At 73.5% G+C, this 57,671-nt stretch carries 4 protein-coding genes (2 of these 4 cut by a window edge); 1 reads left to right on the top strand and 3 read right to left on the bottom strand.

Annotated elements, in window-relative coordinates:
• Both ACH4S9_RS31710 and ACH4S9_RS31705 read right to left on the bottom strand, forming a co-directional pair.
• On the bottom strand, positions 1 to 28,474 hold the 5' portion of the coding sequence (locus tag ACH4S9_RS31710; RefSeq protein WP_398374973.1) for a type I polyketide synthase. 4,124 nt of this gene lie to the left of the window's left edge; the window shows 28,474 of its 32,598 coding nt (coding positions 1-28,474); the start codon lies at positions 28,472 to 28,474; the stop codon falls past the left edge of the window.
• Positions 28,475 to 28,515: 41 nt separating this feature from the next.
• Positions 28,516 to 51,099 (bottom strand): type I polyketide synthase, encoded by a 22,584-nt coding sequence (locus ACH4S9_RS31705; RefSeq protein WP_398374971.1) that lies wholly within the window; start codon positions 51,097 to 51,099, stop codon positions 28,516 to 28,518.
• A gap of 338 nt (positions 51,100 to 51,437) precedes the next feature.
• On the opposite strand from ACH4S9_RS31705, the gene ACH4S9_RS31700 reads away from it, so the two are divergent.
• Complete coding sequence (locus ACH4S9_RS31700; RefSeq protein ID WP_398374969.1) at positions 51,438 to 52,802, top strand: glycosyltransferase; 1,365 nt, start codon at positions 51,438 to 51,440, stop codon at positions 52,800 to 52,802.
• Positions 52,803 to 52,894: 92 nt separating this feature from the next.
• On the opposite strand, the gene ACH4S9_RS31695 is transcribed toward ACH4S9_RS31700, so the two are convergent.
• Positions 52,895 to 57,671: the end of a type I polyketide synthase gene (locus ACH4S9_RS31695; protein WP_398374968.1), read on the bottom strand. The gene runs 24,071 nt beyond the window's last position; 4,777 of the gene's 28,848 nt are visible here — the last part of the coding sequence; the start codon falls outside the window, past its right edge — the gene reads right to left on this strand; its stop codon occupies positions 52,895 to 52,897.

Raw genomic sequence — 57,671 nt, 5'->3', positions numbered from 1 at the left:
CCGACCAGCCGGTGCCGTCGGCACCCTCCGCGAAGGACTTGCACCGGCCGTCCCGCGCCAGTCCGCCCTGCTGCCGGAACTCCGCGAACCCCGCCGGGGTGGACATCACCGTCACCCCGCCGGCCAGCGCCAGCGAGCACTCGCCGCCGCGCAGCGCCTGCATCGCCATGTGCATCGCCACCAGCGAGGACGAACACGCCGTGTCCACCGTGACCGCCGGGCCCTCCAGGCCGAAGGTGTAGGACAGCCGGCCGGACACCACGCTCGTCGCCTGGCCGGTCATCATGTGGCCGAGTGACTCCTCGGGGGCGACATAGCCACCGCCGGTGGCGCCGATGAAGACGCCTGCGTCACTGCCGCGCAGCCCCGTCGGGTCGATTCCGGCCCGCTCGAACACCTCCCACGCGGACTCCAGCAGCAGCCGCTGCTGCGGGTCCATGGCCAGCGCCTCACGCGGCGAGATGCCGAAGAACCGGGCGTCGAACTCGGTGGCGTCGTGGACGAATCCGCCCTCGAAAGCGTTCTCCGCGTCGAGGTTCCAGCCCCGGTCGGACGGGAACGGGGAGATCGCGTCCCGCTCCTCGGCCACCAGACGCCATAGATCCTCGGGCGACCGGACACCGCCCGGGTAGCGGCAGCTCATCCCGACGATCACGATCGGGTCGTCCGCGACGCTCCCGAGGGCGGTGAGGACGGCCGAGCCGCCCGGGCCAGGCTGCTCCCCGAGCAGTTCGGCGCGGAGGTGGTCGACCAGCGCCGCCGGGGACGGGTAGTCGAAGACCAGGGTGGTGGGCAGGGCCAGTCCGGTCGCGGTGGCGAGCCGGTTGCGCAGCTCCACCGCCGTCAGCGAGTCGAAGCCGAGGTCCTTGAAGGCCCGGTCGGCCTCGATGGCCTCCGCGCCCGAGTGGCCGAGCACCAGGGCCACCTGTTCCCGGACGACACCGAGCAGCAGATCGAGCCGTTCGTTGTCCGGCGTGGCCCGCAGCCGTCCGCGCAGCGAGCTGAGCTCCGACGCGTCGTCGTACCGCACGGGTGCGTCCGCGATAAGCGCGCGGCGTACGCCGGGCAGGTCGCGCAGCAGTGCGCTCGGCCGTGCCAGGGTGAACGCGGGGGCGAACTGGTCCCAGTCGACGTCGGCGACCGCGACGGTCACGTCCCGGTTGCGCAGCGCGCGGCTCAGCCCGGCGATGGCGGTCTCCGGCGCCATGAGGATCAGCCCACGGCGCGCCAGGTAGTCCTGGGCGCCGTCGGCGGCCGCCATTCCGCCGTCGGCCCACGCGCCCCAGGCCACGGATGTCGCCGTCAGCCCCCGGGCCGTACGGGCCTCGGCCAGCGCGTCCAGGTAGGCGTTGGCCGCGCCGTAGGCGCCCTGGCCGCCGCTGCCCCAGGTGGCGGCGACCGAAGAGAAGAGGACGAAGAAGTCGAGCTCACGGTCGCCGAGCAGCGCGTCGAGGTTGGCCGCGCCGACCACCTTGGCTGTCATCACCTCGGCCGTCTCGGCGTCGCTCGCGCCGTCCAGCGGGGCGGCCGCCTGGGCGATGCCCGCGGTGTGCACGACGCCCGTCAGGGGGCGGTCGTCGGGGATGTCGGCCAGCACGGCCGCGAGCGCCTCCCGGTCGGCCACGTCGCAGGCGGCGATCGTGACCCGCGCGCCCAGCTCGGCGAGTTCGTCGCACAGTTCGCGGGCGCCGGGTGCGTCCGGCCCCCGACGGCTGGTCAGCACCAGGTGCTCGGCGCCGCCGCGGGCGAGCCAGCGGGCCACATGGCCGCCAAGGCCGCCGGTGCCGCCGGTGATCAGGACCGTTCCGGTGGCGATGAAGCCGGTCTCGTCCGGCTCGCGTTCGGCCGGGCAGTGGACGACGCGCCGGCCGAAGAGGCCGGAGGAGCGCACCGCGGCCTGGTCCTCGTCACCGGCTCCGGCTCCGGCTCCGGCTCCAGATAGCACCGCGGCCAGCCGTCGGCCGGCGGGCCGGTCGAGGGTGTCGGGCAGGTCGATCAGTCCGCCCCAGCGCCGCGGGTACTCCAGCGCCGCGACCCGGCCAAGGCCCCATACGGCCGCCTGCGCCGGGTTCGGCGCGGTGTCCGAGCGGCTCACCGACACCGCGCCTCGCGTGGCGGTCCACAGCGGCGACTCGATGCCCGCGTCGCCCAGCGCCTGCACCAAGGTGATCGTCAGTGCCACGCCGGCCGGTACGCCCGGGTGTCCGCCGACAGCGGGCTCGTACGGTGCGAGCAGGGACAGGACGCCCGCGAACGGGCCCGATTCCGTGGCCGCCTCACGCAGCCGGTCGGCCAGTGCGGCGCGGTCCGGCTCGCCGATCTCGACGCGTACCGTCGGGGTGGGCATGGCCTCGGCCACGGAGGTCGCCCACGGGTCGTCCGCCTGCCCGGCCGGGACGACCACGAGCCAGCTGCCGCGCTGGGCCCGGGGGGTCGGGTCGGCCAGCGGCGTCCAGGTGACCCGGTAGCGCCAGCCGTCCACGACCGACTGCTCACGTCGGCGGCGGCGCCACGTCGTCAGCGCGGGAAGCACCGCGCCGAGCGAGTCGCCGTCGACTTCCAGCCGCGAGGCCAGGGACTCCAGGTCCTCCCCTTCGACCGTGGCCCAGAAGTCCGTGTCCCCGTCCGCGATTCCCGTGTTCGCGGCGGGCGCCGGCGCCGACACGTTCGGCCAGTAGCGCTGGTGCTGGAAGGCGTACGTGGGCAGTTCGACCCGGTGGGCGCCGGTGCCCGCAAAAAACGCCGGCCAGTCGACCTCCACGCCGTGCGCGTACAGCCGGGCCAGCGCGGTGACCACCGCACGCTCCTCGTCCGCTCCCTTCCGCAGCGCCGAGACGACCACCGTGGTGGCGGGCGACTGCTCGGACAGGCTCTCCTGAGCCATCGCCGACAGCACACCGTCCGGCCCCAGCTCCAGATACGTACTCACACCACACTCGTCCAGCCGACGCACGCCATCGGCGAACCGCACCGCCTCGCGCACCTGCCGCACCCAGTACTCGGGCGCGCACAGCAGCTCGGCCGACGCCACCTCTCCCGTCAGGTTCGACACCAGCGGCACCGCCGGAGCCCCGAACGACAGGCCCCGCACCACCCGCTCGAACTCAGCAGCCATCCCGTCCATCAGAGCCGAGTGAAACGCATGCGAGACCCGCAAACGCCTAGTCTTGCGCCCCTCGCCCTCGAACCGGCCGGCCAGCTCGAGCACCGCCGCCTCGTCGCCCGAGATCACGACCGACCGCGGCCCGTTGACCGCCGCGATCGAGACTCCCTCGGTCAGTTGCGGGGTCACCTCGTCCTCGGTGGCTTGGAGGGACACCATCGCCCCACCTCGCGGCAGCTCCGCCATCAGCCGGGCCCGCGCCGCCACCAGCGTGCACGCGTCCGTCAGCGAGAACACCCCGGCCACATGCGCCGCGGCGATCTCTCCGACCGAATGCCCCGCCACGTAATCCGGCCGCATTCCCCACGACTCCACCAGCCGGAACAACGCCACCTCGACGGCGAACAGCGCGGGCTGTGTCCATCCCGTCCCGTCCAGCAGCTCCGCCTCGGCCGAACCCGCCTCGGCGAACATCACCTCACGCAACGGCCGTTCGAGGTGGCCGTCAAGATGCGCGAACACCTCGTCCAGCGCCTCGGCGAACACCGGGAACGCCTCGTACAGCTCCCGGCCCATCCCCGCCCGCTGACTGCCCTGCCCCGAGAACAGGAACGCCACCACCCGATCCTCCCGGGCCAACCCCCGCACCACATCCACGCCCGGCTCACCACACGCCAGAGCCCGCAGGCCTTCCACCGCCCCCTCCCGGGCGCCCGCCAGCACCACACCGCGCCGCTCGAACCCCGACCGCGACGTCACCAGCGAGAACGCCAGATCGCTCCATGCGAGACCGGGCTCTTCCTCGGCACGGGAAAGCACCCGCGCCGCCTGCGCACGCAGCGCCTCCTCCGACTTCCCCGACACCACCACCGGCAGCACACCCGGCTCCCGAGCCGGCGCGGGGGATGCCACCGGGCCGTCGTCATCGGCCTGCGGCTGCGGGGCCTGCTCCAGGATGGTGTGGGCGTTGGTGCCGCTGATGCCGAAGGCCGACACGCCGACCCGGCGCGGGTGCTCCGTCTCCGGCCACTCGGCCTGCTCGGTCAGCAGCTCCACCGCGCCGGACGACCAGTCCACATGGGACGTCGGCTCGTCGATGTGCAGCGTCTCGGGCAGTACGCCGTGTCGCATCGCCATGACCATCTTGATGACGCTCGCGGCGCCGGCGGCCAGCTGGGTGTGGCCGAGGTTGGACTTGACCGAGCCCAGCAGCAGGGGTTGTTCGCGCTCCTGCCCATACGTGGCGAGTAGCGCCTGGGCCTCGATCGGGTCGCCCAGCGTGGTGCCCGTGCCGTGCGCCTCCACCGCGTCGATGTCGTTCGCCGTCAGCCTGGCGTTGGTCAGCGCCTGGCGGATCACCCGCTGCTGCGAGGGGCCGTTCGGCGCGGTCAGACCATTCGACGCACCGTCCTGGTTGATCGCCGAGCCCCGCACCACCGCCAGCACGGGGTGGCCATGACGGCGGGCGTCCGACAGCCGCTCCACCAGGAGCAGCCCCACGCCCTCGGACAGGCTCATCCCGTCGGCCGATTCGGCGAACGCCTTGCACCGGCCGTCCGCGGCCATGCCGCGCTGGCGGCTGAAGGCGAGGAACGAACCGGGGGTGGTCATCACCGTGACACCGCCGGCCAGCGCCAGTGTGCTCTCGCCGTTGCGCAGCGACTGGCACGCCAGGTGCAGCGCCACCAGCGACGAGGAGCACGCCGTGTCCAGGGTGACCGCCGGGCCCTCGAGACCGAACAGATACGAGATCCGGCCCGACAGCACGCTGGGCACCGAGCTGGTGAGCAGGTAGCCCTCGGCCCCCTCCTGGTCGGCGTGCGGTCCGAAGCCGTAGTCCTGGTAGCTGGAGCCGATGAACGTGCCCGTCAGGCTGCCCCTGACCGACGCGGGGTCGATCCCGGCCCGCTCGAACGCCTCCCAGGAGGTCTCCAGCAGCAGCCGCTGCTGCGGGTCCATGGCCAGCGCCTCACGCGGCGAGATCCCGAAGAAGCCCGCGTCGAACTCCGCCGCGTCGTGCAGGAAGCCACCGCGCGTCGAGTACGTCTTGCCGAGCTTGTCCGGGTCCGGGTCGTAGAGCCCCTCGGCGTCCCAGCCACGGTCGGCGGGGAACTCGGAGATGACGTCCTGTCCGCCCGCGACCACCTCCCACAGCTGCTCCGGCGAACCGATCCCGCCGGGGAAGCGGCAGGCCATGCCGATGATCGCGACCGGCTCGTCGGAGGCCGCGGACACCACGGGCGCGGGCGCGCCCGGCACCGCCGCGGCCGAGCCCACGATCCGCGACCGCAGGAACTCCACCAGGGCCACCGGGCTCGGGTAGTCGAAGACCAGGGTGGACGGCAGGGTCAGACCGGTGGCCCTGGCCACCCGGTTACGCAGGTCCACCGCGGTCAGCGAGTCGAACCCGACATCGCGGAACGCCCGGCGCTCCGAGATCGCCTCCGGGGAGGTGTGTCCCAGAACCGCTGCCGCCTCGGCGCGCACCAGGTCCAGCAGCGCGCGCTCCTGCTCGGTGGCGGACAGCGCGCGGATCCGCGCGGCGAACTCGCCGTCCGCGGAGGTGGCGACGGTGTTCTCGGCCTTCTCGAGGATCCCGCGCACCTCGGGCACCTCGCCGAACAGCGGGCTGGGGCGCACCGAGGTGTAGACCGGGTAGTAGCGGCCCCAGTCGATGTCGGCGATCGTCAGCAGGGTCTCGTCGTCCTCCAGTGCCTGCCGCAGCCCGATGTGGGCGAGGTCGGGCTGCATGAAGCGCAGACCGCTGCCGAGGATCTGCTGCGGATCGACCCGCACCTGGTCGTCCCGCCAGATGCCCCACGCGATGGAGGTGGCGCGCAGCCCCTGGGCGCGCCGGTGTTCCGCCAGCGCCTCCAGGTAGGAGTTGGCCGCCCCGTACGCGCCGTGGTCGCCGCTGCCCCAGATGCCGGCGATCGACGAGTAGTACACGACAGCGTCGAGCTGCTCTTCGTCCAGCAGCTCGTGGAGATGGCGGGCGCCCGCGACCTTGGCGTCGACGACCGAGGCGAACGTCTCGTGGTCCATGGTGGTCAGCGAGCCGAGGTCTATGTAAGCGGCCACATGGACGGCGGTGCGAATGACCCGCCCCTCGGCCGTGAGCCGGTCGATCAGCGCGGCCACCGCGGCCCGGTCCGCCACGTCGCAGGCCACGACCTCCACGGCGGTGCCCAGCTCGGTCAGCTTGGCCACCAGCTCGGCCGCGCCGGCCGCGTCCATGCCGCGCCGACTGGTCAGCACCAGGTGCTCGGCCCCGTTGTGCGCGAGCCACCGGGCCAGATACTGGCCCAGCACACCGGTGCCGCCGGTGATCAGCGTGGTGCCGCGCGGCTCCCAACCGCCGTTGGGGCCACGGTCGTCGAGGGGCGCGCGCACCACGCGGCGTACGAACACTCCGGAGGACCGGATCGCGAACTCGCCCTCGCCGTCCTCGCCTTCAGCGCCGGCGAGCGCTCCGACCAGCCGCTGCGCGGCGCGCTGGTCGAGTTCGGCGGGCAGGTCCACCAGGCCGCCCCAGCGGCGCGGGTGCTCCAGCGCGGCCGTCCGGCCCAGGCCGATGACCTGCGCCTGCGCCGGGCTGGTCAGGCCGTCCGAGCGGCCGGTGGACACGGCGCCCCGGGTGAGGCACCACAACGGCGCCCCGGTGTCGAGGTCGTCCAGCGCCTGCACCAGCGCGAGGGTCAGCGCGAGCCCGGAGGACAGCGTCGGGTGGGTGGCGCTCGGCTGCTCGGCGAAGGCCAGCACCGACACCATGCCGCGCAGGTCCTCGACGCCCTCGACGCCCTGGAGCCGGGACGCGAGTTCGGCGCGGTCGACACACGACTCGTCCAGCTCCAGCCGCCGGACCTGAGCGCCGTGTCCGGCGAGCGCCGCGGTCACCTCGTCGTCCGCGACGCCGTCGGCGGTGACGACCAGCCAGGTGCCGGTGAGCACGGGCACCGAGGACATCCGCAGCGGCCGCCACTCGGTCCGGTAGCGCCAGGAGTCCACGGTGGACTCCTCACGGCGCCTGCCCCGCCAGGCGGAGAGGGCGGGCAGCACCGCGCCCAGCGAGTCTCCGTCGATCTCCAGCCAGCCGGCCAGGGACTCCAGGTCCTCCTGTTCGACGGCGGACCAGAACTCGGCGTCCACCGGGTCGGTCTCCGTGGCCTGCGCGACGGGCCTGGCCTCGTCCGCCCAGTAGCGCTCGCGCTGGAACGGGTAGGTGGGCAGCTCGGTCCGGCGGGCCCGGGTGCTGGCGAAGCAGCCCGCCCAGGCGACCTCGACACCGCGGACGAACACCTCGGCCGCCGAGGTCAGGAAGCGCCCGAGGCCGCCCTCGTCCCGGCGCAGCGTGCCGACGGTGACGGCGTGGTCGCCTGTCGCGTCGATGGTCTCCTGGACCCCTACAGTGAGCACGGGGTGCGCGCTGACCTCGATGAACGCCCGGTGGTGCTGGGCGAGCAGCCCCCGGACCGCGGGCTCGAAGCCCACCGTCCGCCGCAGGTTGCGGTACCAGTAGTCGGCGTCCAGTTCACCGCCGTCGAGCCACTGACCGGTCACGGTGGAGAAGAACGGCACCTCGGCGGCGCGGGGGCGCAGCGGTGCCAGACGTTCCAGGAGTTCGTCGTGGATCTCTTCGACGTGTGCGGAGTGGGAGGCGTAGTCCACCGCGATCCGCCGGACCCGGACGTCCTCGCCGGTCAGCTCCTCGATCAGCTCGTCCAAAGCCTCACGGTCACCGGAAACAACCGCCGAGCGGGGGCCATTGACGGCCGCGACCGATATCCGGCCGTCGCAGCGCTCCAGCCGCGCCTCGACGTCGCCCACCGGCAGCGGTACCGAGGCCATGCCACCCGCACCCGCAAGCCGCCGGGCGATCGCCTGGCTGCGCAACGCCACCACCCGGGCCGCGTCCTCCAGGGAGAGCGCGCCGGCCACACAGGCGGCGGCGATCTCACCCTGTGAGTGACCGACCACCGCGTCCGGCTCCACGCCGTGGGAGCGCCACAGCGCGGCGAGCGAGATCATCATCGCCCACGACACCGGCTGCACCACATCCACGCGCTCCAGCGACGCGGCACCCTCGGCCTGGCGTACGACGTCCATCAACGACCAGTCCGTGAAGGGCGTCAGAGCGGCGGCACACTCCGCCATCCGCCCGGCGAACACCGGAGACTCCTCCAGCAACCGGGCGCCCATCCCGGCCCACTGCGACCCCTGCCCCGGGAAGACGAACACCGTCTTCCCCTCCACATCGGCGATGCCGCGGACCACGCTCGCCCCCGGCTCGTCCTCGCCCAGGGCACGCAGACCCGACAGCAGCTCTTCGCGGTCCCCGCCGACCACCACGGCCCGGTGCTCCAGCACCGCCCGCGCCGACACCAGCGAGTGGCCGACGTCGGCCGACGTCGCCTCGGGGAGGTTCTCCAGGTGGGAGGACAGGTTGACCGCCTGCTCGCGCAGCGCGCGGTCGCTCCTGGCCGACACCACCCAGGGCAGGGCGGCCGGGGTCGCGGCGGTGGTGTCGGGGTCGGCCGGCTTCGGTTCGGCGTCCTCGGGCGCCTGCTCCAGGATGGCGTGCGCGTTGGTGCCGCTGACGCCGAACGCGGAGACACCGGCCCGGCGCGGACGCCCGGTCTCCGGCCACTCCGTCGACTCGGTCAACAGCTCCACCGCGCCCGCCGACCAGTCCACATGCGTGGTCGGCTGATCCACGTGGAGGGTCATGGGCAGCACACCATGGCGCAGCGCCATCACCATCTTGATCACACCGGCAGCGCCGGCGGCCACCTGGGCGTGGCCGATGTTCGACTTCACCGACCCCAGCCACAGGGGCAGCTCGCGGTCCTGACCGTAGGTGGCGAGCAGCGCCTGCGCCTCGATCGGGTCGCCCAGCGTGGTGCCCGTGCCGTGCGCCTCCACGGCATCGACGTCGCGTCCGGACAGCCCCGCGTTGGCGAGGGACTGGCGGATGACCCGCTGCTGCGACGGGCCGTTCGGCGCCGTCAGCCCGTTGGACGCGCCATCCTGGTTGACCGCCGAGCCCCGCACGACGGCCAGCACTTCATGGCCGTTACGGCGCGCGTCCGACAGCCGTTCGAGTGCCAGCAGGCCGACGCCCTCGGACCAGCTGGTCCCGGCCGCCGCCTCGGCGAACGCGCGGCACCGGCCGTCCGGGGCCAGCCCGCCCTGCTCGTTGAACTCGCTGAAGCCGACCGGCGTCGACATCACCGTGACACCGCCGGCCAGCGCCAGCGAGCACTCGCCCGAGCGCAGCGCCTGGGCGGCGAGGTGCATCGCCACCAACGCCGACGAGCAGGCGGTGTCCACGGTGACGGCCGGGCCCTCGAGGCCGAAGGTGTAGGACAGCCGGCCCGAGATCACGCTGGTGGCCTGGCCGGTCATCTGGTGGCCGCGGGACTCCTCCGGCGGTACGTAGCCGAAGCCGGTCGCGCCGACGAACACGCCCGCGTCGGTGCCGCGGACGGAGGTGGGGTCGATGCCGGCGCGCTCGAACACCTCCCACGCGGTCTCCAGCAGCAGCCGCTGCTGCGGGTCCATGGCCGCCGCCTCACGCGGCGAGATCCCGAAGAAACCCGCGTCGAAATCGGCGGCGTCGTAGAGGAAACCGCCCCGAAAACCGGCGTCTCCGTCGAGCCGCCAGCCGCGGTCGGTGGGCAGTTCGGCGATGGCGTCGCGCCCCTCGGCGACCAGCCGCCACAGGTCCTCCGGGGACCGGACGCCGCCCGGGTAGCGGCAGGCCATCCCGACGATCACGATCGGGTCGTCCGCGAGACCGGCGGTGGCGACGGCCGTCGGCGTGATCGCGTCGACGTGCTCGTCCAGCAGCTCACGCAACAGGAACTCGGCCAGCACGGTCGGGGTGGGGTAGTCGAACACCAAGGTGGCGGGCAGCCGGAGCCCGGTGGCCGTGTTCAGCCGGTTGCGCAGCTCGACGGCGGTCAGCGAGTCGAAGCCCAGCTCGCGGAACTCGCGCCGGACCTCGACCGCGTCCGGCGACGGGTGCCCCAGGACGGCGGCCGCCTGGCCGCGTACGAGATCCGTCAGGAGGCGCAGCCGGTCGCCGTCGCGCAGCCCGGCGAGCCGGCGGGCCAGCGCGTTGGCCGCGCCCGAGTCGGAGTCGCGGACGCCGCCCGCGGCCCTGCGGGCCGTACGCACCAGGCCGCGCAGCAGCCCGGGGGTCTCGCTCTGGGCGCGCAGCGCCGCGAGGTCCAGGCGCACGGGTGCGACCACGGGCTCGTCGCAGGCGACCGCGGCGTCGAACAGCGCGGCGCCCTGTTCCTCGGTCAGCAGTGGCATGCCGGCCCCGCTGATCCGCTGGATGTGGGTGTGGCTGAGCTCGCTGGTCATGCCGCTGTCCTGGACCCATGGGCCCCACAGCAGCGACTGGCCCGGCAGGCCGAGGGCCCTGCGGTGGTACGCCAGCGCGTCGAGGAAGGAGTTCGCGGCGGCGTAGTTGGCCAGCCCCGCGGCGCCCAGCTGGCCCGCCACCGAGGAGTACGTCACGAAGGCGGCCAGGCCGAGATCGCGGGTCAGCTCGTGCAGATGCCAGGCGGCGTCCGCCTTCGGTCCGTAGACCGTGGCCAGCCGCTCGGGCGTCAGCGACGCGAACACTCCGTCGTCGAGCACGGCCGCGGTGTGGACGACCGCGATCAGCGGGTGCTCCGCCGGAATCCCGGCGAGCAGCGCCTCCAGCGCGGCGCGGTCCGCCACATCGCACGCGGCGATGGTGACCTCGGCGCCGTGCGCGCTCAGCTCCGCCCGGAGGTCCGCCGCGCCGGGCGCGTCCGGCCCGCGGCGGCTGACCAGGAGCAGATGCCTCATGCCCCGGTCGGCGGCGAGATGACGGGCGAGGCTGCGGGCGAGACCGCCGGTGCCACCGGTGATCAGCACGGTGCCCTCGGGGTCCCACTCGCGCGGCATGGTCAGCACGATCTTGCCGGTGTGCTTGGCCTGGCTCATGCACCGGAACGCGTCCCGCGCCCGCCGCACATCCCAGGCCGTCACCGGCAGCGGCCGCAGGACGCCCGCCTCGAACAGCTCCATCAGCTCGACCAGCATCTGCTGGAGGCGGCCCGGCCCGGCCTCCGCCAGGTCGAAGGGCCGGTAGCCGGCGCCCATCGCCTCCGCGTCGCGGATGTCGGTCTTGCCCATCTCGATGAACCGGCCGCCGGGGGCAAGCAGCCGCGCGGACGCGTCGATGAACTCGCCCGCGAGCGAGTTGAGCACCACGTCAACGCCCCGGCCGCCGGTCACCTCCCGGAACCGCTCCTCGAACTCGGTCGTACGGGAGGAGGCGACGTGGTCGTCCGGGATACCCAGCGAGCGCAGCGCGTCCCACTTGCCCTCACTCGCCGTGGCGAACACCTCGGCGCCCAAGTGCCGGGCGATCTGGATCGCGGCCATACCCACACCACCGGCACCCGCGTGCACCAGCACCGACTCACCCGCCGACAGGCCGGCCAGATCCACCAGGCCGTAGTACGCGGTCAGGAAGGCGACCGGCACGGACGCGGCGTCCTCGAACCGCCAGCCCTCCGGGATCGGCACGAGCTCGTTCTGGTCGACGACGACGGACGGGCCGATGCCGCCCTGGACGGCGCCGAGCACCCGGTCGCCGACGCGCAACCCGGTCACCTCGGGGCCGGTCTCCACGACCACCCCGGCCGCCTCGCTGCCCATCGCTCCGGCGTCCCCGGGGTACATGTCCAGGGCGTTGAGCACGTCACGGAAGTTGACTCCGGCGGCGCGCACCGCCATCCGTACCTCACCGGGGGCAAGCTGCTCCCGAGGCGTCTCGGTGATCAGGTCGAGGGCGTCCAGGCTGCCCTTGCGCCGACTGTCCAGCCGCCACGGCACCCCGTCGGCCGGGGGCAGCAGCCGGGAGGAGGTGGCGACGGAGGCCAGTCGGCCGACGAGTACGGCGCCGTCCCGGACCGCGACCTGCGGCTCACCGGACGCAAGCACATCGGCCAGCACCTCGGCGGTCTGCTGCCGGTGGTCGAGATCGGCCAGGACGAGGTGTCCCGGGTACTCCGTCTGCGCGGTGCGCAGCAGCCCCCATACGGCCGCCGCGGCGAGATCGGTGAGGGTGTCGCCGCTCCGCGCCACGACCGCGCCGCGCGTGATGAACACCAGACGGGATTCGGAATGCCGCTCGTCGGCCACCCAGTGCTGGACCAGCTCCAGGACCCGGGCCGTCACGTGGCGCATCGAACCCGCCGGGTCGTCCGGGGCCCCGGTGCCGTCGGCGGGGCCGGTGGCACCGAGCGAGCCGACCTCGACCACCACCACGTCCGGCACCGTTTCGAGGGACGCCAGGTGCCCGAGCGCGTCCGTGGACAGTTCGAGCGTGTCCGGCTCGCCGTCGGGTCGTGAGGCGGCCGGAGCCGGCACCCAGTCCAGCCGGTAGAGCGAGTCGTACACGTGGCCGACGGGGTTCCCGGCGGCCAGTTGCCGCGCGGACAGTGGGCGGGTGGTCACGGACTCGATCGAGACGACGGGCGCACCGGTCGGGTCGGCCGCCTCCAGGGTCACCGCCCCGGCGGCGCCGTGGGCCAGCCGCACCCGCAGGACAGAGGCGCCATGGGCGTGCAGGGAGACACCGCTCAGCGAGAACAGCAGCGAGGTCTGTCCCGCGCCCGAGTCGGCCCCTGCCACCTCGGCGAACCACATGGCGTGCAGGGCCGCGTCCAGCAGAGCCGGGTGCATCGCGAACGACTCGGCGTCATCCGTCTGATCGGGCAGGGCGACCTCGGCAAACACCTCGTCGTCGGTCTGCCAGACCGCGCGCAGCCCCTGGAAGACCGTGCCGTATTCGAGGCCGACGTCGGCGAACCGCTCGTAGAAGCCCTCCAAGTCGGCGACGACCGCACCGGTGGGCGGCCACACGGTCGCGTCGAAGTCCGACGTCCGCTCGCCCGCCGCCAGCACACCGGTGGCGTGGTGCAGCCACGGCTGCTCGGTGGCGTCGGCGGGCCGTGAGTAGACGTTGAAGCCGCGGCGGCCGGACTCGTCCGGCACGCCCACCCACACCTGGAGGGCGACCGCGTCGCGCTCCGGCACCACCAGGGGCGCCGCGAGGGTGAGTTCGTCCACCAGGTCGCAGCCCACCTGGTCGCCGGCGCGGATCGCCAGCTCCAGGAAACCGGTGCCCGGGAAGAGCACCACACCGCCCACCGCGTGGCCGGCCAGCCAGGGGTGCGATCGAAGCGACAGGCTGCCGGTGAACAGCACTCCGCCCGCGTCGGCCAGCTCCACCGCGGCGCCGAGCAGCGGGTGTTCCGGGGACACCAGGCCGGCGGCGGTCACATCGCCCGCTCGCGCGGGCTCGGAGGGCCAGTAGTGCTGCCGCTGGAAGGCGTAGGTGGGCAGATCGACGCGGCGCGCGCCGGTGTCCGCGAACACACCTGCCCAGTCGACCTCGCCACCACGGACGAAGAGCTCCGCCAGCGAGGCAAGGAACCGGTCGCTGCCGCCCTGGTCACGCCGCAGCGTGCCGGTGACCACAGCGGTCACCTCGGCGTCGTCCACGGTCTCCTGGACCCCGACCGTCAGCACCGGATGGGCGCTGACCTCGACGAACGCGCGGTGGCGCCCGGCCAGCAACTCCCGCACGGCCGACTCGAAACCGACCGTCCGACGAAGGTTGCGGTACCAGTACTCGGCGTCCAGCTCGCCGCCGTCGAGCCACTCACCGGTCACCGTCGACAGGAACGGCACCTCCACCCCGCGCGGGGCGACCGGCGCGAGCTCCGCCAGCAACTCCTCGTGGATCTCCTCGACGTGGGCGGAGTGGGAGGCGTAGTCCACCGCGATCCGCCGGACCCGGACGTCCTCCCCTGTCAGCTCGTCGATCAGCTCGTCCAGTGCCTCCGGGTCGCCGGAGACCACGACCGACCTGGAACCGTTGACCGCGGCGACCGACACCCGGCCGTCCCAGCGCTCCAGCCGCGCCTCCACCTCGCCCACCGGCAGCGGCACCGACGCCATTCCCCCGGCACCTGCCAGCCGCCGGGCGATCGCCTGACTGCGCAACGCCACCACCCGGGCACCGTCCTCCAGCGACAGCGCGCCGGCCACACAGGCGGCCGCGATCTCACCCTGCGAGTGGCCGACCACCGCATCCGGCTCCACGCCGTGAGAGCGCCACAGCGCGGCGAGCGAGATCATCATCGCCCACGACACCGGCTGCACCACATCCACCCGCTCCAGCGACGCGGCACCCTCCACCTGCCGCACCACGTCCATCAAGGACCAGTCCGTGAACGACGCCAGGGCAGCGGCACACTCCGCCATCCGCCCGGCGAACACCGGAGACTCGTCCAAGAGCCGGGCACCCATCCCGGCCCACTGCGACCCCTGCCCCGGGAAGACGAACACCGTCTTCCCCTCCACATCGGCAACCCCGTGCACCAGGCCCGAGCCGGGCTCATCATCAGCCAGGGCACGCAGACCCGACAGCAGCTCCTCGCGGTCCCCGCCGACCACCACGGCCCGGTGCTCCAGCACCGCCCGCGCCGACACCAGCGCATGACCCACATCCACCGGCCGCAGCTCCGGGTCGGTCTCCACGTGCGACAGCAGAGCGACCGCTTGCCCACGCAGCGCCGCAGCCGACTTGGCCGACACCACCCACGGCACCGCCGCCACGTCAACGACAGGCGCCTCGGCCGCCCCCTCGACGTCCACCGGCTCCTCGGGCGCCTGCTCCAGGATGGCGTGCACATTGGTGCCGCTGACGCCGAACGCGGAGACACCGGCCCGGCGCGGACGCCCCGTCTCCGGCCACTCCGTCGACTCGGTCAACAGCTCCACCGCGCCCGCCGACCAGTCCACATGCGTGGTCGGCTGATCCACGTGAAGGGTCATGGGCAGCACACCATGGCGCAGCGCCATCACCATCTTGATCACACCGGCCACACCGGCCGCCAGCTGGGTGTGTCCCACATTGGACTTGATGGAGCCCAGCCGCAGGGGCAGCTCGCGGTCCTGACCGTAGGTGGCGAGCAGCGCCTGCGCCTCGATCGGGTCGCCCAGCGTGGTGCCCGTGCCGTGCGCCTCGACCGCGTCCACCTCCGCCGGAGCCAGACCCGCGTTCGCCAGCGCCTGACGGATCACCCGCTGCTGCGACGGACCATTCGGCGCCGTCAAACCATTCGACGCACCATCCTGATTCACCGCCGAACCCCGCACCACCGCGAGCACCTGGTGTCCGTTGCGCCGCGCGTCCGACAGCCGCTCCAGGATGACCAGGCCGACCCCCTCCGACCAGCCCGTTCCGGCGGCCGCGTCGGCGAATGGGCGGCAGCGGCTGTCCGGGGACAGCCCGCCGTGCTGGTCGAACTCCCCGAAGGCCGCCGGGGTGGCCATCACCGTCACACCGCCGGCCAGTGCCAGGGAGCATTCGCCCGAGCGCAGCGACTGCGCCGCCATGTGGATGGTCACCAGTGACGACGAACACGCGCTGTCCACCGTCAGCGCCGGACCTTCGAGGCCGTAGGTGTAGGACAGCCGGCCGGACGCGACGCTGGTCAGCAGGCCGGTCATCTGGTGGCCGCGGGACTCCTCCGGCGGTACATAGCTGCTGCTGGCGGCGCCGATGAAGACACCGGTGTCGGTGCCGCGCAGGTCGGCCGGATCGATGCCCGCGCGCTCGAAGACCTCCCAGGAGGTCTCCAGCAGCAGCCGCTGCTGCGGGTCCATGGCCACCGCCTCACGCGGCGAGATACCGAAGAAGCCGGCGTCGAACTCGGGGGCGTCGTAGAGGAAGCCGCCTTCGAAGTCGATGTCCCCATAGACCTGCCAGCCGCGGTCCGTGGGGAGTTCGGCGATGGCGTCCTTGCCCTCGGCGACCAGCCGCCACAGGTCTTCCGGGGACCGGACGCCGCCCGGGTAGCGGCAGCTCATCCCGACGATCACAATCGGGTCGTCCATGGATCCGGAGGTCGCGGCGGCCGGGACCACCACCTCACCGCGTTCGCCCACCAGCTCGGAGAGCAGGTGGTCCGCCAGGACGAGCGGCGTGGGGTAGTCGAAGACGAGCGTGGACGGCAGCCGCAGCCCGGTGGCCGTGTTCAGCCGGTTGCGCAGTTCGATGGCGGTCAGCGAGTCGAACCCCAGTGCCCGGAACTCCCGGCGCGCCTCGACCGCGTCGGCCGAGGCATGTCCGAGGACCGCGGCCGCCTGGGCGCGGATGACGTCCACCAGAATCCGGGGGCGCTCGGCCGGTGCCACCGCCGCCAGCTGCCGGTTGAGTTCGGCCGCCGCGCCCGACGCGGACACCGATGCCGACGCCGCCACCCGGCGGGTGGTACGGACCAGCCCGCGCAGCAGGCCCGGCACCCCGGGCTGGGCACGGAGCGTGGGGATATCCAGGTGCACCGGTGCCACCACCGGCTCGTCGCAGGACGTCGCCGCGTCGAAGAGGGCCATGCCCTCCTCGCCGCTGATCGGCGGCAGGCCGGCGGCGCTCATGCGCTGGATGTCGGTGTCGGTGAGCTTGCCGGTCATGCCGCTCTCGTGCGCCCACAGGCCCCATACGAGCGACTGGCCGGCGAGGCCCGCCGCCCGGCGCGTGCGGGCCAGGGCGTCGAGGGCGGAGTTGGCGGCGGCGTAATTGGCCTGGCCCGGGTTGCCCATCACTCCGGCGAGCGAGGAGAACATCACGAAGGCGGCCAGGTCGAGGTCGCCGGTCAGCTCGTGCAGATGCCACGCCGCGTCCACCTTCGGTCGCAGCACCCCGCCCAGCCGGTCCGCCGTCAGCGTTCCCACCACGCCGTCGTCCAGCACACCCGCCGCGTGGACCACCGCCGTGAGCGGATGCTCGGCCGGGATCGAGGCCAGCACTCCCGCCACCGCGTCACGGTCCGCGACATCGCAGGCCACGACGGACACCTCGGCGCCCAGCGCCGACAGCTCCGCCCGCAACTCCTCCGCGCCCGGGGCAGCCGCACCCCGACGGCTCGTCAGCACCACACGCCGCGCCCCACGCGCGCCCACCACGTGCCGCGCGAGCAAACCGCCCAGACCACCCGTGCCACCGGTGATCAGCACGGTGCCCTCGGGGTCCCACTCGCGCGGCATGGTCAGCACGATCTTGCCGGTGTGCTTGGCCTGGCTCATGCACCGGAACGCGTCCCGCGCCCGCCGCACATCCCAGGTCATGACCGGCAGCGGCCGCAGGACGCCCGCCTCGAACAGGTCCATCAGCTCGACCAGCATCTGCTGGAGGCGCTCGGGGCCGGCGTCGAGCAGGTCGAACCAGTGGTACGTCGCGTCGGTGAAGCTGTCGGCGTCGCGGATGTCCAGCTTGCCCATCTCGACGAACCGGCCGCCGGGAGCCAGCAGCCGCGCGGACGCGTCGATGAACTCGCCCGCGAGCGAGTTGAGCACCACATCCACGCCCCGGTCGCCGGTCACCTCCCGGAACCGCTCCTCGAACTCGGTCGTACGGGAGGAGGCGATGTGGTCGTCCGGGATGCCCAGCGAGCGCAGCGCGTCCCACTTGCCCTCACTCGCTGTCGCGAACACCTCGGCGCCCAAGTGCCGGGCGATCTGGATCGCGGCCATACCCACACCACCGGCACCCGCGTGCACCAGCACCGACTCACCCGCCGCCAGGCCGGCCAGGTCCACCAGGCCGTAGTACGCGGTCAGGAAGGCGACCGGGACGGACGCGGCGTCCTCGAACCGCCAGCTGTCCGGCATCCGGGTCACCGCCTGCTCGGCGGCCACCACAAGGGGCCCGAAGGAGCCGTCGACCAGTCCGACCACCCGGTCGCCGACACGCAGCCCGGTCACCTCGGGGCCGGTCTCCACGACCACACCGGCCGCCTCGCTGCCGAGCGCCCCCACCTTGTCCTGGAAGGAGCCCAGGGCGTTCAGGCCGTTGAGGAGGTCCCGGAAGTTGAGCCCGGCGGCGCGTACGGCCACCCGGATCTGCCCGGGCGCCAGCGGCTCGGCCGCTTCGGGGTAGCTGAGCAGTTCCAGGTTGTCCAGGCTGCCCTTCTCCCTGCTGTCCAGCCGCCAGGGCGCTCCCCCGGGCGGCGGCATGAGCCCGCCGCCCGAGGCCACGGTGACCAGCCGGCCGACGCGTACGCCGCCGTCGCGCACCACGGCCTGCGGCTCTCCGGACGCCAGCGCGGTCCGCACCTCGTCCGGGGAAGCCGCGTCCACGAGCACGAACCGCCCGGGGTTCTCGCTCTGGGCGCTGGACACCAGCCCCCACACCGCCGCCGCCACCATGTCCGGCGAGTCGACGGCGACCGCGTCGCGCAGGACGAAGACCAGCCGGGAGTCCTCGAACCGGTCGTCGGCCAGCCAGTTCTGGATGAGCTGGAGCGCCCGCGTGGTCTCCGTGCGCACCGCTTCGGCAGGCGAGGCGGCGTCGGCCGGTGCCCAGATGACCGTCGCCACCTCCGGCACGGTCTCCAGCGACGCCGGGTCCGTCGCCTGCTCCACGGTCAGCTCCACCATGTCGAGCGCGCCGGCCGCCGCCGTGTCGACGTGGACCGGCACCCACTCCAGCCGGAACAGCGATTCCCGCTCACCGGCCCGGGCTCCGGCCAGCTGCTCGGCCGACACCGGGCGCAGCACCAGTGAGTCCGCGGAGAGGACGGGCGCGCCTTCGGTGTCCACGGCCGCCAGCGAGACGGACTCCGCGTCCCGCCGGGTCAGTCGGACGCGCAGTATGGAGGCGCCCGAGGCGTGCAGGGACACCCCGCTCCAGGAGAAGGGCAGGCGTCCGCCCTCGGCCGCTTCGAGGTTCACGAACGACACGGCGTGCAGGGCCGCGTCCAGGAGGGCCGGGTGCATCGCGAACGACTCGGCGGCCTCACCCGTCTGATCGGGCAGGGCGACCTCGGCGAACACCTCGTCCTCGCGCCGCCACACCGCCCGCAGCCCCCGGAAGACCGGTCCGTAGGCGAACGCGCCGTCGGCGAGTCGCTCGTAGAAGTCCTCCATGTCGGCGACGACCGCGCCCTCGGGCGGCCATACGCCGGCGTCGAAGCGTGCCGCGCGCTCTCCTTGGGCGAGCACGCCGGTGGCATGGCGCACCCATGGCTGCTCGGCAGCGTCGACGGGGCGCGAGTACACGTTCAGGGTGCGGCGGCCGCTCTCGTCCGGCGCCCCCACCCACAGCTGGACGGCGACGGCGTCGCGCTCCCCCAGCACCAGCGGTGCGAGCAGAGTGAGTTCGTCCACCAGGTCACAGCCCACCTGGTCGCCGGCGCGGATCGCCAGCTCCAGGAAGCCGGTGCCCGGGAAGAGCACCACACCGCCCACCGCGTGGTCGGCCAGCCAAGGGTGCGACCGAAGCGACAGCCTGCCGGTGAACAGCACACCGCCCGCATCGGCCAGCTCCACCGCGGCGCCGAGCAGCGGATGCCCGGCGGCCACCTGGCCCAGGCCCGTGACATCGCCCACCCGCATGGCGGCCTTCGGCCAGTACCGCTCGTGCTGGAAGGCGTAGGTGGGCAGATCGATGCGGTGCGCGCCGGTGTCCGCGAACACACCCGCCCAGTCGACACCGCCGCCACGAACAAAGACCTCGGCCAGGGAGGTCAGGAATCGGTCGCTGCCACCCTGATCGCGCCGCAGAGTGCCCGCGACAACGGCGGTCACCTCGGCGTCGTCCACGGTCTCCTGGACCCCGACCGCCAGCACCGGATGGGCGCTGACCTCGACGAACACGCGGTGGCGCCCGGCCAGCAACTCCCGGACCGCAGGCTCGAAGCCCACCGTCCGACGAAGGTTGCGGTACCAGTACTCGGCGTCCAGTTCCCCGCCGTCGACCCACTCACCGGTCACCGTCGACAGGAACGGCACCTCCACCCCACGCGGAGCCACCGACGCCAGCTGCTCCAACAGCTCGTCGTGGATTCCCTCGACGTGGGCGGAATGGGAGGCGTAGTCCACCGCGATCCGCCGGACCCGGACGTCCTCGCCGGTCAGCTCCTCGATCAACTCGTCCAACGCCTCGCGGTCACCGGAAACCACCACCGAGCGGGGGCCGTTGACGGCCGCGACCGACACCCGGCCGTCCCAGCGCTCCAGCCGCGCCTCCACCTCAACGACCGGCAGCGGCACCGAGGCCATTCCCCCGGCACCCGCAAGGCGCCGCGCGATCGCCTGACTGCGCAACGCCACCACCCGGGCGCCGTCCTCCAACGACAGCGCACCGGCCACACAGGCGGCCGCGATCTCGCCCTGCGAGTGACCCACCACCGCATCCGGCGCCACACCGTGAGAGCGCCACAGCGCGGCAAGCGACACCATCATCGCCCACGACACCGGCTGCACCACATCCACCCGCTCCAACGACGCGGCGCCCTCCACTTGCCGCACCACGTCCATCAACGACCAGTCCGTGAAGGACGCCAGGGCAGCGGCGCACTCCGCCATCCGCTCGGCGAACACCGGAGACTCCTCCAGCAGTCGGGCACCCATACCCACCCACTGTGAACCCTGCCCCGGGAAGACGAACACCGTCTTCCCCTCCACATCGGCAACCCCGTACACCAGGCTCGAACCAGGCTCATCGGCGCCCACGGCACGCAGACCGGACAACAGCTCCCCGCGATCCCCACCGACCACCACGGCCCGGTGCTCCAGCACCGCCCGCGCCGACACCAGCGAGTAGCCGACATCGACCGACGTGGCCTCGGGGTGGGTCTCCACGTGGGACAGCAAGCGGGCCGCCTGGCCGCGCAACGCGGCAGCCGACTTCGCCGACACCACCCACGGCATCGCCGCCACGTCAACGACAGGCGCCTCGGCCGCACCCTCGACGTCCACCGGCTCCTCGGGCGCCTGCTCGATGATGGCGTGGGCGTTGGTACCGCTGAGCCCGAAGGAGGAGACAGCAGCCCTCCGTGGCCGGTCGTGCTCGGGCCATGCCACCGACTCGGTGAGCAGCTGGATGTCCCCCATGGACCAGTCCACATGCGTGGTCGGCTGGTCCACGTGGAGGGTCTTGGGAAGCACACCGTGGCGCAGCGCCATTACCATCTTGATCACACCGGCCACGCCGGCGGCCCCCTGGGTGTGCCCCAGGTTGGACTTCACCGAGCCCAGCCACAGCGGGCGTTCGCGGCCCTGCCCGTAGGTGGCGAGGAGTCCCTGCGCTTCGATGGGGTCGCCCAGCGTGGTGCCGGTGCCGTGCGCCTCGACCGCGTCCACCTCCGCCGGAGCGAGACCCGCGTTCGCCAGCGCCTGACGGATCACCCGCTGCTGCGACGGACCATTCGGCGCCGTCAAACCATTCGACGCACCATCCTGGTTCACCGCCGAACCCCGCACCACCGCCAACACCTCATGGCCGTTGCGCCGCGCGTCCGACAGCCGCTCCAGCACGACCATGCCCACGCCCTCGGACCAGCCGGTCCCGTCGGCGCCCTCCGCGAACGGCTTGCAGCGGCCGTCCTGGGCCAGCCCACCCTGGGCGCTGAAGTCGATGAACGGCCCGGGGGTGGCCATCACGGTCACACCGCCGGCGAGGGCCAGGGCGCACTCCCCCGACCGCAGCGACTGCACGGCCAAGTGCATGGCCACCAGCGAGGACGAGCAGGCCGTGTCCACTGTGACCGCCGGGCCCTCGAGCCCCAGGGTGTAGGAGATCCGGCCCGACATCACGCTGCCCGCCGTTCCGGTGCCGAGGAAGGACCGGGCGTCCGGCGGGAACTCCATCCGCTCGGAGGCGTAGTCGTGGTGCAGGCTTCCGGCGAAGACGCCGGTCTGGCTGCCCCGCAGCGAGGTCGGGTCGATTCCGGCCCGTTCGATCGCCTCCCACGAGGTCTCCAGCAGCAGCCGCTGCTGCGGATCCATCGCCAGCGCCTCGCGCGGCGAGATCCCGAAGAAGCCCGCGTCGAATTCCCCGGCCTCGTGCAGGAACCCGCCCTCACGCACATAGCTGGTGCCCCGGCGATCGCGGTCGGGGTCGTACAGGGAGTCCAGGTCCCAGCCGCGTGCGGTCGGAAACTCCGTGATGCCGTCGGCTCCGTCGATCACCAGTCGCCACAGGTCCTCCGGCGACGCCACCCCGCCCGGGTAGCGGCAGGCCATCGACACGATGACCACGGGGTCGTCGTCCACCCGGACGGCCCCGGCCACGGGGGCCGCGGCATCGCTGTCGGTGCCGACCAGTTCGGCCACCAGGAAGTCGGCCAGCACGGCCGGCGTCGGGTAGTCGAACACGAGGGTGGACGGCAGGCGCAGCCCGGTGGCCGTGTTCAGCCGGTTGCGCAGCTCGACGGCGGTCAGCGAGTCGAAGCCCAGCCGGCGGAACTCCCGCCGGACGTCCACCGCGTCCGGTGACGCGTAGCCCAGGACGGACGCGACTTCGGCGCGCACCAGATCCACCAGGATCCGGACCCGGTCGGCGCCGCGCAGCCCCGCCAGGCGCCGGGTGAGTTCGGCGGCGGCGCCGGAGGCGGGCAGCCCCGCGGCCGCCGTACGGCGCGTCGCCCGGACGAGCCCGCGCAGCAGGGGCGGCACCTCGCCGCTCGCCCTCAAGGCCGCGAGGTCGAGCGGTACGGGGACGACCACGGCATCGTGCAGCGCGGTGGCGGCGTCGAAGAGCGCCATGCCCTGCTCGGCGCTGATCGGCGGCAGGCCGGCGGCGCTCATCCGCCGCAAGTCGGCCTCGCTCAGACCAGCGGTCATCCCGCCGTCCTGCGCCCACGGGCCCCACACCAGCGACTGCCCCGCGCACCCCTCCGCCCGTCGGCGTGTCATCAGCGCGTCGAGAAAGGCGTTGCCCGCCGCGTAATTCGCCTGCCCCGGAGCGCCCATCGAGCCCGTCACGGACGAGAACACCACGAAGGCGGCCAGGTCAAGGCCGCGGGTCAGCTCGTGCAGATGCCACGCCGCGTCCACCTTCGGCCGCAGCACGGCGCTCAGCCGCTCGGGCGTCAGCGCCCCCACCACGCCGTCGTCAAGCACGCCCGCCGTATGCACCACCGCTGTGAGCGGGTGCTCCGCCGGGATGGACGCCAGCACCCCCGCCACCGCGTCACGATCCGACACATCACACGCCACGACCGACACCTCGGCGCCCAGCGCCGACAGCTCCGACCGCAGCTCCCCCGCACCCGGAGCGTCCGGCCCGCGACGGCTCGTCAGTACCAGGTGGCGCGCCCCGCGGTCCTCCACCAGATGCCGCGCCAGCACGCTGCCCAGACCACCCGTACCCCCGGTGATCAGCACCGTGCCTTCGGAGTCCCACTCCCGCGGCATGGTCAGCACGATCTTGCCCGTGTGCTTGGCCTGGCTCATGAACCGGAACGCGTCCCGCGCCCGCCGCACATCCCACGCCGCCACCGGCAACGGCCGCAACACACCCGCCTCGAACAACCCCAACAGCTCGACCAGCATCCCCTGGACCCGGTCCGGCTCCACATCCGCCAGATCGAAGGGGAGGTAGCGGCCGTCCACCGCCTCCGCTTCACGGATATCGGTCTTGCCCATCTCCAGGAACCGCCCACCGGGGCGCAGCAACCGCGCGGAGGCGTCGATGAACTCACCCGCGAGCGAGTTGAGCACCACATCCACACCACGCCCGCCACTCACCTCCCGGAAACGCTCCTCGAACTCCGTCGTACGCGACGAAGCGATGTGGTCGTCCGGGATGCCGAGCGAGCGCAGTGTGTCCCACTTGCCCTCACTCGCCGTCGCGAACACCTCAGCACCCAGATGCCGGGCCAGCCGAATCGCGGCCATACCCACACCACCGGCGCCCGCGTGCACCAGCACCGACTCACCCGCCGCCAACCCCGCAAGGTCCACCAGGCCGTAGTACGCGGTCAGGAACACCAGCGGCACCGCCGCCGCATCCTCGAACGACCACGCGTCGGGGACCGTGATCAAGGCACGCTGGTCCACGACGACGAGGGGGCCGAATGAGCCGGACACCAGGCCCATGACGTGGTCGCCGACGCGCAGCCCGGTCACCTCGGGGCCGGTCTCGACGACCACACCGGCCGCCTCGCCGCCCATCGGCCCGGCCTCTCCCGGGTACATGCCCAGAGCGCTGAGCACATCGCGGAAGTTGAGCCCGGCGGCCCGTACGGACAGCCGGACCTCGCCGGCCGCCAGTGGCCTGGCGGCCTCCGGCGAGGCTTGCAGGGCCAGGTTGTCGAGCCTGTCCCGCTGCTTGCTGTCCAGTCGCCACGGCGCGCCCGCCGGAGGCATCAGACCCGCCCCCGTGGCCATTCTGGCGAGCCGGCCGGTGCGTACGACGCCGTCGCGCACCACGACCTGGGGCTCGCCCGAGGCGAGGGCGGCGGGCAGCGCCGACATGGAGGTCTCGTGCTGGTCGACGTCGACGAGCAGGAACCGTCCCGGGTGCTCGGCCTGTGCCGACCGCACCAGCCCCCACACCGCGGCCGCGGACAGATCGGACACCGTCGCGCCATCGTCGGCCGCGACGGCTCCCCGGGTGACGAAGAGCAGACGGGAGCCCTCGAGCCGGTCCTCGGCCAGCCAGTCCTGCATGAGGCCCAGGGCCCCTGTCGTGACCTCGTGCACGGCGTCGGGTGTGTCGGTTGGATCAGCGGCGTCGATGGCCACGACGACCAGGTCGGGGCTGCCCTCCAAGGACGCCACATCGGTACTCAGCTCGGCCACGTCCAAGCCTGCGATCGCGTCCATCGGGGAGGTCGGCGCGGGTGCGGGCACCCACTCCAGGCGGTACAGCGAGTCCTGTCGCGCCGTACCGGAGCCGGCCAGCTGATCGGCGGTCACCGGGCGCAGCGCCAGGGATTCGACGGTGAGCACGGTCGCGCCGTCCACGTCGGCAGCGGTCAGGGACACCGCCTCCGCACCGGCCCTGGCCAGTCGTACGCGCAGGACGGACGCCCCGTCGGCGTGCAGCGAGACGCCGTTCCAGGAGAACGGCAGCCTCCCCTGCCCCGCGTCGCCGAAGTCCAGGAAGGACACCGCGTGCAGCGCCGCGTCCAGCAGCGCCGGGTGTACGCCGAAGGACTCCGCGTCCGTGGCCTGCTCGGGCAGCGCCACTTCGGCGAAGATCTCTTCCGCGCGCTGCCAGACGCCGCGCAGCCCCTGAAACAGCGGGCCGTAGGCGAATCCGGCCTCGGCGAAGCGCTGGTAGAACCCGTCCAGGTCCACCGGGGCCGCTCCCTCGGGCGGCCAGACGGACGCGTCGAAGTCCGGCGTGTGCTCGGTGGCGCCGAGCACGCCGGAGGCATGCTCCACCCATGGCTGTTCGGGCGCGTCGGCAGGCCGTGCGTACAGGTGTATGCCGCGGCGGCCGGTCTCGTCGGCGGGTTCCACCCACAGCTGGATGGCGACCGCGTCCCGCTCGCCCAGGATCAGCGGTTCGGCCAGGGTGAATTCCTCCACGCGTCCGCAGCCGACCTGGTCGCCGGCGCGCAGCGCGAGTTCGAGGAAGGCCGTGCCCGGAAACAGCACCGCACCGCCCACGGCGTGATCCGCGAGCCAGGGGTGCGAGCGCAGGGACAGCCGGGCGGTGAACAGCACACCGCCGGAGTCGGCCAGGCCGACGGCGGCCCCCAGCAGCGGGTGTTCGGCGGGCATCAGCCCCAGCCCGGTGGCGTCACCGGTCCGCACCTGCGCGTTGGGCCAGTAGTGTTCGTGTTGGAAGGCGTAGGTGGGCAGGTCGACCCCGCGTGCGCCGGTGCCCGCGAAGTAGGCCGCCCAGTCCACGTCGACACCCGCGATGTGCAGCCGGGACACCGCCGTGATCAGGGCGGCCCGCTCGTCCTGGCCCTTGCGCAGCGAAGAGGTCACGACCGTCTCGTCGGCCGACTCCGGCAGGGCGTCCTGGACCATGGCGGACAGCACGCCGTCCGGGCCGACCTCCAGGAAGGCCGTCACCCCGGCGGCGCCCATCGCCGCCACCCCGTCGGCGAACCGCACCGGCTCCCGGACGTGCCGCACCCAGTAGTCCGCCGAGCAGACCAGCTCCGCCGATGCCACCTCGCCCGTCAGGTTGGACACGAGCGGGATCCGCGGCGCCTCGAACGACAGCCCCTCGACCAGCCGCCGGAACTCCGCCAGCATCGGGTCCATCAGGGCCGAGTGGAAGGCGTGGCTGACCGCGAGCCGCTTGGTCTTGCGGCCCTCGCCCTCGAACCGGTCGGCGATCTCGAGTACGGCAGCCTCATCACCCGAGACCACGACCGAACGCGGTCCGTTCACGGCCGCGATCGACGCCCGGTCGCCCAGATACGGGAGGACTTCCTCCTCGCCCGCCTGGAGGGACACCATCGCCCCGCCCGACGGCAGCTCGCCCATCAGCCGGGCCCGGGCCGCCACCAGCGAGCAGGCGTCCGCCGGCGAGAACACCCCGGCCACATGAGCCGCCGCGATCTCCCCGACCGAATGCCCCGCCACCTGCTCGGGCCGCACCCCCCACGACTCCAGCAGCCGGAACAGCGCCACCTCGACCGCGAACAGCGCGGGCTGCGTCCACCCGGTCTCGTCCAGCAGGGCCGCCTCGGCCGAACCCGGCTCCGCGAACAGCACCTCGCGCAACGGGCGGTCGAGCTTCCCTTCGAAGTGCGCGCACATCTCGTCCAGCGCCTCGGCGAACACCGGGAACGCCTCGTACAGCTCCCGGCCCACCCCCGCCCGCTGACTGCCCTGCCCCGAGAACAGCACCCCGAGCCCGCCGCCCGGCCCGGTGGTCCCCTCGAGCAGACCGGGCGCCGTGGTGCCCTCGGCGAGCGCCCGCAACGCCCCGATGGCCTGGGCGCGGTCCCCGGCCACCACGACACCGCGCCGCTCGAAAGCCGAGCGGGTGGCCGTCAGGGAGAAGGCGACATCGGTCAGGCTCAGGTCCGGCGCCTCGTCCAGGCGGTCGGCGAGCCGTGCCGCCTGGCCGCGGAGCGCGCCCACCGTCTTTCCGGACACCAGCAGCGGCACGACGCCGGGCGCCGCGGCCGCCGGGGGGACGGTGCCCTCCTCGGCGGGCTCCGCCGGGGCCGGGGCCTGCTCGATGATGGTGTGCGCGTTGGTGCCGCTGATCCCGAACGACGACACGGCCGCCCGGCGTGGCCGGCCGGTCTCCGGCCACGAGGACCGCTCGGCGAGCAGCTTCACCGCGCCCGTGGACCAGTCGACGTGCCGGGTCGGCGCGTCCAGGTGCAAGGTGGCGGGCAGCTCCCCGTGCCGCATCGCCATGACCATCTTGATCACACCGGCCACCCCGGCCGCGGCCTGGGTGTGTCCGATGTTCGACTTCACGGAGCCCAGCAGCAGCGGGCGGTCCGCCTGACGGTCCTGGCCGTAGGTCGCGAGCAGCGCCTGCGCCTCGATCGGGTCGCCCAGCGTGGTGCCGGTGCCGTGTGCCTCGACCGCGTCGATGTCGGTGGTGGACAGACCTGCGACGGCCAGGGCCTGCTTGATGACCCGCTGCTGCGACGGGCCGTTCGGCGCGGTCAGGCCGTTCGAGGCACCGTCCTGGTTCACGGCCGAGCCGCGCATGACGGCCAGCACCTCATGGCCGTTGCGCTGTGCGTCCGACAGCCGCTCCAGCATCAGCACGCCGACGCCCTCCGACCAGCCCACGCCGTCCGCGGCGTCCGCGAACGACTTGCACCGGCCGTCCCGGGCCAGCCCGCCCTGGGCGCTGAAGTCCACGAAGGAACCGGGGGTGGCCATCACGGTCACCCCGCCGGCCAGCGCGAGTCCGCACTCGCCGTTGCGCAGCGCCTGAGCGGCCAGATGCATGGCGACCAGGGACGAGGAGCACGCGGTGTCCAGTGTCACCGTGGGGCCTTCGAACCCGAGGGTGTAGGAGACCCGGCCGGACATCACACTGCCCGCGGTGCCGGTGCCCAGGAACGCCATGGTTTCCTGGGGGAATTCGGCGCCACTCCCGTAGTCGTGGTACATCAGCCCCGCGAAGACACCGGTCTGGCTCCCCTGGAGCGAGAGCGGGTCGATGCCGGCCCGCTCGATCGCCTCCCAGGACACCTCGAGCAGCAGCCGCTGCTGCGGGTCCATGGCCAGCGCCTCGCGCGGCGAGATCCCGAAGAAGCCCGGGTCGAACTCCCCGGCCTCGTGCAGAAACCCGCCCTCACGCACATAGCTCGTGGTGCCGCGGCCGTCCCCCTCCGGGTCGTACAGGGAGTCCAGGTCCCATCCGCGGGTGGTGGGGAAGCCGGAGACCGCGTCGCCGTCACCGATGACAAGGCGCCACAGGTCCTCGGGGGAGGACACGCCACCGGGGTAGCGGCAGGCCATCGATACGATCGCGATGGGCTCCTGCCGGCCCGCCTCGACCTCTTCCAGGCGCCGACGGGTCTGGTGCAGATCTGCGGTGACCCACTTGAGGTAATCGACGAGCTTCCGGTCGTCAGGCATGGCTGGGGAACCTCCGTTTGGCTGGAATCTGGGCGCCGGGGTCACCGGTCGTTCAGTCGGCCCAGTTCGTTGTCGATAAAGTCGAGAATCTGGTCGGCACTGGCCGATTCGAACGGGTCGGCGGGACCGGAGCCGTTGCTTTCCGCCTCGTTCTTGGTCACCTTCGCCAGCAGTTGCCGGAGCCGGAGGGCTACACCGGTCCGGGTGATCTCGTCGACGCCGCCGTCCGACAGTTCGGACAGACCGGCGTCCAGCCGGTCGAGGTCCGCCATCAGCGACGGTGCCGGATCAGGGGTGTCCGCGGGCACGAGTTCGCTCTCCAGATATCCGGCCAGCGCCGCCGGGACCGGATAGTCGAAGATCAGGGTGGGGGCCAGCCGCAACCCGGTGCGCAGGCTCAGCCCGTTGCGCAGTTCGACCGCGGTCAGCGAGTCGAAGCCCAGGTCGCTGAACCGATGGGCCGGGTCGATCTTGTCCGCGGACGCATATCCCAGGACGAGGGCCGCCTGTTCCTGTACGAGCCGGACCAGCTGCTCGCGGCGTTCCTCGGCGCGCAGGCCGAGCAGCCGGTCGCGCAGTGACTCGGAGGTCTCCGCGACGGTGGAGTGGGCCATCGGCCGAGCGCCCGTGCCGATCAGGCCGCGGAACACCGGCGGCGGGGTGCCCAGGGCGCGCAGCGCGGCCAGATTGAACGGTGCGGGGACGACGACCGGGTCGTGCAGCACGGTGGCCGCGTCGAACAGGGCCATCCCCTGCTCGGCGCTGATGGGCGGCAGCCCGGCGGCGCTCATCCGCTCCACATCGGCCTCACTCAGACCACGGGTCATCCCGCTCTCCTGCGCCCATGGCCCCCACACCAACGACTGCCCCACACGCCCCTCGGCCCGCCGGCACACCATCAGCGCGTCCAAAAACGCGTTCCCCGCCGCATAATTCGCCTGGCCCGGAGCGCCCATCGAACCCGCCACCGACGAGAACACCACGAACTCCGCCAAGTCCAGATCCCGCGTCAGCTCGTGCAGATGCCACGCCGCGTCCACCTTCGGCCGCAAAACGGTGCGCAACCGCTCGGGGGTCAGCGACTCCACCACGCCGTCGTCCAGCACACCCGCCGTGTGCACCACCGCCGTGAGCGGGTGCTCCGCCGGAATCGACGCCAGCACCCCCGCCACCGCATCACGGTCCGCCACATCGCAGGCCACGACCGACACCTCGGCACCCAGCGCCGACAACTCCGCCCGCAACTCCTCCGCGCCCGGAGCGGCCGCGCCCCGACGGCTCGTCAGTACCAGGTGCCGCGCCCCGCGGTCCTCCACCAGATGCCGCGCCAGCACACCGCCCAGACCACCCGTACCCCCGGTGATCAGCACCGTGCCTTCGGAGTCCCACTCCCGCGGCATGGTCAGCACGATCTTGCCCGTGTGCTTGGCCTGGCTCATGAACCGGAACGCGTCCCGCGCCCGCCGCACATCCCACGCCGCCACCGGCAACGGCCGCAGCACACCCGCCTCGAACAGCTCTTTCAGCTCGACCAGCATCCGCTGTGTCGTGTCGAGCGCCACGTCCGCCAGATCGAAGGGGAGGTAGCGGCCGTCCACCGCCTCCGCTTCACGGATATCGGTCTTGCCCATCTCCAGGAACCGCCCACCGGGGCGCAGCAACCGCGCGGAGGCGTCGATGAACTCACCCGCGAGCGAGTTGAGCACCACATCCACACCACGCCCGCCACTCACCTCCCGGAAACGCTCCTCGAACTCCGTCGTACGCGACGAAGCGATGTGGTCATCCGGGATGCCGAGCGAGCGCAGTGTGTCCCACTTGCCCTCACTCGCCGTCGCGAACACCTCAGCACCCAGATGCCGCGCAAGCTGAATCGCGGCCATACCCACACCACCGGCGCCCGCGTGCACCAACACCGACTCACCCGCCGCCAACCCCGCAAGGTCCACCAGGCCGTAGTACGCGGTCAGGAACACCAGCGGCACCGCCGCCGCATCCTCGAACGACCACGCGTCGGGGACCGTCACCACGGCACGCTGGTCCACGGCCACGAGGGGGCCGAAGGATCCGGGCACCAGGGCCATCACCCGGTCACCGACACGCAGCCCGGTCACCTCGGGACCGGTCTCCACGACCACACCGGCCGCCTCACCACCCAGCGGCCCGGCGTCCCCCGGGTACATGCCCAACGCGCTCAGCACATCGCGGAAGTTCAGCCCGGCAGCCCGGACCGACAACCGGATCTCACCGGACGCCAGCGGCCTGCCGGCCTCCGGCGCCGTCTGAAGAGTGAGGTTCTCCAGCCTGCCCCGCTCCCCGCTCTCCAGCCGCCACGCCCCACCGACCGGAGGGACCAGGCCCGCCCCCGTGGACACCCTGGCCAGCCGACCCGTGCGCACCACGCCGCCGCGCACCACGACCTGGGGCTCGCCCGAGGCGAGCGCCGCGGGCAGCGCCGACATGGAGGTCTCGTGCTGGTCGACATCGACGAGCAGGAACCGCCCCGGGTGCTCGGCCTGTGCCGACCGCACCAGCCCCCACACCGCGGCCCCGCCCAGATCCGCCACCGTCGCACCGTCGTCGGCCGCCACAGCACCCCGTGTGACGAAGAGCAGGCGCGCGTCGGCGAACCGCTCCTCGGCCAGCCACTCCTGGACCAGGCCCAGGACCCGCGCGGTCTCCTCGTGCACCGAGCGCACGACATCGCCGGAGTCGGCCGATCCGATGGCGACCGTCACCACGTCCGGCACCGTCGTCAGCGACGCCAGGCCCGGGGCGCCGGCGGGCAGCTCCACGGTGGTGGGTTCACCGCCGTCCACCGTGATGGCCCCGGCGGGCACCCAGTCGAGCCGGAACAGCATGTCTTCTTCGGCGCGTCGTCCACCCTCGGGCTGCTCGGCGGACAGCTGGCGCAGGGCGAGCGTCGTGGCGGACATCACCGCCGCGCCCGTCGGGTCGAAGGCCGTCAGCGACACGGATTCCGCGCCGACCCTGGTCAGCCGCACACGCAGCAGGGAGGCCCCCGCGGCGTGCAGGGTCACCCCGGTCCAGGAGAAGGGCAGCCGCCCTCGCTCCGACTCCCCGAGGTCTACAAACGCCACCGCGTGCAGGGCCGCGTCCAGCAGGGCCGGATGCACCCCGAACGAGGTGGCGTCGTCCACCTGCTCGGGGAGGGCGACCTCCGCGAAGACCTCGCCGTCGCGCCGCCAGACCGCTCGCAGCCCCTGGAACACCGGCCCGTAGCCGAAGCCACCGTCGGCCACGTGCTCGTAGAAGCCGTCCACCGGGACCGGGGTGGCGCCCTCGGGCGGCCATGCCCGCATCTCGCCCCCGGGGTTCGGCTGCCCGGGCGCCAGGACTCCCGTGGCGTGGTGGGTCCAGGGCCGGTCCACGGCGTCGGCCGGCCGGGAGTAGAGGTTCACGGTGCGGCGGCCCGACTCGTCCGGCCCACCGACCCATAGCTGGATGGCCGCCGTCCGACGGTCGGGTATGACCAGCGGCGAGGCCAGGGTGAGCTCCTCGACCAGGCCGCAGCCGACCTCGTCGCCGGCGCGGAAGGCCAGCTCCAGGAAGCCGGTGCCGGGGAAGAACACCGATCCGTCGATGACGTGATCGGCCAGCCACGGATGGGTCGCCGCCGAAAGGCGCCCGGTGAACAGCACGCCTTCGGCGTCGGCCCGTTCCACCGCCGCGCCCAGCAAGGGGTGCCCCGGGGCTCCGAGACCGGCGGCGGTCACGTCTCCCGTCCGGGCGGCGGGCGCCGGCCAGTACAGCTCTCGCTGGAAGGCGTAGGTGGGCAGGTCCACTCGCCGGGCTCCGGTGCCCGCGAAGAACGCCTCCCAGTCGACCTCGACCCCCTGGGCGTACAGCCGGGCCAGGGCAGTGGCCGCCGCCCGCTCCTCCTCCACGCCCTTCCGCAGCGCCGAGACAACCACCGTGGTGGCGGGCGACTGCTCGGACAGGCTCTCCTGAGCCATCGCCGACAGCACACCGTCCGGCCCCAGCTCCAGATACGCGCTCACCCCGCACCCGTCCAGCCAGCGCACCCCATCGGCGAACCGCACCGGCTCCCGCACATGCCGCACCCAGTACTCCGGCTCACACACCACTTCCTCCGCCAACTCGGGCTCACCGGTCAGGTTCGACACCAGCGGCACCGTCGGAGCCTGGAACGACAGGCCCCGGACCACCCGCCCGAACTCCGCCAACATCCCGTCCATCAAGGGCGAGTGAAACGCATGCGAGACCCGCAAACGCCTAGTCTTACGGCCTTCCTCCGCAAACCGGGCGGCCACGTCCAGCACGGCCGCCTCATCACCGGAGACCACCACCGATCGCGGCCCGTTGACCGCCGCGATCGACACTCCCTCGGTCAGCTGTGGGGTCACCTCGTCCTCGGTGGCCTGGAGGGACACCATCGCCCCGCCCGGCGGCAGCTCGCCCATCAGCCGGGCCCGCGCCGCCACCAGCGTGCACGCGTCCGCCAGCGAGAACACCCCGGCCACATGCGCCGCGGCGATCTCTCCGACCGAATGCCCCGCCACGTAATCCGGCCGCACACCCCACGACTCCACCAGCCGGAACAGCGCCACTTCCAGCGCGAACAGCGCGGGCTGCGTCCACCCCGTCTCATCCAGCGACTCCGCCTCGGCCGAACCGGCCTCGGCGAACATCACCTCACGCAACGGCCGTTCGAGGTGGCCGTCAAGATGCGCGAACACCTCATCCAGCGCCTCGGCGAACACCGGGAACGCCTCGTACAGCTCCCGGCCCATCCCCGCCCGCTGACTGCCCTGGCCGGAGAACAGGAACGCCACCACCCGGTCCTCCCGGGCCAACCCCCGCACCACATTCACATCCGGCTCGCCACACGCCACGGCCCGCAGGCCCTCGACCGCCCCCTCCCGGGCGCCCGCCAGCACCACACCGCGCCGCTCGAACCCCGACCGCGAGGTCGCCAGCGAGAACCCCAGATCCACCAGACCCGGACCGGGATCGGCCTCGACCCGGGACACCAGCCGGGACGCCTGCGCCCGCAGCGCCTCGTCCGACTTCCCCGACACCACCACCGGCACCACACCCGGCACCCGCACCGGGGCGGGAGACTGCGTCGGACCGTCCCCGGCCTCCCGCGGAGCCTGTTCCAGGATGGTGTGCGCGTTGGTGCCGCTGATCCCGAAGGAGGACACCGCGGCGCGGCGCGGCCGGCCGTTCGCCGTCCACTCCCGGACCTCGGTCAGCAAGCGGACCTCACCGGACGACCAGTCCACGTGCGACGAGGGCTCGTCGACATGCAGGGTGGGCGGCAGCGTGCCGTGCCGCATGGCCATCACCATCTTGATCACACCGGCCACGCCCGCCGCCGCCTGCGTGTGCCCGATGTTCGACTTCACCGATCCCAGCCACAGCGGGTGATCGGCGTCCCGGTCCCGGCCGTACGTCGCCAGCAGGGCTTCGGCTTCGATGGGATCGCCCAGCGTGGTGCCGGTACCGTGCCCTTCCACGACATCGACGTCGGTGGGCGAGAGACCGGCGTCGGCCAGAGCCTGCTTGATCACCCGCTGTTGGGACGGGCCGTTCGGCGCCGTGAGCCCGTTCGAGGCACCGTCCTGGTTCACCGCCGAGCCCCGCAACACGGCCAGCACCTCGTGGCCGTTGCGCCGCGCGTCCGACAGCCGCTCAAGCACCAGCATGCCGACACCCTCGGACCAGCCCACGCCATCGGCGCGATCGGAGAACGACTTGCATCGCCCGTCGGCCGCCAGGCCGCCCTGCGCGCTGAAGTCCACGAAGGGCCCCGGGGTGGCCATGACCGTCACTCCACCGGCCAGGGCCAGGGCGCACTCACCGGCGCGCAGCGCCTGGGCCGCCCAGTGCATGGCCACCAGCGACGAGGAGCAGGCTGTGTCGACCGTCACCGCCGGGCCCTCCAGACCGAGGGCGTAGGCGACCCGGCCCGACATCACGCTGCCCGCCGTGCCGGTCCCGATGAAGCTCATCGCCTCCTCCGGGAACTCCGCGCCGGTGCCGTAGTCGTGGTACATCACCCCGGCGAAGACACCGGTCCGGCTGGAGCGCAGCGTCAGCGGGTCGACGCCGGCCCGCTCGATCGCCTCCCACGAGGTCTCCAGCAGCAGCCGCTGCTGCGGATCCATCGCCAGCGCCTCGCGCGGCGAGATCCCGAAGAAGGCCGGGTCGAACTCCCCGGCTTCGTGCAGGAACCCGCCCTCACGCACATAGCTGGTGTTCCCGCGAGTGTCCCGGTCCGGGTTGTACAGCGCGTCCAGATCCCATCCCCGGGAGGTCGGGAATCCGGAGACACCGTCCCGTTCTCCGCTCACGAGCTGCCACAGGCTCTCCGGGGAGTCCACGCCGCCGGGGTAGCGGCAGGCCATGGACACGATCGCGATCGGGTCGTCGTCGACGGGCTTGTGGTGTGACTCCGGCGCGAGCGGGCCGCTGTCGGTGCCGACGAGTTCCGCCACCAGGTGCTCGGCCAGCGCCATCGGTGTGGGGTAGTCGAACACGAGGGTGGACGGCAGGCGCAGGCCGGTGGTGTGGGCCAGCTGGTTGCGCAGTTCCACCGCGGTCAGCGAGTCGAAGCCCAGTTCACGGAACTCGCGCCGGACTTCCACCGCGGCCGGCGACGCGTGCCCGAGGACCGCGGCCACCTCCGTGCTGACCAGGTCCACCACGGCGCGGATCCGGTCCGCCGGGCGCAGCTCCGTCAGCCGCCGGGTGAGCGTGGTCACCGCGGCCGGGTCGCTTCCGGCGGCGCGGCGGCGCGGCATCCGATCGGCGACCGCGCGCACCAGCCACGGCACCTCACGCCGGGCCCGCAGCGCGGCCACATCGACTCGGGCGGGCACCAGCAGCGCATGGCCCAGCGTGCGCGCGGTGTCGAACAGCGCCAGGCCCTGCTCGGCGGGCAGCGGCAGCATTCCGCCGCGGGCCATCCGTTTGACGTCCGCTTCGCCGAGCCCGCCGGTCATTCCCGCGCTCTGTTCCCAGGGGCCCCACGCCAGGGACGTCGCGGCGAGGCCGTGCGCTCGCCGGTATTGGGCCAGGCCGTCCAGGAAGCTGTTCGCGGCGGCGTAGTTGGCCTGCCCGGCGCCTCCGACGAGGCCGGTGACCGACGAGAACACCACGAACGCCGCGAGGTTCATGTCCCGGGTGAGGTCGTGCAGATGCCACGCCGCGTCCACCTTGGGCCGGAAGACGGTGTCCAGCCGGTCCGGTGTCAGCGATCCGATCACACCGTCGTCCAGGACACCCGCGGTGTGGATGACCGCGGTCAGCGGATGTCCCTCGGGGATGTCCGCGAGCAGTCCTGATACTGCGGCCCGGTTGGCCACGTCGCACGCGACGACCCTGACCTCGGCGCCGTGCGCGGTCAGTTCGGCGACCGTCTCGACGACTCCGTCGCTCTCGCCACCACGCCTGCTCGCCAGCAGCACATTCCGCACCCCGTGCTCGGCCACCAGGTGCCGTGCGAACAGGCGGCCCAGACCGCCCGTGCCACCGGTGATCAGGACCGTACCGGCCGGATCCCACGGGCGCGGCTCGGGCGCCCCGGTGGCCGGGCGGCCCAGCCGTCCGACCCGGACGGCGCCGTCGCGGATGACCGCCTGCGGCTCGCCCGAAGCGAGCGCGGCGGGGATCGCCGCGGCGGCGTTGGCGTTCTCGTCGAGGTCGATCAGCACGAACTGGTCAGGGTGCTCCGCCTGCGCGGACCGCACCAGCCCCCACACGGCGGCGGCGGCCGGGTCGAGGACGTCGTCCCCGTCGTCCGCCGCGACCGCGCCCCTGGTCACGAACGCCAGGCGGGACCGGGCCGACCGGTCGTCGGCCGACCAGTCCTGAACCAGCCGCAGCGCCCTGGAAGCGAGTGTCCGCGCCGAGGCGGCCACCGTGTCCGTGCCCGTCTCGCCGCCGGGGGCGTCGCCGCGGATCGGGACCACGATGACGGCCGGGGCGGAGGCGTCGTCGCCCAGCACCTCGTCCAGGGATCCCGCGTCCCGGTGGGCGGTGACCAGGGTCTGCGGTGTCGTCAGTGCCGCTTCCAGCGCGAACTCGTCCGCTCCGAGCACGGCCCACCGGACGTTCTCGGTGCCGGGTACGGACCCGGCGGCCGGCAGGGGGACCCATTCCAGCTGGAACAGCGACTCGTGGCGCCGTACGGAAGCGGCGGCCATGTGTTCCGTGGACACCGGCCGCAGGACGAGCGCGTCGACCGACACCACCGGGTCCCCGGCGGTGTCGAGCGCCATCAGGGACACCGCTTCCGGGCCGGCCTTGGTCAGCCGTACCCGCAGCGTGGACGCGCCACCGGCGTGCAGGGAGACCCCGCTCCAGGAGAACGGCAACCGGCCGGCCGCGCTCGCGTCCAGGTCCACGAACAGCGCCGCGTGCAGCGCGGCGTCCAGCAGCGCGGGGTGCACCCCGAAGGACTCGGCGTCGCCGACCTGTTCGTCCAGTGCGACCTCGGCGAAGATCTCGTCTCCGCGCCTCCACACCGCGCGCAGCCCCTGGAAGGCCGGCCCGTAGGCGAACCCGCCTTCCGCGAACCGCTCGTAGAACCCCTCCAGCCCGACCTCGGTCGCCCCCTCGGGTGGCCACACCGCGCCATCGGGCTCCGCCCGGTGCTCTCCCGCCGCGAGCACGCCCGTGGCGTGCCGCACCCAGGGACCCTCCGCGGCGTCGGCCGGGCGGGAGTACACGTTCAGGCTACGGCGTCCCGAGCCGTCCGGCTCGCCCGCCCACAGCTGCACTGTCACCGCGTCCCGTTCGGGCACCACCAAGGGTGTCGCGAGGGTGAGTTCCTCCACCGAACCGCAGCCGACCTGGTCACCGGCGCGGATCGCCAGCTCCAGGAAACCGGTGCCGGGGAACAGCACCACACCGCCGGCCGCGTGATCGGCCAGCCACGGGTGCGTGGCCACGGACAGCCGGCCGGTGAACAACATGCCGCCGCCATCGGCCAGCTCCACCGCCGCGCCCAGCAGGGGATGGCGCGCGGGCGCCAGTCCCAGCCCCGAGGCGTCCGTGGTACGGAGCGATGTCGCCGGCCAGTAGCGCCGGCGCTGGAAGGCGTAGGTGGGCAGCTCCACCCGTCGGGCGCCCGTTCCGGCGAACAGCGCCTGCCAGTCGACCCGTACGCCGGTGGCAAACAGCCGGGCCAGCGCGGTGAGCAGCGCCCTCTCCTCGTCCTGGTCCTTGCGCAGGGCCGGGGTCACGACGGTGTCGGGGGACGGCTCGGGCAGGGTGTCCTGGGCCATGCCGGAGAGCACACCGTCGGGGCCGACCTCCAGGAACGCGGTCACCCCGGCCTCGTTCATCGCGGCCACCCCGTCGGCGAACCGCACCGTCTCCCGCACATGCCGCACCCAGTACTCCGGCGCGCACACCAGCCCCGCCGACACCACCTCACCCGTCACGTTGGACACCAGCGGGATCCGCGGAGCCTCGGGGGACAGCCCCTCCACCACCCGCCGGAACCCGTCCAGCATCGGCTCCATCAGCGGCGAGTGAAAAGCGTGCGACACTCGCAGCCGCCTGGTCCTGCGTCCTTCCGCCGCGAAGTGGGCCGTGACCGCCGACACCGCCGTCTCGTCACCGGCGATCACCACCGAGCGCCGTCCGTTGACCGCGGCGATCGACACCCGGTCCGTCAGCCGGGGAACCACCTCGTCCTCGGTGGCCTGCAACGACACCATCGCCCCACCCGACGGCAACCCCTGCATCAGCCCCGCTCGCGCCGCCACCAGCGCACAGGCGTCCGCCGTCGAGAACACGCCCGCCACATGCGCCGCCGCGATCTCCCCGACCGAATGCCCCGCCACATAGTCGGGCCGCAGTCCCCAGGACTCCACCAGCCGGAACAGCGCCACCTCGACCGCGAACAGCGCGGGCTGCGTCCACCCCGTCTCGTCCAGCAGTGCCGCCTCGGCCGAACCCGGCTCCGCGAACAGCACCTCGCGCAAGGGCCGGTCCAGGTGCGGGTCCAGATGCGCGCACACCGCGTCCAGCGCGTCGGCGAACACCGGGAACCGCCCGTACAGCTCGCGCCCCATCCCGGCCCGCTGGCTGCCCTGTCCGGAGAACAGGAACGCCACCATGGGTTCGGGGTGGGCAGTGCCCTCGGCGACCTCCGTCGCGCCTTCCCCATCGGCCAGCAGCACCGCGCGGTGCTCGAACACCGACCGGCTCGTGGACAGCGAGAAGCCCACGTCCAGCGGCGCCGGACCGGGGTTCGCGGCCACGAACGACATGAGCTGGTCGATCTGGGCGCGCAGCGCGGGCTCGCTCTTGCCCGACACCGGCCACGGCACCGGGCCCGGAGCCGCGGGAGAGACCTCGGGCGCCTCGGGTGCCACGGGCGCCGGGCCCTGCTCGAGAATGATGTGGGCGTTGGTGCCGCTGATCCCGAACGACGAGACGCCAGCGCGCCGCGGCCGGCCGGCCTCCGGCCACGCGACGGGCTCGCTCAGCAGCTCGACCGCGCCGGCCGCCCAGTCCACATGCGACGACGGGGCGTCCACATGCAGCGTCGAGGGCAGCACTCCGTGCCGCATCGCCATGACCATCTTGATCACACCGGCCACCCCCGCGGCCGCCTGGGTGTGCCCGATGTTCGACTTCACCGACCCCAGCCACAGCGGCCGTTCCGGGGCGCGGCCTCGGCCATACGTGGCCAGCAGCGCCTGCGCCTCGATCGGATCACCGAGCCGGGTCCCCGTGCCGTGCGCCTCCACCGCGTCCACGTCCGGCGTGGACAGCCCCGCACTCGCCAGGGCCTGCCGGATCACCCGCTGCTGCGACGGACCGTTCGGCGCCGTCAGGCCGTTGGACGCGCCGTCCTGGTTGATCGCCGAGCCGCGCACCACCGCCAGCACCTGGTGGCCGTTGCGCCTGGCGTCCGACAGCCGCTCCACCACGAGCATGCCGACACCCTCGGACCAGCCCGTACCGTCCGCCGCGTCGGCGAACGCCTTGCACCGGCCATCCGGTGCCAGCCCGCCCTGGCGGCTGAACCCGGCGAATCCCACCGAGGTGGACATCACCGTCACCCCGCCCGCCAGCGCCAGCGTGCACTCCCCCGACCGCAGCGCCTGGGCCGCCAGGTGCAACGCCACCAGCGAGGAGGAACACGCGGTGTCCACCGTCATCGCCGGACCCTCAAGGGCCAGCGTGTACGACAGACGCCCGGACGCCACGCTCGCGGCGAGCCCGGTGCCGGCGTGCCCGGCCAGCTCCTCCCCGGCGTTCATGACCAGAGTCGAATAGTCCTGGCCGTTGGTGCCGACGAACACGCCGGTGCGGCTGGACCGGAGCGACGCGGGGTCGATCCCGGTGCGCTCGAACGCCTCCCACGAGGCCTCCAGCAGCAGCCGCTGCTGCGGATCCATCGCCAGCGCCTCACGCGGCGAGATCCCGAAGAAGCCCGCGTCGAACTCGGCCGCGTCATAGACGAACCCGCCCTCGCGGACGGCTCCGCCGCCCTTCCCGTCGGGATCGTCGGAGAGCATGCCGAGGTCCCAGCCGCGGTCGGTGGGGAACGGGGAGATCGCGTCACGGCCGTCGGCGACCAGGTCCCACAGCTGCTCGGGAGAGCGCACACCGCCGGGGAAGCGGCAGCTCATTCCGACGATGACGATCGGGTCGTCCATGAGCGGAGCGGTCGGCGAGGTGGGGAGAGCGGTCTCGGCCGGCGTACCCATGAGCTCGGTCAGCAGGAGCTGTGCCAGCGCCGCGGGCGTCGGGTGGTCGAACACCAACGTGGACGGCAGGCTCAGTCCGGTGGTCGCGGCGAGCTGGTTGCGCAGCTCGATCGCGGTCAGCGAGTCGAAGCCCAGGTCCTTGAACGCGCGGTCGGCGCCGATGGCCGCGGTCCGGGAGTGCCGCAGCACCCGGGCGACCTCCGCGCGCACCAGGTCGACCAGGAACCGCGACCGCTCGTCCTCCGGCAGCCCGGCCAGCCGCTCGGCGAGGCCCGTCCGGGACCGCTCCGCGCCACCGCCCGCGGCCGTACGGCGGCCGGGCCGCAGCAGTCCGCGCAGGATGGCGGGTACCCCGCCGGGCAGCCGCAGCGCGCCGTTTCCGACCCCGAGCGGCAGGACCAGTGCCTCGTCGCAGGCGGTGGCGGCGTCGAACAGCGCCAGCCCGCGCTCGACCGACAGCGGCGGCATGCCCGTCTCCCTGAGCCGGCGCAGTTCGTCCTCGCCCAGGGTGCTGGTCATGCCCGTGCCCTGGTCCCAGGCTCCCCAGGCGAGGGAGACCGCGGGCAGGCCGTGGGCGCGCCGGTGCTGCGCCAGGGCGTCCAAGAAGACGTTGCCCGCCGCGTAGTTGGCCTGGCCCGCGGTGCCCATCACACCGGACACCGAGGAGTAGCAGACGAACGCGGCCAGGTCGAGGTCGCGCGTGAGTTCGTGCAGATGCCATGCGGCGTCGACCTTCGGGCGCAGCACCGTGTCCAGCCGCTCGGGGGTCAGCGATCCGACGACTCCGTCGTCCAGTACGCCCGCGGTGTGCACCACCGCGGTGAGCGGGTGTGCGGCCGGGACGGCGGCGAGCAGTTCGGCCGTGGCGGCTCGTTCGGACAGGTCGCAGGCGGCCACGGTGACCTCGGCGCCGTGTGCGGCCAGCTCGTCCCGCAGCTCGACGGCGCCGGGCGCGGTGAGGCCGCGCCGACTGGCCAGCAGCAGGTGCCGGGCGCCTCGGCGGGTCACCAGATGCCGGGCCAGCTCGGCACCGAGTCCACCGGTGCCGCCGGTGATCAGTACGGTGCCCTCGGCGTCCCAGCGGCGGGGCGTGGTCAGTACGACCTTGCCGATGTGCCGGCCCTCGCTCAGGTACCGGAACGCCTCGCGGGCCCGGCGCACGTCCCAGGTGCGCACCGGAAGCGGCCGCAGAGATCCGTTGCCGAACAGCCGCACCAGCGCGACCAGTGTCCGCTGGATGTGCTCGGGGTCCGTCGACTCCAGGTCGAGCGGCTGGTGGCGCACCTCCGGCAGCGCCTGTGGGTCGCGGAGGTCGGCCCGGCCCAGCTCCAGGAACCGGCCGCCCGGTGCCAGCAGGCGCAGTGAGGCGTCGGCGAACTCCCCCGACAGGGAGTTGAGTACGACATCGACCCCGCCGCCGCCCGTGGTGTCGGCGAACCTCGGCGCGAACTCCGTGGTGCGCGAGGAGGCGAGGTGATCCTCCGCCACGCCCAGCGACCGCAGGGTGTCCCACTTGCTTTCGCTCGCGGTGGCGAACACGTCCGCGCCCAGGTGCCTGGCCAGTTGGATCGCCGCCATGCCGACGCCGCCCGCACCCGCGTGGATCAGTACCTTCTCCCCGGCGCGCAGACCGGCGAGGTCCACCAGGGCGTGGTACGCGGTCAGGAACGCCAGCGGCACCGAGGCGGCAGTCTGCCACGTCCAGTCGTCGGGTACGCGGGTGAGGAGCCGTTCGTCAGCCACCCCCACGGGGCCGAATCCGCCGGAGAGCAGGCCCATCACGGGGTCTCCCGGCCGGAGCCCGGTCACCTCGGGGCCGATCGCCTCGACCACGCCGGCGGCCTCGGACCCGAACGGCCCGGCTTCCCCGGGATGCGTGCCGAGCGCGTCGCGGACATCGCGGAAGCTCACCCCGGCGGCGCGTATCGCCACCCGCACCTCGCGGCCCGTCAGTGGCTCGAGCGCCGTGGGGCACGCGGCGAGCGTCAGCCCGTCCAGGCCGCCCTTCTCGCGGGTGTCCAGCCGCCACGGGGTACCGGTCGGCGGCACCAGGCGGTCGGCGGAGGCCAGCCGCGCCAGCCGCGCCACCCGTACCGTACCGGCGCGGACCACGGCCTGCGGCTCGTCGGCGTCCAGCAGGGCGGGGAGCGGGGGCAGCGCCGCGGCGGACCGGGCCGGGTCGTCCAGGTCCACCAGCAGGAAACGGCCGGGGTGTTCCGCCTGGGCGGACCGTACCAGGCCCCATACCGCCGCCGCGGCCAGGTCGGTGACCTCCTGGTCGTCCTCGTCGGCGACCGCTCCCCGGGTGAGGAACAGCAGGCGTGATCCGGCGAGCCGGCCCTCGGCGAGCCAGTCCTGCACCAGCCGCAGGGCGCGGTGGGTCAGTTCGCGCACGGCCGCGGGGCCGCCGTCCGGGCCGCCCGCGATCTCGACGGCCACCACCCGTGGCGGCGTGGTGTCCTCGGGGCCGGCCGATCCCGCCGATACGCCCGGTTCGGCCAGTTCTGCCAGTTCTGCCAGTTCAGCCAGTTCTGCCAGTTCAGCCAGTTCGGCGAGCGAGGACACCGTACGGACCGTGGTCCGGCCGCCGGATTCCAGTGCCGCGGCCAGATCCCACTCGTCGGATCCCAGCAGTGCCCACGGGGCGCTCTGCGCCGCCGTGTCCAGCCGCTGGGGGACCCACGCGACCCGGAAGAGCGAGTCCTCCACCTCGCGGCGTCCCGCGCCCTCCGCGGGCTGGGCCGAGGCCGGGCGCAGCGTCAGCGAGGACACCGAGATCACCGGATCGCCCTGCACGTCGACCGCGGTGAGCGCGACCGTGTCCTGGCCGCTCCCGGTGATTCTGACGCGCAGCGTCGCGGCCCCCGAGGCGTGCAGGGACACCCCGCTCCAGGCGTACGGCAGCAGGTTCCGGTCGCCGTCGCCGCCGGTGAACCGGGTCGCGTGCAGTGCCGCGTCGAGCAGCGCCGGGTGCACACCGAAGGTTTCCGCGTCCCGTACGTCCTCGGGCAGGGCGACTTCGGCGAAGACCCCGGCGTCGCGCCGCCACACCGCCCGCAGTCCGCGGAAGACCGGTCCGTAGGCCGGCCCTGCCTCTTCAGGGGCGTCGTACAGGCCGTCCAGGTCCATCGGGGTCGCGCCGTGCGGCGGCCAGGCCGTCGTGTCGAAGTCGGCCTCCTCGGCAGGCTCCGCGGCCTCGGTGAGGACTCCCTCGGCGTGCAGGGTCCACTCCTGCCCGGGGCCGTCGGCGGGGCGCGAGTGGAACCGCAGTCGCCGGTGTCCGAGGTCGTCCCGGCTCCCCACCCACAGCTGCACCCGCACCGCGCCCCGCTCGGGCAGCACCAGGGGGCTGGTCAGGGTGAGCTCCTCGACCCGATCGCACCCGGCCTGGTCGGCGGCGCGGATCACCAGTTCCAGGAAGCCGGTGCCGGGGAAGGACACCTGCCCGCCCACCAGGTGGTCGGCCAGCCAGGGGTGGGTGGTCAGGGACAGCGTGCCGGTCAGTACGAGTTCGTCGGAGCCCGCCACCGTCATGGCCGCGCCCAGCAGCGGGTGTTCGGTCGGCTCCAGTCCGGCGCCGGTCAGGTCTGCGGCGCGCGCCGAGGGCGAGGGCCAGAACGTCTCGTGCTGGAACGCGTACGTGGGAAGGGGCACCCGGCGGGCTCCGGCTCCGGTCGCGGCTCCGGCGAAGAAGGCCGGCCAGTCGACGCGGACGCCCGTCACATGCAGCCGCGCCAGCGCCGCGACCACCGCGAACCGCTCGTCCCCCGCCCTGCCCAGCACCGGCACCACGGCGGTGCCGTCCGGCACCGACTCGTGGGCCATGGCCGACAGCACACCGTCCGGGCCCAGTTCGACCAGGGCGGTGGCCCCCGCCCGGGCCAGCGTGCCGACGCCGTCGGCGAACCGCACGGTCTCCCGGACGTGGCGCACCCAGTACTCGGGAGCGGTCAGCTCCCCGGCCTCGGCGAGGCCGCCGGTCAGATTGGACACCACGGGGATGGCCGGGTCCTGGAACGACAGGCCCGCCACGACCCGGTGGAAGTCCGTGAGCACCGGGTCCATCAGCGGGGAGTGGAAGGCGTGGCTGACCGCGAGCCGCTTGGTCTTGCGGCCTTCCCTCCCGAACCGGCCCGCCAGCTCGAGCACCGCGGCCTCGTCGCCCGAGACCACCACCGAGCGCGGCCCGTTCACGGCCGCGATCGACACCCGCTCCCCGAGATACGGGGTCACCTCGTCCTCGGTGGCCTGCAATGACACCATCGCGCCGCCCGGCGGCAGCTCGCCCATCAGCCGCGCCCGCGCCGCCACCAGCGTGCACGCGTCCGCCAGCGAGAACACCCCGGCCACATGCGCCGCGGCGATCTCTCCGACCGAATGTCCCGCCACGTAATCCGGCCGCACACCCCACGACTCCACCAGCCGGAACAGCGCCACTTCCAGCGCGAACAGCGCGGGCTGCGTCCACCCCGTCTCATCCAGCGACTCCGCCTCGGCCGAACCGGCCTCGGCGAACATCACCTCACGCAACGGCCGTTCGAGGTGCAGATCGAGATGCGCGAACACCTCATCCAGCGCCTCGGCGAACACCGGGAACGCCTCGTACAGCTCCCGGCCCATCCCCGCCCGCTGACTGCCCTGCCCCGAGAACAGCACCCCGAGCCCGCCGCCTGGCCCGGCGACACCGCTCGCGACGAGCTCCGCCTCGCCCCGGCCGTCGGCCAGCAGCACCGCCCGGTGCTCGAACACCGAGCGGCCCGTCGCCAGGGAGTGGCCCACATCCACCGGCGCCAGGTCCGGATGTTCCTGGGCCCACTGCCGCAGGCGGTCCAGCTGGGCGGACAGCGCCTCCTCGGTCTTGGCCGAGACCGGCCACGGCACCACGCCGGGGGGTGTGGGCGAGGGGTCGGGGAGCGCGGCGTCCGGGCCCTGTTCGAGGATGACGTGGGCGTTGGTACCGCTGATCCCGAACGACGAGACGCCGGCCCGGCGCGGCCGGTCCGCCCGCGGCCACTCGACCGGCTCGGTCAGCAGCTCCACCGCGCCGGCGGACCAGTCCACGTGCGAGGAGGGCCGGTCGATGTGCAGCGTGCGCGGCAGCACTCCGTGCCGCATGGCCATCACCGTCTTGATCACCCCGGCCACGCCCGCCGCCGCCTGGGTGTGGCCGAGGTTGGACTTCACCGACCCGAGCCACAGCGGCCGTTCGCGGTCCTGGCCGTAGGTGGCGAGCAGCGCCTGGGCCTCGATCGGGTCGCCCAGCGTCGTGCCGGTGCCGTGTGCCTCCACCGCGTCCACGTCCGAGGGGGACAGGCCGGCGTCGGCGAGGGCCTGCCGGATCACGCGCTGCTGCGACGGGCCGTTCGGCGCCGTGAGGCCGTTCGACGCGCCGTCCTGGTTCACCGCCGAGCCCCGCACCACCGCCAGCACCTCGTGGCCGTTGCGCCGGGCGTCCGACAGCCGCTCCACCACCAACAGGGCCACGCCCTCGGACCAGCCCGTGCCGTCGGCCGCGTCGGCGAACGCCTTGCACCGGCCGTCCGGGGCCAGCCCGTTCTGCCCGCTGAAGCCCACGAACCCGCCCGGGGTGGACATCACCGTCACACCGCCCGCCAAGGCGAGGGAACACTCTCCGGAGCGCAGGGCCCCGGCCGCCAGGTGCAGCGCCACCAGGGAGGCCGAGCAGGCGGTGTCGACCGTCAGCGCGGGGCCTTCGAGGCCGAGGGTGTAGGAGAGGCGGCCGGAGGCCACACTGGCGGCGATGCCGGTGCCGGTGTGACCGGAGGTGTCGGAGTTCGAGGCCCGCACCAGATCCGAGTAGTCCTGGCCGTTGGTGCCCACGAACACCCCGGTCCGGCTGGACCGGACCGACGCAGGGTCGATCCCGGCGCGCTCGAACGCCTCCCACGCGGTCTCCAGCAGCAGCCGCTGCTGGGGGTCCATCGCCATCGCCTCGCGCGGCGAGATCCCGAAGAAGTCGGCGTCGAACCCGGCCGCGTCACGCAGGAACCCTCCCCTGCCGGTGTCGCTGCTTCCGGGGCCGTCGCCGGTGAGGGCTGCGAGGTCCCAGCCGCGGTCGGCGGGAAAGTCCGAGATGGCGTCCCGGCCCGCGGCCACCAGCCGCCACAGATCCTCCGGGGAGGATATGCCGCCCGGGAAGCGGCAGCTCATCCCGACGATCGCGATCGGGTCGTCGGCCGTGCCGACGGCGACCGGCGCGGGGGCCGGCACCTCGTCGTGCCGCCCCGCCACCTCGGCCAGCAGGAACTCCGCGAGCACCGTGGGGGTGGGGTGGTCGAACACCAGCGTGGCGGGCAGGCTCAGCCCGGTCGTGGCGGCGAGCTGGTTGCGCAGCTCGACGGCGGTCAGCGAGTCGAAGCCCAGGTCCTTGAACGCCCGGTCGGCCTCGATCGCGTCCGCTCCGGAGTACCGCAGCACCGCGGCCACTTCGGTGCGGACCAGGTCCAGCAGGGCGGTGGGGCGCTCCGACTCCGGCAGGCCCGCCAGCCGTTCGAGGAGCGCGGGGGCCGATCGCTCGGCCCGCGGGCGGCCGATGGCTCCGGCGTCGGCGAGCTCGCGGTAGCCCGGCAGGTCGGACAGGACGGGGCTCGGCCGGACGCCGCCGAACACCCGGAGGAACTCGGGCCGCCGGATGTCGGCGACGACGAGCAGCGGGTCGCGCTCTGCGACGGCGCCGCGCAGCGCGGAGATCGCCTGACCGGGCTCCAGCGCGAACGTGCCGGTGCGCCGGGAGAGCGCCGCGTCGCGGCCTTCGCCCGCCATGCCGCCGCCGGCCCAGGCGCCCCAGGCGATGGACGTCGCGGCGAGGCCCCGGGCCCTGCGGCGCTCGGCTATCGCGTCCAGCACGGCGTTGGCGGCCGCGTAGTTGGCCTGGCCCGGGTTGCCCAGCGCGCCCGCGGCCGACGAGAACAGCACGAACGCCGAGAGATCCAGCTCGCGGGTCAGCTCGTCCAGGACCAGCGCGGACGCCACCTTGGAGCGGAACACCGCTTCGAAGCGCTCGGGTGACAGCCCTTCCAGCACTCCGTCGTCCAGCACCCCCGCCGCGTGCACGACACCCGTCAACGGGCAGTCGGCGGGGATGGCGGCCAGCATGGCGGCCACCTGGTCCCGGTCGGCCACGTCACACGCCACGATGGACACCCGGACGCCCGATTCGACCAGCTCGTCGCGGAGTTCGGCCGTCCCCGGCGCCTGGTCGCCGCTGCGGCTGGCCAGCACCACATGGGCGGCCCCGCCGCGCGCCAGCCACCGGGCGACATGGCCGCCCAGAGCACCCGTGCCGCCGGTGATCACCACCGTGCCCGACGGCCGCCACCCCGCGCCCGGCTCGGCCGGGGCCGCGACCAGCCGCCGGCCGTACACCCCGGACGCGCGCACCGCGACCTGGTCCTCCCCGCCGAGACCGGCCAGCACCGCGGTGAACCGGGCTGCGGCCCGCCCGTCCACCACCTCGGGCAGATCCACCAACCCGCCCCACCGGCCGGGAAACTCCAGCGCCGCCACCCGTCCCAGGCCCCACACCGCGGCCTGTGCCACGCCTCGCACCGACTCCGAGCGGCCTACCGCGACCGCTCCCCGGGTCACTGCCCACACCGGCGCGTCGACGCCCGCGTCGCCCAGCGCCTGGAGCAGCGCGGTGGTCAGCAGCACACCGGCGGGTACGGCCGGGCATCGCGCCTCGGCGGGCTCCTCAAGCGCCAGCAACGACACCACGCCCGCGACGGGCCCCGTCGCCACGGCCTCCCGCAGCCGCCCGGCCAGCGCGGCCCGGTCGGTGTCGCCGACCTCCAGCGGCACCGTCGTCACGCCCAGCGCGGCGACCACCGAGGACACCCACGGGTCCGCCGCCCGGCTCCGCGGAACCACCACGAGCCAGCTGCCCAGGAGCGGTCCGTGGTCCGTGCCGGTCAGCGGCTTCCAGGTGACGCGGTGCCGCAGGCCGTCCACGGCCGTCCGCTCGCGCCGTTGCCGCCGCCACGAGGACAGCGCCGGGACCACGGGCTCCAGCACCGCGCCCTCGATGTCCAGGCTCGACGCCAGCGAGCCGAGGTCCTCCCGCTCCACCGCGGCCCAGAACTCGGCGTCCACCGGGTCCGCCGCAGCGGTCGGCTCCGCCGTGGGGGCCTCGGGCCAGAATCGCTCGCGCTGGAAGGCGTACGTGGGCAGATCGACGGGTCGGGCCCCGGTGCCCGCGAAGAACGCGGCCCAGTCCCAGCCCACCCCGGCGAGGTGCGACCGGGTCAGTGCCTCGATGAGCGCGGCCTCCTCGCCGCGGTCGCCGCGCAGGACCGGGACCGCGACGGCGGCCCGCGGCGCCGACTCCAGGGCCAGGGCGGTCAGTGCGCCGTCGGGGCCGACTTCCAGGAAGGAGGTCACTCCCGCGGCGCTCATCGCGGCGACGCCGTCGGCGAACCGCACCGCCTCGCGCACATGCCGCACCCAGTACTCGGGGGAACACACCAGGTCGGCCGTGGCCACTTCGCCGGTCACCAGGGAGACGAGCGGGATCAGCGGGGCCCGGTACGAGAGAGCGCGCGCCACCTCGCCGAACTCCGCCAGCATCGGGTCCATCAGCGGCGAGTGGAAGGCGTGCGACACCCGCAGCCGCCTGGTCTTGCGCCCGTCCCGCTCGAAGCGGGCCGCCACCTCCAGTACGGCCGTCTCGTCGCCCGCGACGACCACCGCGCCGGGCCCGTTGACCGCCGCGATCGACACCTCATCGCCCAGGTGCGGCGTCACCTCCGCCACGGTGGCCCGCAGTGAGACCATCGCCCCGCCCTGCGGCAGCTCGCCCATCAGCCGGGCCCGCGCCGCCACCAGCGTGCACGCGTCCGCCAGCGAGAACACTCCGGCCACATGCGCAGCGGCGATCTCCCCGACCGAGTGCCCGGCCAGCTGGTCGGGGAGCAGCCCCCACGACTCCAGCAGCCGGAACAGCGCCACCTCGACCGCGAACAGCGCCGGCTGAGCCCACTCCGTCCGTTCGAGCAACCCGGCCTCGGCAGAGCCCTCCTCGGCGAACATCACGTCGCGCAGGGGCCGTTCGAGGTGTCCGTCCAGATGCGCACACGCCTCGTCCAGGGCCTCGGTGAAGCCCGGGTACCGCCCGTACAGCTCGCGGCCCATCCCGGCCCGCTGGCTGCCCTGCCCCGAGAACAGCACCGCCAGTCCGCCGTCCGCCCGCACCGAGCCGCGCAGTGCCGCCGCCGGGCGCTCATCCGCGAGCCAGGCGGACAGCGCGGCGCGCAGCCCCGGGGCGTCGTGCGCCAGCACCGCCAGCCGATGCTCGAAGCCCGGCCGGGTGGTCGCCAGGGACATCGCCACGTCCTGCGCGCCTGCCGCCGGGGCGCGTTCGAGATGGGACAGCAGCCGGGCGGCCTGGGCCCGCAGGGCGGGCTCGGTCCTGCCGGACAGCAGCCACGGCACCACGGCGGGCGGCGCGGCCGAAGCGCCCGGGGCAGCCGCGTCCCCGCCTTCCGCGTCCTCTCTTTCCGTGTCCTCGGGCGGCGCCTGCTCCAGGATGGTGTGCGCGTTGGTTCCGCTGACGCCGAACGAGGAGACCCCGGCGCGGCGCGGGCGGTCGCTGTCCGGCCAGGCCACGGCCTCGGTCAGCAGCTCCACCGCACCTGCCGACCAGTTGACGTGCGAGGACGGCGCGTCCACGTGGAGGGACGAGGGGAGCAGACCGTGGCGCATCGCCATGACCATCTTGATCACACCGGCCATGCCCGCGGCGGCCTGCGTGTGGCCGATGTTCGACTTCACCGACCCCAGCCACAGCGGCCGTTCGCGGTCCTGCCCATACGTGGCGAGCAGCGCCTGGGCCTCGATCGGGTCGCCCAGTGTCGTACCGGTGCCGTGCGCCTCCACCGCGTCCACGTCCGCCGCGGACAGCCCCGCGCTCTCCAACGCCTGACGGATCACCCGCTGCTGCGACGGGCCGTTCGGTGCGGTGAAGCCGTTGGACGCGCCGTCCTGGTTGACGGCCGAACCGCGGACGAGGGCGAGCACCCGGTGTCCGTTGCGGCGCGCGTCCGTCAGCCGCTCCACGACCAGCACGCCGACGCCCTCGGCCCACCCGGTGCCGTCGGCCGACTCGGCGAACGCCTTGCAGCGGCCGTCCGGGGCGAGCCCGCCCTGGCGGCTGAACTCGATGAAGGCCCCCGGTGTCGACATCGCCGTGACACCGCCGACCAGCGCCAGCGAACACTCTCCGGTGCGCAGCGCCTGGGCGGCGAAGTGCAGTGCCACCAGCGACGAGGAGCAGGCGGTGTCCACGGTGACGGCGGGGCCTTCGAGGCCCAGGGTGTAGGAGAGCCGTCCGGAGGCGGCGCCGGCGCCCATGCCGGTGCCGACGTTGCCTTCCAGATCGGTCAGGGAGTTCACGGTCAGATACGAGTAGTCCTGGCCGCTCATGCCGACGAAGACCCCGGTGCGGGAGCCCCTCAGCCGGGTCGGGTCGATCCCGGCCCGCTCCACCGCCTCCCAGGAGGTCTCCAGCAGCAGCCGCTGCTGCGGGTCCATGGACAGCGCTTCGCGCGGCGAGATCCCGAAGAAGCCGGGGTCGAAGTCGGCGATGCCGTCGAGGAATCCGCCTTCCCGGGTGACGCTGGAGCCCGGACGGCCGTCATCCGCGGCCAGGGCGTCCAGGTCCCAGCCGCGGTCGGCGGGAAACCCGGAGACCGCGTCGCGGCCGGCGGCGACGAGTTCCCACAGATCCTCCGGTGAGCGCACCCCGCCCGGGAACCGGCAGCTCATCGCCACGATCGCGATCGGCTCCGTCGCGGCGGCGACCAGAGTCTGGTTCTGCCGACGCAGCCGTTCCGTCTCCTTCATGGAGGCCCGGAGCGCTTCGACGACCTTCTCGCTGGGCGTAGCCATGGCCAACTCCGTAATTCGAGCGGATCAGTGGACAGCGTCTGCGTGCGCCGTGTACGCGGGTTCCGGAGCACCGCCCCGCCGATCGGGGTCCATAACTGGAAAGTGAAATCCACGGCCCACTGGCAATCCCCTAGTCATTGCCTGTTTGTTCGCCCCGTCGCTGTTCAGCGCCCAGTGTCCGCCGAATCACTGGGGATTTCTTTGTCTCCGAGCCGGTAGCAAGGAAGTCCGGGCTGCCGATCGAACTCCGATGGTCCGGCCCGTGCGCCGCCGACCGGCACACGGGCGCATTCGGCATGCCTTCCGTCATCCATCCCGCACCTGCGGAGGTGTTGATCGTGACCTCGCCCCGGCGGCCGATCATGTTTGTGAGCTCACCGGAGAGCGGATTGTTCAACTCGCTCTTCCTCATCGCCACCGAGCTGTCCCGGCGGGGGGTGCCCGACCTGTGGTTCGCCACCGACGAGAAGCGGCGTGAGGACATCGAGGGCATCGACGCGGGCAGTCCGGTGCGCTTCGCCTCGCTGGGCGAGGTGGTGCCCGAGCTGTCCTCCCCCACCTGGGACGACGAGACCTATCGGCGGGTGACCCAGCCGTCGCGGTGGAAGGCCCACCGCGCCCTCGTGGAACACACCTTCAACCCGCATCTGACGGTGCCCAAATACCGGGCGCTGGACGCGGTGGCCGAGGAGGTCCGGCCGGCGCTGATGATCATCGACAGCGTGTCGTTCTTCGGGGTGGAGGTGGCGGTCACCAGGAAGATCCCGTTCATGCTGAGCGTGCCCTTCCTGCCCAGCAATCTCTATATGACCAGCCTGTGGAACAACTTCCCGTCGGCGCATTCGGGTCTTCCGCTGAACATGACCTTCGGCCAGCGGATGGCCAATCGCTGGTTCAAGATCCGTAAGGTGTCGATGTTCTTCAAGCCGAGCATGTTGACAGTGCTCGGCAGTTCCAAAAAGACGCGGGAAAAACTGGGAATCTCCCCGGAGACGGTCAAGTTCTCGGCACGGACGGATCTGGCCGAGCTGATTCTGTGTTACTCGGTCACCGGTCTTGAGTATCCGTTCCCCTTCCCCGACAACATGCGTCTGCTGGGGGCGATCATTCCTCCGCTGCCCGAGGCGCCCGAGGACGGCGGACTCTCGCGGTGGCTCGACGCCCATGACTCGGTCGTCTACATGGGCTTCGGTACGGTCACCCGGCTGACCGCGGAGCAGGTCCGCGCCCTGGTGGAGGTGGTCCGCCGGCTGGAGGGGCGCCACCACGTGCTGTGGAAGCTCCCCAAGGACCAGCAGCAGTTGCTGCCGCCGGACGGCGAGCTGCCGGCCAATCTGCGGATCGAGAGCTGGGTGCCCTCGCAGCTCGACGCCCTGGCCCACCCGAACGTCAAGGTCTTCTTCACCCACGGCGGGGGCAACGGCTTCCACGAGGGGATCTACTTCGGCAAGCCGCTGGTGGTCCGGCCGCTGTGGATCGACTGCTACGACCAGGCGGTGCGCGGCGCGGACAGCGGGGTCAGCCTCACGCTGGACCGCCCCGAGACCTTCGACGTCGACGATGTGCTGGACAAGCTGACCCGGGTACTGACCGACCCCTCGTTCGATGCACGCGCCCGGCACTTCGCCCAGGTGCAGCGGGAGGCGGGCGGTCTGCGCACCGCGGCCGATCTGGTCCTCGGCTCCCCCGCCCTGGCACCCTGACCTCCGCTCTTCCGGACCTCGCGGCCCGATGACGGTTCCAGCCCCGCTGGATCTGTCATCGGGCCGCTTGCCGTGGCGCGGCCGGGGTGCGGTCAGGGCGCGTTGCCGTCGAGCGCGGCCCTGACCAGGTCGTCCAGGTCCATCGCGTCGATCGAGTCCCCCGGAGCCTGGTCCTCCGCCGCCGGGTGGCCGGCCAGCTGGAGCAGGGGCTCCAGCAGCCCGACCTCCCGCAGCCGGGCGAGGGGCACGGAGGTCAGCAGCGCCCGGATCTCGTGCTCCCGCTCATCGGCGGCGGAACCGCCGCCCGTCTCGGGTACGAGCTCCCGCAGCACATGCCCGGCGAGGGCGACGGGCGTCGGATGGTCGAAGACGAGCGTGGCGGACAGGCTCAGCCCGGTCGTCGCGGTGAGCTGGTTGCGCAGCTCGATCGCGGCCAGCGAGTCGAAGCCGAGGTCCTTGAACGCCCGCTCGGCGCCGACGGCCTCGGGCCCCGCGTACCCGAGCACCTCGGCGACCTGGGCGCGGACCAGGTCCAGCACCATGCGGGGCCGCTCCGCCGCCGGCCGGCCGAGCAGCCGCTCCCGCAGTTCGGCCGCGGCCGACGCCTGGTCGCGCGGGGAGACGACGGCGCCCGCGGTCAGCTCCGCGTACCGGGGCAGCTCTCGTAGCAGGGGGCTGGGCCGCCGGGTGGTGAAGGCGTGGATGAACCGGGCCTGGTCGATGTCGGCGACCACGGGGGTGGGGTCCCCGGACGCCACCGCGACGCGCATGGCCGACAGCGCGTCCTCCGGGGCCATCGCGCTCACCCCGGTGCGCTGCGATGCCTCCTCGGCGCGGGCGCTCGCCGCCATGCCGCCACCGGCCCAGGCGCCCCAGGCCACCGAGGTGGCGGGCAGGCCCTCGTCCCGGCGCCGCTCGGCCAGCGCGTCCAACGCCGCGTTCGCGGCGGCGTAGTTGGCCTGGCCTGCGTTGCCCACGGCGCCGGACGCGGAGGAGAACAGCACGAACGCCGTCAGGTCCAGCTCCCGGGTCAGCTCGTCCAGGACGGCCGCCGACTCCACCTTGGACCGGAACACCGCCTCGAACCGCTGTGGCGACAGGCCGTCGAGGACACCGTCGTCCAGGACGCCCGCCGCATGCACCACGGCAGTCAGCGGGCACTCGGCGGGGATGCCCGCCAGCAGGTCCGCCATCTGCCGCCGGTCGGCGGCGTCGCAGGCCACGATCGACACCTGGACGCCCAGCCCGGCCAGCTCGGACCGCAGTTCCCCGGCGCCCTCGGCCTCCGGGCCGCTGCGGCTGGCGAGCAGGATGTGCTCCGCGCCCTCGCGCGCCAGCCACCGGGCGACATGGCCGCCCAGGGTCCCGGTGCCCCCGGTGACCAGCACCGTGCCCGAGGGCTTCCAGCCGTCCTCGGGTGGGGCGCCGACCGGCCGTTGCAGCCGGCGGCCGAACACCCCCGAGGCGCGCACCGCGATCTGGTCCTCGGCGGGCTCCGGTCCACCGGGCCGCGCCAGCACGCCGGCGAGCCGCGAGGCCGTGCGCCCGTCCAGCTCCTCGGGGAGGTCGACCAACCCGCCCCAGCGCTGCGGGTGTTCCAGCGCGGCCACCCGGCCGAGCCCCCACACCGCCGCCTGCCGCGGGGCGGTCACCCGGTCCGTCCCGCCGGTCGACACCGCGCCCCGGGTGACACACCACAGCGGGGCCTCGATCCCGGCGTCGCCCAGGGCCTGCACCAGTACGGCGGTCAGGGCGAGCCCCGGCGGGACGGCCGGGCCCGCGGAGTCGGCCACGGCCAGCAGCGACACCACGCCGACCGGCCGGAGGCCCTCGGCGACCAGCTCGCGCAGCCGCCCGGCCAGCTCCGTACGGTCCGGTCCGGTGACCTCCAGCCGTACCGTCCCGGTGCCCAGCGCCTCGACCGCCGCGCCCACCCAGGGGTCCTCGGCGTGTCCGGCCGGAACCACGGCCAGCCATGTCCCCGAGGGGGCGGCCGGTGCCATGCGGGTGAGCGGCGTCCAGCCGATCCGGTACCGCCGGCTTTCCGCGGCGGACTGCTCGTGGCGCCTGCGGCGCCAGGTCGAGAGCGCGGGCAGGACCTTCGTCAACGCCTCGTCCTCGACGTCCAGCGCCGTCGCCAGCGAGGCGATGTCCGCCCGGTCGGCCCGTTCCACGATGGCCCAGAAGTCCGCGTCCGCCGTATCGGGGGCCGCGGCCTCCTCATGAGTGGTGTCCTCGGGCCAGAAGCGCTGGTGCTGGAAGGGGTAGGTGGGCAGGTCGATCCGCCGGGCGCCGGAGGAGGCGAAGAAGCCCGCCCAGTCGACTCCGACGCCGTGCGCGTACAGCCGGGCCACGGCCGACACCAGGGCGGCCTCCTCGCCGCGCGTCCTGCGCAACGCGGGGACGAGCAGGGCGTCGGCCGACCGTTCGCCGAGGGTTTCCTGCGCCATGGCGGTCAGTACGGCGTCGGGCCCCACCTCCAGGAAGGTGGTGACGCCCGCGGCGGCGAGCCGGCTGACGCCGTCGGCGAACCGCACCGTACGGCGGACATGCTCCACCCAGTACTCGGGCGCGCACACCCGCTCGGCCGACACCACGTCGCCCGTCAGGTTGGACACCAGCGCGATCCGCGGCGCCGCCATCGTCAGGCCGCGCACGATCCGGCCGAACTCCGCCAGCATCGGCTCCATCAGCGGGGAGTGGAACGCATGGCTGACCGTCAGCCGACTGGTCTTGCGACCCTGCTCGGCGAACCGGGCCGCCACGTCCAGCACGGCTGCCTCGTGGCCCGCCACGACCACCGACCGCGGACCGTTCACGGCCGCGACCGAGGCCCGCTCCCCCAGATGGGGCGCCACCTCCTCCTCGGTGGCCTGAAGCGCCACCATCGCTCCCCCGGGCGGCAGCTCCTGCATCAGCCGGCCGCGCGCCGCCACCAGGGCGCACGCGTCAGGCAGCGAGAAGACGCCCGCCACGTGGGCCGCCGCGATCTCGCCGATCGAATGCCCCGCCAGATAGTCCGGGACGATCCCCCAGGACTCCAGCAGCCGGAACAGCGCCACCTCGACCGCGAACAGCGCGGGCTGGGTCCAGCGCGTCTCGTCCAGCAGCTCCGCCTCGGCCGTTCCGGCCTCCGCGAACACCACCTCGGCCAGCGGCCGTTCGAGGTGGGCGTCCAGGTGTGCGCACACCGCGTCGAACGCCTCGGCGAACGCCGGGAAGGCGCCGTAGAGCTCCCGGCCCATCCCCGCCCGCTGGCTGCCCTGGCCCGAGAAGAGGAAGGCGGTCCGGCCACCGGCCGCGGTGTCCTCGACCACCCGTGCGGACGGGCGTCCTTCGGCCACCGCCTGAAGGCCCTCGGCCAACTCGTCGCGGTCCGCGCTCAGCACCGCGGCCCGTTCCTCGAAGGCCGCCCGGGTGGCGGCCAGCGAGAACGCCAGGTCGGCGAGGTCGAGTTCCGGGTGCGCGGCGACATGGCCGAGCAGTCGGCGGGCCTGGTCGCGCAGCGCCTGGGGGGTGCGGGCCGACAGGGCGACGGGCCACGGCGCGCCGTCGCGCTGTGGCGCAGCGGGGATCCGGGCGGGCTCGTCGTCGGGGGCCTGCTCGATGATCACGTGGGAGTTGGTGCCGCTGGCGCCGAACGAGGAGATCCCGGCCCGGCGCGCCCGCCCGGTCCGCGGCCATGCGGTGGCCTCGGCGGCCAGTTCCACGGCACCGGCGGACCAGTCCACATGCGAGGTGGGAGCGTCCAGATGGAGCGTCCTGGGCACCACGCCGTGGCGCATCGCCATGACCGTCTTGATCACACCGGCGACGCCCGCCGCCGACTGCGTGTGTCCGATGTTGGACTTGACCGAGCCGAGCAGCAGGGGCCGTTCGCGGTCCTGGCCGTAGGTGGCCAGCAGCGCCTGGGCCTCGATGGGGTCGCCGAGTGTGGTTCCGGTGCCATGGGCCTCGACCACGTCCACGTCCGCGGGGGACAGCCCGGCGTTCGCGAGCGCGCGGCGGATGACCCGGCGCTGCGAGGGGCCGTTGGGCGCGGTCAGCCCGTTCGAGGCGCCGTCCTGGTTGACCGCCGAGCCGCGCAGGACCGCCAGGACGCGGTGCCCGTTGCGCCGGGCGTCGGACAGCCGCTCCACCACGAGCATGCCGACGCCCTCGGACCAGCCCGTGCCGTCCGCCGCCTCGGCGAACGCCTTGCACCGGCCGTCGGCGGACAGCGCGCCCATGTCGCTGAACTCCACGATCCCCACCGGCGTGGACATCACCGTCACCCCGCCGGCCAGCGCCAGCGAGCACTCGCCCGAGCGCAGCGCCTGGGCGGCCAGGTGCAGCGCCACCAGCGACGAGGAGCAGGCGGTGTCCACGGTCACCGCGGGGCCCTCCAGGCCGAAGCTGTACGAGAGGCGGCCGGAGATCAGGCTGGCCGCCTGCGCGGTCTGGGCGTGGCCGCGCTGGTCGGCGGGTGGGCGGTAGTCGCCGCTGGTGGCGCCGACGAAGACGCCCGTGTCGCCGCCGCGCAGCGTGTGCGGGTCGACACCGGCCCGCTCCAGCGCCTCCCATGCGGCCTCGAGCACCAGCCGCTGCTGCGGGTCCATCACCATGGCCTCGCGCGGCGCGATGCCGAAGAAGCCCGGGTCGAAGTCGGCGGCGTCGTAGAGGAAGCCGCCGCCCCGGGCGGCGCTGCGCCCGCGTCCGTCCGGGGCGCCGTCGGCCAGTGTGCCGAGGTCCCAGCCGCGGTCGGTGGGCAGGTGGCCGATGGCGTCGGCCTCGTCCACGACCAGTTGCCACAGGTCCTCGGGCGAGCGCACACCGCCGGGGTAGCGGCAGCTCATGCCGACGATCACGATCGGGTCGTCGGTGGTGCGG

The sequence above is a fragment of the Streptomyces sp. NPDC021225 genome (assembly GCF_044332865.1).
Classification (GTDB): domain Bacteria; phylum Actinomycetota; class Actinomycetes; order Streptomycetales; family Streptomycetaceae; genus Streptomyces.
The sequence above is the reverse complement of the archived record's forward strand: the minus strand, read 5'-3'. Positions and strand labels throughout refer to the sequence as shown.

What these genes read in the sequence shown, in the direction of transcription:
- ACH4S9_RS31705 (WP_398374971.1), bottom strand. Translation starts at nt 51,099, where the DNA reads ATGGCTACGCCCAGCGAGAAGGTCGTCGAAGCGCTCCGGGCCTCCATG.